Source organism: Paenibacillus sp. 79R4 (assembly GCF_013393165.1).
In the GTDB taxonomy this organism is placed as follows: Bacteria; Bacillota; Bacilli; order Paenibacillales; family Paenibacillaceae; genus Fontibacillus.
Genome location: NZ_QJOT01000018.1, coordinates 1 through 57,671 on the forward strand (window position 1 = coordinate 1; position 57,671 = coordinate 57,671).

Consider the following 57,671-nt stretch of genomic DNA (forward strand, 5'->3'; position numbering starts at 1 on the left):
GCCACTACCGCTTCAGTAGTCAGGAACAAGCCTGCTACGGATGCTGCATATTGCAGTGCGGAACGCGTTACCTTCGCAGGGTCAACGATACCTGCGTCGAACATGTTCACCCATTCGCCTGTAGCTGCGTTGTAACCTACGCCTACTTCTTCCTTCTTCAGGCGTTCTACGATAACAGAGCCCTCTTCACCCGCATTCGCTGCGATCGTGCGAACTGGCTCTTCCAGAGCGCGAAGAACGATGCTTGCGCCTGTCTTCTCGTCGCCGCTCAGGTCAAGTGCTGCGACTGCGTTATATACGTTCACGAGCGCTACGCCACCGCCCGATACGATCCCTTCTTCAACCGCTGCGCGAGTTGCGTTCAGGGCGTCCTCGATGCGAAGCTTGCGTTCTTTCAATTCCGTTTCTGTAGCTGCGCCAACTTTGATCACCGCTACGCCGCCAGCCAGTTTAGCCAGACGCTCTTGCAGTTTCTCCTTGTCGAACTCGGAAGTGGTCTCTTCCAGCTGCGCACGGATTTGGTTCACTCGAGCATCGATGTCGGCTTTGTTGCCACTGCCGTCCACGATCGTTGTGTTCTCTTTCGTAACGATAACTTGACGTGCATTACCAAGCTGATCGATAGTTGTGCTCTTCAGATCCAGGCCGAGCTTCTCGGTGATTACTTGACCGCCAGTCAGAGCTGCGATATCTTGCAGCATTGCTTCACGACGGTCGCCGAAGCCAGGTGCCTTAACAGCTACCGCGTTGAACGTTCCGCGCAATTTGTTCAAGATCAGCACCGTTTGTGCCTCACCTTCGAGGTCTTCTGCGATCACAAGCAATGGTCTGGATTGTTGTACGATCTTCTCCAGAAGTGGCAAGATTTCTTGCGTGCTGCTGATCTTCTTGTCCGTGATCAAGATATATGGATTGTCGAGGACGGCTTCCATCTTATCGGTATCTGTGATCATGTATGGAGATACATAGCCACGATCGAATTGCATACCTTCTACCACTTCAAGCTCCGTAAAGAAACCGCGGGATTCTTCAACAGTGATCACACCGTCTTTGCCTACCTTTTCCATGGCTTCGGCGATTTGTTCGCCGATTTCTTCGTCTGCTGCAGAGATCGCAGCTACTTGAGCGATCGATTGCTTGCCTTCGATCGACTTGGAGATCTTTTGCAGCTCTTCAACCGCTACTTTCACGGCTTTGTCGATCCCTTTGCGAAGACCGATTGGGCTTGCGCCTGCAGTTACGTTCTTCAGGCCTTCACGAATCAGGGCTTGTGCAAGTACCGTTGCTGTAGTTGTACCGTCACCAGCTACGTCGTTTGTCTTCGTTGCTACTTCTTTGACGAGCTGAGCACCCATGTTCTCGAATGCATCTTCCAGTTCAATCTCTTTCGCGATTGTTACACCATCATTGGTGATCAACGGGCTGCCGAATTTCTTCTCCAATACAACGTTGCGGCCCTTTGGACCAAGTGTTACTTTTACTGCATCTGCCAAAGTATCTACACCACGTAGCATTGCGCGACGTGCTTCTTCACTAAATTTAATTACTTTTGCCATGAATAAATACCTCCCTATATTTTAAATCCAACTGTTCAGCCGTTATATTCAAGCCAAGTGCTTAATTATTCAATAATCGCGTGGATGTCGCTTTCCTTCATAATCAAATATTCCTTGCCATCATACTTCACTTCAGTACCAGCATATTTAGAGAACAATACACGATCGCCTTCCTTCACTTCCAAAGGAACACGAACCCCATCATTCAATGCACCGCTTCCGACTGCGATGATTTTGCCTTCCTGCGGCTTCTCCTTGGACGCATCTGGAAGTACGATTCCTAATGCTGTAGTCTCCTCTTGTTTGATTGGTTCTACCAGTACGCGTTCACCTAATGGTTTGATCATGAAAAAGAGCCTCCTTTAATAATATTAGTTCATTGGCAAGCTTACGCTTCAATGATTAGCACTCGATACGTCACAGTGCTAACAACATCTATAATGATAATAAAATCGCAAAAAAATTTCAAGTTTTCCCATCATCTTTTTTATGCAAAACTTAGAATTAAGTCAGAACCCCCTATAGGGCCCTTATGGCGTAAGGAGAAAAAAGAAAAGAGGCTGCCGATAGACAGCCCCACTCCTCACCCCTTATCCATAGGTATCCTACCAATATGGGGAGGACAAATAGAGCATGACAATGCTCCGCACCGCATGGCCCGTTCATCTTCCACATCCACGTACTCTAGCTGAACTCTTCCGCACGCTTGGCGTCTGCAGCCAATTGCTTCTTGTGTACCCGGCTGGACAGCAGCACGCTGATCTCATACAGGATAATAAGCGGGATCAGCACCAGGAAGGCCGAGAACAGGTCCGCAGGGGTGATCATCACCGAGATAACAACCAGTATAAAATAAGCAACGCGACGCATTTTGCGCAGCAAGGTTGGGGTCAGAAGCCGCAGCTGCGTCAGGAACAAGATCACGATCGGCAGCTCAAACAACAGCGAGATGGGAAACACGATATTCATCAAAAACTTGAAATAGTCGGCCATCCCATAGGTCTCGATCAAACCAAGCTCCTTGTTCAGCCCGGCGGTAAATCGCATCGCTAGCGGGAATACTACGAAATAACCGAAGGCAATTCCGATTAAAAAGCAGAGAAATACATAGGGAATATACCTTAGCGTTGCCTTGCGTTCTCTCGGTCTTAGCCCAGGGCTGACGAATGCCCATATTTGGTAGAGCGTAAAAGGCAGAGTAATGCCTAGGGCAACGACCATCGCTATCTTCATATATACGCCGACGCCATCCCAGAAGGAGAAAGCATTCAGCTTAATCTCCACACCGGTTATCGAATTAATCGTCAAATATTGATAGATCGGACGCACGACAAAAAAAGCAGCGACGAGAACAAACGTGAACACGAGAGCCACGTAAATTAACCTCCGCCTTAATTCCGATAAATGCTCCACAATCGTCTCTGACTTCAATTCATCAGCCATACTTGTCCTCCTTAGGCCGATTGTTCGGCTTAACACGCCAGTGGGCGGCAATATTAAAAACAAAATCCCTCCCTAATAACAAGGAAGGGATTCAATATGTATCTTCTATTCTGGCAGACGTCGGTCCTCCTGCTTTGCAGCTTCATTTACAGGAGCCGCTTCCGCTTTCTGAGCTTCGGGACGATCCTCTACAATATCGCGAGTGGCATTCTTGAACTCATTAATCGTGCGCCCGACGGCGCGGCCAAGCTCCGGCAGCTTCTTCGGACCAAACAACACGAGAGCCGCTATAACAATTAACAGAAAAGCACCTGCACTCATGCTCATTCTCCCCCGTTAGCATAAAATAATAGACTCATGATGGGGCGCCATCATGATACGCCCACATCATACCATAACAAAGATCACAGTTACAGCCCGTTCAGCAAATTTATTTGCAGAAACATGAAATTATGCCAACAGCTCTATGCCGTTTAACCAACTCGCAACAGGACAATTTACAGACGGAATTGCCCTGTCACCATAAGCAGCGCTTCCGGAAGCTGATCCATGATCGCTGCCAGGTTCTCGTGCACCCCTTTTGGAGTTCCCGGCAGATTGACGATCAACGTCCGCCCGCGGATTCCGACAATGCCCCGGAACAGCATGCCGGCCGGATTTTTCTGCATTACCTTGCAGCGCATCGCTTCGGCCATTCCCGGCACCTCACGTTCAATGATACGCCGGGTTGCCTCGGGAGTTACATCCCGAATAGCAAGCTCTGTGCCGCCGGTAGTCAAGACAAGATCGGCTTGAAAATAATCGGTCATTTCAATCAGCGCAGCGATAATCTCATCAGGTTCATCAGGAACGATGCGATATTCGATGATTTCGCCTCCCAATTCTTCCTCGACCAGTTCCCTAATCACCTGTGCGCTCGTATCTTCACGTTCGCCCCTGGCTCCTTTGTCGCTTGCCGTAAGAATCGCTGTTTTCCAAACCATGAAGCCATCCTCCTCACCCTTATGGAACTTCTATTTAAGTTGTATTCATCATTTTATTCTGCGCACTACTGTACGCAATTGTTCATCAGATCCGATCAGATCCGCGAATAATCTCCATGGACACCACCGCTCTTGGCCTGCAGCATTGTAGGTCCGATAACGATATCCTTTTGTAACGCTTTGCACATATCGTACACCGTTAGCGCTGCCGCTGATACGGCCGTAAGTGCTTCCATTTCTACCCCTGTTCTTCCTTCCGTTCTGACTGTAGCTTCTATATATAACTCATCCTGGTTGTTATCCGTAAAGACGATGTTCACTCCGGTAAGCATCAACGGGTGACACATCGGAATCCAATCAGACGTGCGCTTGGCCCCTTGAATACCGGCTACCTGGGCGACGGCAAGCACATCTCCCTTGCTGATCTTGCCTTCCTTGATGGCAGTCAGGGTCGCAGGTTCCATAAGCACCGTCGTCCGGGCCACGGCGACCCTCACTGTGGATTCCTTGGCCGAAATATCGACCATCCGCGCCCGACCCTGTTCATTAAAGTGCGTCAGGGCTTGTCCTGATTCCGTTTCCATAAATGCGCTCACTACTCTCTATCATATATATATTATACCTGATGCTGTAAACAGCATATCCAGTCTAAAATCATGCTCTTCCATCGGAATCCGCCCCGGGATGATCTGCTCCTCAAGCGTCAGCGAGGCCTTAATAGGGATCAAACCCGTGCTCTGGATCGATGATATTTGTTCCATGAAGCCATCATAATACCCGCCCCCGAAGCCAATTCTCCCGCCACAGCGATCATAGGCAAGACCCGGAACGATAATGATGTCGATCTCTGTATAACGCAAGGTCGGCCACTGCGGCATATCCTCTCCCGGCTCGGCGATGCCCCATACTCCCGGGCTAAGATCATTAACATTACTCATTTCATGAAGCGTCAGCTTCCGTTCCTCGCTGATCACTTTAGGGACCAGTACCCGGTCACCCCGCTTCAGGCAAGTTTGAATCAAATGCAGCGTCTCGGGCTCGTCTCGAAATGATACGTAGCAGAACACATTCAGTCTTCCACCGCGGCTTTTTCTTAGGGGGGATAGCACCTCGTTCTCTGCCAGCAGACTGGCAGCAATCGACTGTTCTCTGCGGGAAGCTGCAGAGACATTGGAGCGAATCACAGTCATTCTGCGACGCAGTTCTTTCTTTTGTGCGGATATATTTTGAGCTGAAGTATCCCTCACGACGCCTCTTCCCCTTTCTCGTCAAGAAGGATATATTTTATGTTTTGTCAAAAGTATATATTCTTCCTCCTAGTGTATCATTGTTAGCGTAAAATGAAAACCAAGCTTCTTTTCGCAAATAGCATGACAGCGATCATTAAAGTGCGGTGCATTTGCAGGGTTTTTCATGTACACTACAATATATAAGTAGTAGGTTTATTGGAAGAGATTCAAAAATGCGACACATCTCAAATGCTCGCTCAGCTCACTCAAGTACTAACCACAAGTTAATGCTTTCGAGGCCTTTTCTACGAAAACGGATAGCTCCGCTCCTTACGCCCTGGCTACATCCCATTGAAGCGTTTGATAAAACGCATATGGGAAGCATAAGCTGCGGACTGAAAAGCGAAATTTTTGAACTCTAATGATTCGCTTAATCACACAAAACCTAATGCAGTAATTTCAGAACATACTTAGTAAATTCGTTGGAGGATCAAATTCATTATGTTGCTTCAAGCTGCAAATATCACGAAATTATTTGGCGTCACTCCGGTATTGGAGGGCATTAACCTGCAGATTCTGGAAAGAGAACGGATCGGGCTGGTCGGTGTTAATGGCGCAGGAAAATCTACATTGCTGCAAATCCTTGCAGAGGAAATATCTTATGATGGCGGGCAAATCTTTAAAGCCAAGGAGACGCGGATCGGTTATCTTGCTCAGAACAGCGGGCTACAATCCGACCGAACGATCTGGGAAGAAATGCTGAACGTGTTTGCCCCTTTATTAGAGACTGAGCGCGAGCTAAGAGACATGGAGGCGCAGATTGCCGACCCGGACGCGGCGGCTGATGAGAAGACTTACCAGGAACTGCTTAACCGCTATGCGCTTAAATCGGACTGGTTCAAGGATAACGGCGGCTATGAGATTGAGACACGGATCCGCAGCGTATTATATGGGATGGGCTTCAGCAATTTCCCGTCCGATACGGTTATCTCCACCTTGAGCGGTGGACAGAAGACCCGACTTGCATTGGCAAGGATTCTGCTTCAGGCTCCGGACCTGCTAATGCTGGACGAACCGACAAACCATTTGGACATTCAGACCTTAACCTGGCTGGAGGATTACCTCCGGAACTATTCCGGGGCATTGCTGGTGGTCTCTCATGACCGTTATTTCCTGGATCGTCTGGTAACCACCATCGTCGAGATCGAACGGCATCAATCCACCCGATATACAGGCAACTATAGCCGCTATATTGAGCTTAAAGCAGCTGAATATGAGAGTCGCATGAAGCAGTATGAGAAGCAGCAGGACGAGATAGCCCGGATGGAGGATTTCATTCAGAAAAATCTTGTCCGCGCTTCAACAACCAAGCGGGCACAAAGCCGGCGCAAAGCGCTAGAGAAGATGGATCGAATTGAACGTCCGCTCGGCGATTTGAAGCGGGCCAGCTTCTCCTTCGAGGCGGAGATTCTGACGGGCAAGGATGTGCTGTATGTGGATCAACTGTCCTATGGCTATGATGACTCCAAAGCACCGTTATTCCAAAATGTATCCTTCTATCTGAATCGCGGTGAGACAGTAGCTCTAATCGGACCAAATGGGATCGGCAAATCCACCTTGCTGAAAATACTAACCGGCGATCTACGGCCTCGTTCAGGTTCGCTAACCTGGGGCTCCAAAGTCAAGATCGGTTACTACGACCAGGAGCAAACGCATCTTAATCGCGAGAATACTGTGCTGGAGGAAGTCTGGAGCGCATTTCCCCATATTGAAGAGGCTCGTATCCGTAGTGTGCTCGGCAATTTCCTGTTCAGCGGAGAGGACGTTCTGAAGAAAATCACCGCTTTGAGCGGTGGAGAGAAAGCTCGCGTTGCTCTGGCCAAGTTAATGCTGGAGAAAGCCAATGTCCTGATTCTTGACGAACCGACGAACCATCTGGACCTATTTAGCAAAGAGGTGCTGGAGTCGGCTCTGCTCGATTATGACGGTACACTGCTGTTCATTTCCCATGACCGCTACTTCTTAAATAAAATGGCTGAAAGAATCGTTGAACTCCATCCGAATGGAGCGCAGCATTTCCTGGGTAATTACGATGACTATTTAGAGAAGAAGCTGGAGCTGGAGGAAATGGCCGCAGAGAAAGCTGCTCTGGAGGCCGCCAAGCAAAAACCGGCTGAGCGTGCGAGCTTACAGGAGGATGACAACGCCGCAAAAGGAAAATCAGGGGCTGCATCTTATGAAGCGGATAAACAAGCAAAGCGCGAGGAGCGCAACCGTCAACGCCGGCTTGAGCAGTTGGAGGAGCTCATTTCCAAGCTGGAGGGGGATATCGCCTTGCTTGAGCATGAGCTTACCCTTCCGGAAGTATATCAGGATTATACGGCAGTTCAGGAGCGGCAAACTGCTATCGATGAGCATAAGGCGCAATTGTCGGCTTGCTATGAGGAATGGGAGCAACTGATGGAGAATTAAGCAAAAGGTCGAATGAAAGCTTTGGTACTGAAAATGGGCCTTTTGAGATATGTGCTTTAAGATTTTCATAAAATCGTAAAAATTCCCTGGTCACAGCCTTATCCACATGTGAATTGATAATAAATGTAAAAAAACGACCCCTCAGGTCGTTTTTTTACGCTTTAAAATAGGCTTTTCATGCAATTCCCCAAATTATCCACTAAGTTATACACATTATCCACAGTTTTTCTGAAAAAATTATCCGACTTCCATTAATTAAATCTAATCCGTTGGCGTATAAGACTTTTTTTGATTTTCATTACAAAAATGCCCCATTAAGCCCTTTCCTTGTCCACATCTTGACAGCAACCCCGAAAACATGCTTTCCCTTAAATCGCCAGTACCTGCCATAAACACGTTCTTCGCTTCGCCTCTATTTTTCGCAATCTATCCCTTGAGCCGGATCAATTCTCGATCTTCACTTCGTTCTCCACCCGCTCTTTCAGATACGCTTCATTAACTTGTGGCAATACCGTCACAATCTGAATCGCCAAGCCAAGACCAATGTAGAAAAGATGGACAAGGGCAACGGCGTTCAGGATATAAGTCTCCACTGAGATCCAAATAATTAGAATAATCGAAATATACAAGGAGTAAGCCCAGGACCAATGTGATTTTTTAAATACATTTAAGCGATCGGCCCATTTGCATTCCCGTCTCGTCATTAGTCCCCAGGCGACGACTAACGGAAAGATCCCCATGAACACCAAGAGAATGATTCCAGGAATAAGATAGTTGGGAAAAAGCTCAATTTGCATAATATCGGGGGGCATTCCCAGCAAGCTTCCGCTCGGTTCGATCACCAGTACCGCACCCCCAAACACTGCGCCTATTCCCAAAAATAAATGAAGACCAATCAATAGCCAGACTGAAAAAGTACGTTTTGATGCAGCTTTCACGTTCATCATCCCTTCGAATCATTTTTTGGAGGTTAGTATTAATTCTTGAATTCAGCCGGTCCTTCCGGTGCTTAAAGAGGTTTCGCCTATGAGCTCCGCTCCTCAGTCTCTAGCTTCATCCCATTGAAGCATTTAGAATAGAAACCCTAGCAAATCATAAGCTTCGCTGCTGAAAACCAGCCTTTTGGAACACATGCTTTTGTAGTAAGCCTTTTCATATAATTTTGTGACAATTTTCACTTATCAAGTCATTCTGTAGGATGCAGACGATATGTCGCTGCAAGATCCCAAGGATGTTTATTTCAATTTATCATATGTTGCAGATGGTGGGAATTGAAATTCATGCGGTATATGGATATGATAGAAAATTGAATGCAGTACTAACGTAATAATGGAGTCGCAAAATATGAATAAGAAATGGGGAAAATCGAGTGAGTGAAATCATCGGCGGTGTTTCGCATATCGATTGCGATGAATTGCAGCATATACTTCAAAATTCAAATAATAAAACTTTAGTTATTGATGTGCGTGAGCCCGAGGAGTACATCGCCGGGCATATTCCGGGCATCCCGCTGATTCCGATGAATGAGATTCCTGATTATATCGGAGATTTCGATATGGACCGAGAATATGTATTCGTATGCCGCAGCGGAGGAAGGAGCTATCAAGTCGCCAGATACTTCCAACAGAACGGATTTGATAAAGTCCATAACTATAGCGGCGGGATGCTGGAATGGGACTATGATATAGCAGAAGGTCCGGAGAACATCATTCAGGAGTTCGATCCAGCCCGACTTGAGCGAAAATAAATGCAAACATGGATTGGATTGTCTCAAGACCTCGCCCAATTGCGAGGTCTTGAATCGATTAGCATTATCACTTCTTGCGATGAATCGGCAGCCACGCTGCCCCATAATCAACCAGCTGCTTCTGTGGAATCAGCATCGCCTCTGCACCACCGATCATGCCGCGCTTGACCAGGCCGGTCTCCCGCTCAAAATCGTCGCCAATAGCTGCAAAATCTGATGAATCATATTCAATGTCCTTAAACTGAACCCAAAGCCTGCTCCCCTCCCTCTTGATCGGCGCCTGATTGATGATCTCCCTTTTGGTCTCATAATCCGCCCGAATCTCCGATAGATGCAACGAAGTATTGCTGCCATTCCCCACGCCAATCAACAGAACATATCCTGCCAGCTCGTAGACCCTTGCCAGAGGTGATTGTTCTCCCAAGCCGTATTCCAAAGAATGGTTTCCGGCAATATACGCGGCTTTGTCTCCCCATGCAGCAAAGGAGGTCTGTGGGTGACTGCTGCGAATAACAGAATCCTGCTTGCGGAATATCTCCGGTATAACCCCCATCCCCCATAACGGTGTAAGATTCACATCATAAGCCGGCATCTGTTCACGAATGGTCTCCCACCATTCCTTCGGAACCGGCGGATTCTCCCATCCGGCAGGATCGCTCAGATCCCCGGAATGAGTTGGCATAACCACGTTCCCTTCCTTGCCAACCGCCGCTTCCAGGGCCAGAATGACCGCAGGCGGGCCTCCGACAACAAAGGGACCTATTGCTTTAAAAGAAGAATGCATAATCACCGTCATTCCCGGACATACTCCCAGGCGGATAAGATCAGACTTCAGTGTCTCAACCGTAATTAAGCTCCCCTTTACTTCTTCCATACCTTCCAACCTCTTTTCTATACTAGCGATCCTAAAGAGCATTTCACTCGACTGCCTTATCAGTACAATCTCTTAATTTAACTTATATACCTGCTCTACTCCCCTATTACAACATAAAATAGCCGACAAAATAACCCCACCTCGTTCAACAAGATGAATAATATGGAGACCTCCAACAAATGATAAAGGCAAACATCTGACAATTTTCGCACACAGCAGGGATTTGGAAAGTTTTGACGAATGATAACTATAGTTCGTGCTCAAAAAGGTCGATTTGCCGCAGCTTAGGTTTTCGAATGTGCCAAAATGCTTCAGTTAGATGAAGCCAGGGACGTTTTTTTGAATACCTCTATTCGTTTGTCGTCAAGAAATTTAGGTCCCATAGAATGATCATCTATTCGTTCAGGAGGATTTCATGAAATTCAGATTCAAACCGACCAACAAGCGATTTACTATTCTGATCGTGCCGGAAGGCACCAGTCCGGTATTTCGCTTCAAATTAAAATTATCTCTTCTGCTGACCTCAGTCGTAGCAGTTGGAAGCATGGCCGTACTGCTCCTCGTTCTGTTCATCGTGAACCGCAATCACTCCGATCGGATTGCCTCTCTGCAAGCAGAGCTCTCTCTATCCAACGATCAGCTTCAAAGCACGATAGATAATAAGGAACAGAATGTCGATAAGCTATTATCGGAATTGCTCGAATTATCGGAGAAATCCAAAGATATCGAGAGTAAGATCAACGAGCTGGAAAAGATAGAATCCGAACTGAAATCTTTGGGCGGAATGTCCGGATTATCTTCCGATTTGACCGCATTGCTGCCACTTTCTGATGGCGGAATCGGTGGTGAAGACATTCCACTAACAGAGGATGAGATTGTCTCTTTAGCCGCAGAAGCGAAGGATAACCTGTCAGCAACCCTGGATAAAATGCCTAATCTGCAAGCCAAGCTTGATCAGACTAAGGGGAATTTACAGAAGTACAAGCAATGGCTGAAGATTTTACCGACTTATTGGCCGACGACATCTGTGCGAACTACCTCGGATTTTGGCAAAAGAATAGACCCCTTTAACGGCAAGATCACTTTACATAACGGACTCGATATCGGAGGGGATGTAGGCGATCCGATTTACGCGGCTGCCGACGGGAAAGTGACGGATACCGGTTATAGCCCGGCGCGCGGGAATTATGTGACCCTATCGCATCCGTCAGGCACGGAATCGATCTATATGCATCTGAAGCGATCACTGGCTAACAAGGGAGACAATGTGAAGCAAGGCGATCTGATTGGAGAATTGGGCAACACAGGTCGAAGTACCGGACCACATCTCCATTTTCAAGTTATGAAGAATGGAACTGCTGTCGATCCATTGCTCTACTTAAAAATTCCTGGAGAGGATGATAGAAATTAATGCTGCGGAATAAAGCCACAAAAATTGACCCTAACTCAACGGATACGCTAATCGGGGAGGGCAGCGTATTTGAAGGAAAGCTGAAATCCAGCGCCAGCGTGCGCATTGAAGGACAGATGGTCGGGGATGTAGAATGCGGCGGGGACGTTACCATCGGAGAGAAAGGCGTTGTTGAGTCCAGCCTGATCAGCGCCCGGAATGTGACGATCGCCGGTCAAGTGAACGGCAACATCCAGGCTAGCAACAAGCTGACAATTACGTCCAAGGGCAAGCTGTACGGCAACATTGCCGCGGCTTCGCTAGCCATTGAAGAAGGCAGCCTATTCGAGGGAACCAGCCGGATGGGGAACTCGCCGGATATCACCCTGGCCATGAACGAAGCGGCAGCTTCTTCCGAATAGAGCTTGTAACTATAGTAATTATAAAGAAGGCTGCAACCTGGTTACACCGGGTATGCAGCCTTTATCTGTTACACTTCCAGCAGCCATTCCTCCAAAGACAAGGAGGGATCGGCTTTTAATTCAAGATCGGAGAACTTGCTCTCCTTCCACTTCAGATAAGCAGCGGCGCCAATCATAGCGGCATTATCCGTACAATATTTAAACGGCGGAATGATTAGTGAAATCTGCTCACGCTCACAACGCTCCGAGAGGCTTGCCCGCAGACCGCGGTTAGCTGCAACCCCCCCGCAGAGCAGAAGCTGCTTCGCGCCTGTAGAACGAATTGCGCGGATCGCTTTCTCTACCAGCACCTCGATGACCGACTCCTGAAAACCGCGGGCAATCGCGGGCTGATAGCCCTCTTCCCCCCGCATCTTATGCTGATTCACCGCATTAAGCACGGCCGACTTCAACCCGCTGAAGCTGAAATCATAGGAATCCGGCTCCAGCCAGGCTCTTGGCAGCTCCTCGCTCTGTTCAGCCTCGAGCGCCAGCTTATCAACATGCGGCCCGCCTGGATACGGAAAGCCCAGCGCTCGTGCTACCTTGTCATACGCTTCGCCAACGGCATCGTCCCGAGTCTGGCCAATCAGCTTGAAGCAGCCCTCCTGCTCCATCAGCACCAGCTCCGTATGACCACCCGACACGACGAGGGCGACGCAAGGATATTCAACCGGCTGGACCAACCGGTTGGCATAAATATGCCCGGCGATATGATGCGTGCCGATCAGCGGCTTGTCGAGAGCGAAGGCCAGGCTTTTCGCAGCCATAATCCCTACGAGTAGAGCACCCACTAATCCGGGTCCTTCGGTCACCGCAATAGCGCTCAGTTCCTCCGGCTTGATATCGGCCTGGCGAATCGCTTCCTCCAGCATTAGCGTAATATTCTCCACATGCTTGCGTGAGGCGACCTCAGGTACGACCCCGCCAAACGCCTTATGCGTCTCAATCTGACTGGCGATCAGATTCGACAGAACCTCTGTACCATTTTTGACAACTGCGGCAGAAGTCTCATCACAGCTTGTCTCTACCGCTAATATATAGCAATCTTGATTTACCAAGTTCCTCTCTTCCTCTCTGTTCCTCGGTTCAGCCCTGCTGTACCCGTACCGGCAAGTCGCACCACATAATCAGTGCATCCTCATGGTTGTCCGAGTAATAATCCTTACGCTTCCCCGTAGGGACAAATCCCATTTTACTGTAGAGCGACTGTGCCACATAATTCGAGACTCTGACTTCCAGCGTCATGCGAACCATCCCCAGCTCAACAGCCCAATCCATCACTTCTCGCAGCAGACGCTCACCGAGATGATGGCCGCGCAGAGCCGTTCTTACAGCTATATTGGTTATATGTGCTTCATCCACGATCGTCCACATACCACAATACCCAACCGGCTTGCCTTCAACCTCCATAACAAGATACCGGGCAAAATGATTCATCGTCATCTCATTGCGGAATGCCGTCTCACTCCAGGGTAAGGAAAAGGACTCGTGTTCAATGATCATAATGTCAGGTATATCATCCAATGTCATAGGGCGAAATACGATATTGCCAAGTTCGGCGTCTTTTATAGACCGCATGAATGGTATCCTCCTCTATGCATTGCGAAGCCGCTTTGCTTCCGCTTCTGCAAGCTGGGTATAGTTCGGTTCAATGGCATGAACATTATCACCTGCGCCGCTCCGGCTCCGAGCCGTTCCGGCGATTCCCATCCAGATTCCTTCCAATTCATAGGAAACAATATGAAGACGGTCCCCCACCAGAGGGCGCAAAGCTTCGGCAGCCGCTTCATGCAGTGCAATATCCCCAACGATCCAAATCCCTTCCGGTCTGTCCTCCGGCGTGTACGCTTGCAGCAGCTCGGCAATTTGTTCCACCCAGCGGTCCATAAGCCGGATGCCATCCTGCGCCAGTCGGTGAGCCAGCGTGTTGTCTTGAGCTGAGAATAACGCTGTATAGACTTGTCCACGCCGCGCATCTACGAGCGGAATAATCCAATGCTCTCCCGCACCAACGGTGGTCCCTGCAGCCGGGATGGATTCCGCGGCAGCCGCCGCCACCACTGAACTTTCCCTTAGTGCGTACGCTCCTAGTGCCGCTGTATCTTGTCCTGTCTCCGTGGCCCAGGCTCCCAGCGCCGTCGCCTCCAGACTGGAAATGCCAAACAGCGGGATCTGCAAGGCCCAGGCCAGCGTCTTGGCTGTCGTCACCGCAATCCGAATTCCTGTATAAGAGCCGGGACCTACGCCAACAGCGATGCCATCAAGCTCCTGCTTTGTTATGCCTGCCGCTTTAAGGGCCTTCTCAATTGCAGTGACCAAATAAGCTGAATGATTGCGTTCCGCATGTATATTTTGTTCCGCCAGCAGCTGGCCATTCTCCATAACCGCTACAGCCAGCGAAGAAGTGGAAGTGTCAAACGCCAATAGCCGCTGCTGCGGCCGATTACCGTCTATATTCATGGTTCAAGGACTCCATTCTCTGTCAAAGTGTTAATCCAATCGTCATAGGGCTGACCCTGGGCCTTCAGATATATTCTCCGCTCTGTTCCGGACAAGGTCTCCAAATAAAGGTGCAACAGATTTTGCGGCAAAATATCCGTAATGAGACTGGCCCATTCCACCAAGGTGACGCCCTGCCCATAGAAATATTCGTCCAGGCCAAGCTCCTCGGCTTCGTCCAGCGACAACCGATATACGTCCATATGATAAAAAGGCAGCCGCCCCTTATATTCCTTGATCAAGGTGAAGGTTGGGCTGTTCACCGTTCCCTTGACACCCAGATGCTTCGCGAACAATTGCGAAAAAGCCGTCTTCCCGGCCCCAAGATCCCCGTCGAGGGCGATAACCGTTCCCGCCAAGGCTTGTCCCGCCAGAAAAGCAGCCAGCTTCTCTGTACCGGCAAGGTCTTTTATCTCAAATACGAGCTTTGCCGACAATTTATCGAAATCCATATGTTGACCACCCTCATCTACAGCATTCGCCAGCAAGATTCTTCAAATCCAAAAATCTACAGATAACTATATAATTGGACTTTATTGGCCATCCTAAAAGAAAACCGTCAGTTCCTGTCATATAAAATGCGTTCTAAATCATTATATAGGTCTGTCAAGACAGCCGCAACACGGAAGCGATGGGAGTAACAGAATTATCCAAGGCGGATCAAGAGTTGCAGGGGAAGATTCACTGCCGAATGACTCCTGCCGATCTTCGCGTTAGATAGAGAATTTATAAGTCACAGCTACACTGATGAAATGTTATATCGCAAAATCGCAAGTAGACCTGACGATGAATCGCGGTCACCCATCCTTGGATGAACTTCGAATTAGTGTTCTGATCAAATTAGGCTTTGTGCCAACCAACCTCTAATAAAGAAAGGGAGTGCCCAGATGCATACCGTTTGGAAAGGTGCCATCAGCTTCGGCCTGGTCCATGTACCGGTAAAAATGTTTTCGGCTACAGAAGACAAGGATATATCCATGAAATACATCCATAAAGTGTGCGGCAGCCCGATTTCCTATGTGCGCCGTTGTCCCGCCTGTGATGTGGATGTGACTTGGGATGATATTTCCAGAGGTTATGAGTATGAGAAAGGCAAATACGTGCTCTTCTCCAAGGAGGAGCTTGACCAATTATCCGCACAGACGGAGAAGACGATCACCATTCTCGATTTTGTTGATTTAACAGAGATCGATCCGATCTATTTTCAGAAGACCTACTATTTATCGCCCGACCAGGCAGGAGGCAACGCCTATCGGCTGCTGCTCGAAGCGATGCGGGATTCCGGCAAGATCGGAATCGCCAAGATCGCCATTCGCTCCAAGGGCAGCCTGGCAGCCATCCGGGTAATGGAGGATTGCCTGGTCATCGAGACGATTTTCTATCCGGATGAGATCCGTCCTGTATCGCAAGTTCCAAATTTACCGCAGGGCGCCAATGTGAACGACAAGGAGCTGACGATGGCCAAGCTGTTGATCGAGCAGTTGTCCACTCCCTTCGAACCGCAGAAGTATACCGATGATTACCGGGAGAATCTCCTGACCCTGATTCAGCAGAAGATTGCCGGAGAAGAGATCAGCCTGGCTCCAGCTAAGCCGGAGGCCAATGTGATCGATCTGATGGCCGCGCTTCAAGCAAGCATCGAAGCGGTTAAAGCTCCGATCGTCACCGATCCAGGCGAGACCAAGACGAAGCGAAGCTCAACCAGAAAGAAGAAGGAAGCCGCGGCGGAGACAGAAGCGCCAGCCGAGACGAACGAAGCCACGCCTGCCGCAGTAACCAAGCCCAAGCGCAAGACTTCCAGCAAAACAGCCAAGAAGACGATCTCATGAAGCCATTCACCTGTATTAGTCATATTTGCTGAGTGAATACACAGGTCTCCGGCGGAACGTCAGCCCAGCCTTGAAGAACAGGATGCCGCAGCGTTCCACCGGGGGTCCACTCCGCAAATTGCACCTTAACCGTTCGCTGAGGCTCCATCCATACCGCGCCCTTCACCTTCCCTGGAGGTGCGGAAAAGGGGGCGGCAAATGGTCGTTTTGCTATTGCCAATCTGTACGAGTCCTCTGTAATGCGGGAGAGATCCTCTCCCTTCCATTTTCCGGGGCCGGCGTTTCCGATATAGATCAGATTTCCTTGCTCGTCATATAAGCCCAGCAGTAAAGAATTAACGATCTCGTCGCGATACGTTACCCCGCCGATCACTGCGTATAAGTCATAGGTCAGCTTCATCTTGCGCCAACGGTCATCCTTGCCGCCAATCGCATAACTGCTGTCAATCTGCTTACAGACGATACCTTCCCATTGACGCTCTTTCATTACAGCATAGAGGCCTTCGGCATGGTCCACATTCGGGACAAGTTGTACGCGTGTACTGGGCAGTACATATTCCTGCAGCAGCAGCTGCCGCTTTACGAGCGGCTGGTCCGTAACCCAGCTGCCGTTGCAATACAAAATATCAAATATCATATAGACGACGGAAATCCTGGGAACTGCAAAAGCAATTTCCTGCTCCCGACGAAGGCTGTCCCGCTTCATAATTTCATGGAAAGAAGGTTTACCCTCTGCAATGGCGATCATCTCTCCATCCAAAATAGCCGATTCCGCCCGGCAATATTCCGACGGGTTCATGAACTCCGGATATTGCAGCGAACGTTCATTTCCGCGGCGATTCATGAGGCGCACCTGCCCTTTATCGATATAGGCCAGCATCCGCACTCCATCCCATTTGACCTGGGCAATCCATTGCTTTCCTTGTGGAAATTCAAAGACGCGGATCGGTTCAAACGGTACGACTGGCGTAAATTCCATGGTCCATCCTTCTCCTATTCACAGCCCGCCATTAACTAGGCACTGGCAAGACTAATATTACGAACTCATCCTCTTATAGTTCTCGTATAACAAGGTTAGCCTAATCTGTAATCAGCTCTTCTCTAATCTCAACTCTTGAAAGGAGTATCCCCGATGGCACGATCGATCAAAGGCACGATCCGGATTGAAGGCGAGGAAGTAACCATTACGAATCCGGACAAGCTGCTCTGGCCGGAAGCCGGCATTACCAAACAGCAATATTTACAGCGGCTGGCCGAGCTGGCCCCTTATTTGCTCCGCTATTGCCGCAACCGGTTCTTAACAACAATCCGATATCCCGGCGGCATCCATAGCAAATTTTTCTATCAAAAAAATGCTCCCGAGCCACTACCGGATTTCGTCAGAACCGCCCAGCATGAGGATATCAACTATATTGTGCTCGACAATCTGCCCACTTTACTCTGGCTTGGCAATTTGGCGGCGATTGAATTCCATCCTTCATTGCATTATGTCGGGGACACTCTGCCTTGCGAATGGATGATTGATCTCGATCCAAGCCAGGATGATGAGCCGCGGATTATGGAAGCTGCCGCTTATGTTGGCGACATCCTCGCTTCTCTTGGCATCTCTTCCGTCCCCAAGACGTCGGGCGCTACTGGCGTTCAGATCATTATTCCAATTGAATACGGCGTTACTTTTGATCAGCTGCGCTCTATCGGTCAATTCGTAGCCCGCTACGCTACGGAGAAATATCCATCCTTCTTCACCATTGAACGGCTGAAAAAGGATCGCGAGGGCAAAATTTATTTCGATTATCTCCAGCATTATAGTGGAAAGACCTTGGCTGCCCCCTACACCCCACGTGCACGGCAAGCTGCCAGTGTATCAACGCCATTAACCTGGGATGAGGTGCGCAAGAATCCCCATCCCTCTGAATTCAATCTGCTGAACATCGGTGAAAGACTGCAGCAGAGAGGAGATTTGCTGCAAGAAGTGAAGCCGCAATCGCTAGAGCTGATCTTGCGGCATTTACAGTCCAAGGCTTAGGAACACTACGGAATACGGCGTTAACCACATTTTCACATAAGAACGCCCATCTTCCACTCAGCCTTTTCCACTTTGCCTCACGTTTATTCGTTACAGAAGGCATTGAGAGGAGAGAGTGAGAGGTAATCGGTGCATGAAAACTGCATTTCTGCAGGAATTACTAGTCTAATACGAGTTCAAAATTTATCTGAACTAACGGAGTCCGGATCGATTTCATCGGGGCTATTCAGCAAATTTAAGGTTTTGCGATATATCAGACAAGGCAGTTTTTTGACATGATTTAAGAGATAAAGGAATAGATAAAGTATATAAGCGCGTTTTCCATATGAGCTCTATTAACCGTGATCAGAACAGAAGTACGTAGTACTACTTCTAGTGTGAGAGGAAAGGAGTTGCCATGAGAAGTGCCACCTTACCGAACCCCAATCGGATGACCTTGCTCGTCCTGCGAGAAGCAGGACAGCCTGCCAAGCAAATGCATATGTCAAAGCCGCTCATCATTGCCGTTCCGCTGGTCGCCATTCTATCGATATCGGGCTTGATTATAAGCCTGCAGCTGCAATCCAACCAGACGATTGCGAGGCTTGAAGACCAATTGCAGTCGCAGAATCTCAAGTTCGAAGCCGTCGTCTCTGACAAAAATGCGGCCATCGAGAGACTTCAGAATGAAGTAATCTCGCTTTCCAGCCAATCACAGGACATGATGGATCGAATGGAGCGAGTTGCCGAGCTGGAGGATCAGCTGCAGAAATTTATTGAGAAGTACGGAGAGTCGGACTCAAGTGCTCTTAGCAATCTATCCGCCCTGTCACTGAAAGGACTTGATGTTGACGACCCTAACGCACAGATGGGGGTGGGGGGAGAATTTATCGCCGTCCATGAGAATGAGATTGAACAATTGGCGGAGCATACGAAGGATCAATTTCTTGAAATGAACGCCATGCTGGACGAGATGGAGAAGAATGTGCCCCTGACCTTGAAAAAGGCGAAGCAAACCCAGTACTCTCTATCAGGGACTCCATCAGAATGGCCTACTTTATCAAAGCGGCTTACCTCTAATTTCGGCTACCGTACCGATCCGTTCACCGGCCGCGCCTCCTTCCATGCCGGCATCGATATCGGCGCCAAGCAAGGCGATCCGGTATATGCCGCGGCGGCAGGCGAAGTTATTACAACAGCGCAGGACAATTCGCACGGCAAATACATCATTATCCAGCATCCTGGAGGACTGCAAAGCTGGTACCTTCATCTGAGCAAGATCAGCATCTCTGAGGGAGATTTCATCAAGAAGGGGCAGACGATCGGCAAAGTTGGCAGTACCGGGCGCAGCACCGGGCCTCATTTGCATTTCGAGATTGTGAAGAATGGCAAAACGGTGGATCCTTTGCCATATCTGCAATGATTTATTATTAGAGGTTGTTCAAATGGTCCAACCCATCTTTTTAAGCACTCATAATAGCGAACGGAGGAATAAATATGCGGAGGAAAAATGCACGGGCACACGGCCTGACCGACACCCTGATTGGCCAAGGCAGCATGGCCGAGGGGAAGATACAATGCGAATCCAATGTTCGCATTGATGGGGCCTTTCACGGGGAGATCGATTGTAAAGGTCAGGTCATCGTCGGAGAATCGGGCGAAGCCAGATCAAGTATTATAGGGGCAAATATCATCGTAGCGGGCCATGTCGTCGGCGATATATCTACCAAGGGCAAATTGACGATTACGAGCAGCGGGCAGGTCGACGGCAATGTCAGCGTCTCTAAGCTGATTATTCTCGAAGGCGGCCTTCTAAATGGCGTTAGCACCATGGAGAAAATCAAAGCTGTGGCCCCGATCAAGGAAAAAGCGCAAAAAACACCACAGCCCGAAGTGGGGTAATTCATAGTGAAGAATCAAAAATAGTTCCCGTCTGCCTGGCAAACGGGAACTTGTTTTTTTATGCAGCTACATCCCGCTTGTTGAATACCAGCCAGGATATTACCAGAAATAACAGGACGTAACAGGTTAGCACGGTAATGGAGAAACCCAGGGTCATTCCGGCTACCCCTTCTTGTCCGCCTCGATACTGGCTTAGATCCATGTTAACGAACAAGGTATATTTGGCCCATGGATAACGAACGGGATTGAAGAGCATCGTGAAGATGCCTCCGGTGAACAGAATGAACATAGACAAGCCAATCGCGATTCCGCTGGAACGAAACACCGTAGATATCATGAACGAAAACAAGGTAATAACCAGCAGATCTATATATCTGTAGAGCATATCCTCCAGCAAGTATACGAACGGACTTCCGTTATCCGAGAACACCATCGATGTCTTAACCGGGTACATCGCATAAGAGATCAGCAGCGAGCTCAAGAAGAACAGTACTGTAATAAGCAGGGTAAACAGGATTAAGGCCAACAGCTTCGAAGCGAGCACCTTGGTGCGGGTCCATGGGCGGATCAACAACAGCTTGATCGTTCCCCAGGTAAATTCTCCAGCTACAATATCAGCAGCAACAACAGAAGCGAAGATCGTGACTAGATAAAATAGAAAAGAAAGCTGGCCCGTCGCATCCCAAGCGCTTATCGTTGAACCGCCTCCGCCCAAACGGAACAGTATCGCGAAAAACAGCACCATTAGCACAATGATCCCGAACATAATCCAGGTTCGGACACGCCGATATATTTTCATATTTTCGTTCTGAATCAGGTTCATGAAATTATTCAATGCCCACACCCCCTGTCAGCTCGATAAATTGGTCCTCCAGCGTTCGCGTCACGACTCGGATGCGGTATACCAAGATTCCCGCACGCACCAGCTGCTCATTAATGACAGCCGCCGCATTCCGGTCCAGCTCAAGCAGCAGACCGCCATCCACAACCTGGCCCTGGCCGATTAATTCCCAGGCCCGCTGCGGATCGCTAACCTCGAACACCGTCTGCTTCCGCTCATTCTCCAGCTTGTCCTGATCATGCAGCTGTCTTACATCGATCAGCCGCCCCTGTTGAATAACAGCAACGGTATCGCACATCAGCTCCATCTCGGACAACAGGTGACTGGAGACGAATACGGTCGTCCCTTCCTTCTCGGCCAGCTGGCGCAAATAACTGCGCAGCTCGCGAATTCCTTGCGGATCAAGCCCATTCGTTGGCTCATCCAGGACAAGCAGCCTGGGCCGATGCAATATCGCCTGAGCCACGCCGAGACGCTGGCGCATCCCGAGCGAATAGGTTTTCACCTTGTCATGAATCCGCTGCTCCAAGCCCACCAGTTCAACAACCTCAGCAATTCGCTGCTTCGTCACTCCAGGCGACATCCGCGCATAATGCAGCAGATTGTGATAACCGCTTAGAAACTTATACATTTCCGGATTCTCTACAATAGCCCCCACATGGGAGATTGCCAGCTCGAATTGATCCGATACGCTGGCCCCCCGGATTTCAATATCCCCTTCGGTGATTGACATCAATCCAACCATCATCCGAATGGTCGTCGTCTTGCCCGCGCCGTTTGGTCCGAGAAATCCGTACACCTGGCCCGGGGGAATATCAAGTGTTAATTTATCGATAATCGTCTTGCCACCAATTCGTTTGCTGACCTGCTTCAGCCGAACAACCGGCTCAAAATCCAACAAAGCTCTAACCTCCCAACACTCCACGCAGCAATATCCACCTTCGCGAAGTTAAAGATTTCCCTCATTTTACCACAGAATGCAATTTTCATTAAAATAAACGACAAAAGACCTGAACTTGTTACAACATTCAGGTCTTTTGCTCTTGTCGCTTTTCCGGCTTATTCGATTTTGGCACTCCGATTGTCTGCTACAAGCCCTAACTAGATTTACCTGGCTTTACCCGAATTCATCCGGATTCATCTGGATACCTAGCTTTGCTAGCCTTATCTAGGATTTTAGCGATCCATTAGCAACAGTTACACCAGCTCCAGGCCGGGCCATTTCCCGTGAATTCGCTTCGAAAGCGGCCAGCAGCGCTGCTTCTCCCTGCAAGCCCAGCTCCTCCGCCTTGCGGATCTGTTCCAGCATCCGTTTATAGTCCCGGGGAATGACGCGGACGAATCTTGGAAGCATTTCAGGCCAGCAATCCAGTATGCGCCTTCCTACCGTGCTATCCGTGTATAACACATGACGAAGGATCCAGGTGCGCAGCTGCTCAGCTTCTACCTCGGACTCTACCTGCTCCAGCAGCACCATCTCTTGGTTGCATTGCTGCTGGAAGCTGCCGTGTATATCCAGCACATAAGCAATGCCTCCGGACATGCCGGCTGCAAAGTTGCGGCCCGTATCGCCGAGAATAACGACCCGGCCTCCGGTCATATATTCACAGCCATGATCACCGACCCCTTCAACAACCACATGGGCACCGGAATTACGCACTGCAAACCGTTCTCCAGCGATACCACGGATATATGCTTCTCCGCTTGTTGCACCATAAAAGGAAGTGTTGCCGATAATGACGTTCTCCTCTGCGGCAAAGGTCGCGGTTCGGGAAGGTTTGACGATAATCTTCCCCCCCGAGAGTCCCTTCCCGGTGTAATCATTCGCATCGCCTTCGACCGTAATAGTAATCCCCCGTGGCATAAATGCCCCCAGACTTTGTCCGGCTGAGCCTTCAAAGTTCAGCGTGATCGTATCGTCCGGCAAGCCGTCCGCGCCATACCGACGCGTAACCTCACTGCCCAATAATGTTCCGGTCGCCCGATTTACATTGCAGATCGGCAGCGAGATGCTTACGGCCTCGCCGCGATCTAAAGCTGGCGCAGCTTGCTTCAGCAGTTCTACAGCATCAAGCGTCTCCTCCAAACCATGATTCTGATCACGTGTATGGCGACGTCTGTTCTCTTCCTCTATCACAGGCGTATGCAATAATGAGCTTAAATCAAGCCCGCTCCTCTTCCAATGCTGATCTGCTTTCCCCGTATCCAGACAGTCCGTACGGCCGATCATCTCATCCAGCCTGCGGAAGCCCAGCTCGGCCATCCACTCGCGCAGATCCTCGGCAATAAAGGTCATGAAGTTCACCACATGCTGCGGATCGCCAGTGAAGTTCTTGCGCAGCTCCGGATTCTGCGTCGCTACCCCAACCGGGCAAGTATCGAGCTGGCAGACGCGCATCATGATACAACCGACGGAGACGAGCGGAGCTGTGGAGAAGCCATACTCCTCTGCGCCAAGCAGCGCAGCGACAGCCAAATCACGGCCGGTCAGCATTTTGCCATCCGTCTCGAGCACGACCCGATCGCGCAAGTGATTCAGCATCAGCGTCTGATGCGTCTCGGCCAGGCCAAGCTCCCACGGCAAGCCTGCATGACGGATCGAGCTTTGCGGCGATGCGCCGGTTCCCCCGTCATAACCACTGACCAGAATAACATCGGCGCGGCCCTTGGCAACCCCCGCAGCGATCGTGCCTACGCCAACCTCAGAGACAAGCTTGACATTAATGCGGGCGCGCGGGTTCGCATTCTTCAGATCATAGATCAGTTCAGCCAGATCCTCGATCGAGTAAATATCGTGATGCGGTGGCGGCGAGATGAGGCCAACGCCCGGCGTTGAGCCGCGAACCTCGGCAACCCATGGATAGACCTTGTTGCCCGGCAGCTGACCACCTTCTCCCGGCTTGGCTCCCTGGGCCATCTTGATCTGGATCTCATCCGCATTAACCAGATATTGCGAAGTAACGCCGAAGCGGCCCGAAGCCACCTGCTTGATTGCACTGCGGCGCGAGTCCCCGTTCGCATCCTTCACATAGCGAGCGGAGTTCTCTCCGCCTTCACCGGAATTGCTCTTGCCCCCGATGCGGTTCATCGCGACAGCGATCGTCTCATGCGCCTCCTTGCTGATCGAGCCAAATGACATCGCTCCGGTCTTGAACCTGCGCATGATCGAGGCCGCGGACTCAACCTCCTCCAGCGGCACCTTTGGTCCAACCGGCTGCAAGCGAAGCAAGGAACGCAGCGTATAACGCTGCTCGTTCTCTCCTTGCACAAGCCCGGCAAATTTCTTATACAGACTATAATCCCCGCTGCGTACAGCCTGCTGCAGCAGATGAATGGTCTGCGGGTTGAACAGATGCTCCTCGCCTTCGTTGCGCCACTGATATTGCCCACCGGAATCCAGCACTTTCTCCTGGTCTCCTTGCGCTGCGGAGAAAGCTTGTTGATGCGAAGCCAGGGTCTCAATAGCGACCTCCTTCAAACCAATCCCCTCAATCCGGGTTGGCGTCCGGGTGAAGTAACGATCGATAAATTGTTGATTCAATCCTACGGCCTCGAAGATTTGCGCACCTCGATAGGACTGAATCGTAGAGATGCCCATTTTGGACAATATTTTGATGACGCCTTTGTTCACAGCTTTCCTATAGTTCACTTCTGCCCGGCTAATAGAAACGCCACGCAACGTGCCCCCGTTGATCATATCCCTTAAGCTGGCCAAGGCGAGATACGGATTTACGGCATTTGCTCCATAGCCTATCAATAACGCGAAATGATGCACCTCTCTGGGCTCGCCGGACTCCAGCACAATGCTGGCCTGCGTACGCGTTCCCTGCAAGATCAGATGATGATGCAGGCAGGATACGGCAAGCAAGGCCGGGATTGCCGCATTGTCAGCGTCCACCTTACGATCTGACAAGATCAGTATCGATTTGCCTTGAGCAATCGCTTGATCCGCCGCGAAGCAGAGATCATCCAGCGCTTGCTCAATTCCGGCAACTCCCTTGGTAGCGGAGAATAAGATCGGCAGCACGGCGGACTTTAATCCCTTCCGCTTCACATAGCGCAGCTTGGCTAGCTCTTCATCGGAGAGAAACGGCGATGAGAGAGCAATCTGCCGGCAGCTTTCCGGCCGAGGGTGCAGTAAATCCTGCTCCGGCCCGATCAGCGTCATCGCCGAAGTAACAAGCTCCTCGCGAATGGCATCCATCGGCGGATTTGTCACCTGAGCGAACATTTGCTTGAAGTAATTGTACAAGCGCTGGGGACGCTCCGACAGTACAGCAAGCGGTGCATCATAGCCCATGGACACGAGGCCTTCGCTTCCCGTCAGCGCCATAGGCTCCAGCACTTTACGCAGGTCCTCGTAGGAATACCCGAAGGCTACTTGTCTATTTCTGATCTCTTCATGAGACAGTTCCGACATAGTAGAAGCCTCCGGCAGCTCCTGCAGGGTGATCCGATGCTCGGCAAGCCATCTGTCATAAGGCTGCTCCTGAGCGACCTGTGCCTTTACTTCCTCGTCCGCTATAATTCTTCCTTCCTTTGTATCCACGAGCAGCATCCGACCCGGACGCAGTCGATCTTTATAGAGGATGTCCTCCGCCGGAATATCCAGCACCCCCACCTCGGAAGACAATATAATCAAGTCATCCTTGGTTACATAATAGCGGGATGGTCTCAGTCCATTGCGATCCAGGATTGCCCCGATCTGAATCCCATCCGTGAAGCCCATAGCTGCCGGCCCATCCCAAGGCTCCATCAAGGAGCTATGATAGTCATAAAAGGCCCGGCGCGTCGGCTCCATCTCCGCATGATTGTCCCAAGGTTCCGGAACCATCATCATCGCCACATGCGGCAAAGAACGCCCGCTCAAGTACAGAAATTCAAAGGTGTTATCAAACATTGCTGTGTCCGACCCGTCCGGATTAATGACCGGCTTGATCTTCTCCAGATCGCTGCCGAACACTTCGCTCTCGAACAGCGACTGGCGCGCATGCATCCAGTTCACATTTCCCTGCAGGGTATTAATCTCGCCGTTATGGATCATAAAGCGATATGGATGGGCCCGTTCCCAGCTCGGGAACGTGTTCGTGCTGAAGCGGGAATGCACCAATGCCATCGCCGATTCTACCGTTTCATCCTGTAGGTCCAGGTAGAATTGCCCCACCTGCTCCGTTGTCAGCATCCCTTTATAGACAAGTTTGCGGCATGACAAGCTGGATACATAAAATGAATTCTCCCCCGTATCATCCGCGTAACGAATCGACAGCTCCGCACGGCGACGAATGACATACAATTTACGTTCAAAAGCCAGTTCATCCTCCACATCTGCGCTGCGGCCAATAAACACTTGCCGTACATAAGGCTTGGCGGCCTTCGCTGATTTCCCCAGCATATCGTCATTTGTTGGCACATCGCGAAAGCCCAGAACTCTCTGACCTTCCTCTTCAACGATATGAGTGAGGGCAGCCTCCTGAGCAGCACGCTCTTCAGCAAGCTGTGACAGGAACAGCATCCCGACCCCATATTCCCCGCACCCCGGAAGCTCGAAGCCCAGCTTCAAAGCCTCCCGCGCCAGAAATCGGTGGGGAATTTGCACTAATATACCAGCGCCGTCTCCCGAATTCGGCTCGCTGCCCTGTCCGCCGCGATGCTCCATTTTCGTCAACATGGTGAGCGCCTGAGCAACGATTGAATGCGAGGCTTTTCCCTTGATATGTGCGACAAAGCCCATGCCGCAAGCATCCTTTTCAAATGCGGGATCATATAGTCCCTGCCGAGGCGGTATAACAGTATGTCTATTTGTCATCATCAGCGCAACCTTTCTATATCTTCTCCGTAGGTTTATTCTAACGGAAATCGGCTTCACTGTTTTTGCACTATCTCCTCTTTCTTTTGTACTATCACTTATAAATTTCAAAAAGATTGCAAACGAACCGTTGCCAGGCGCTCCCCTTATGCATAGCGATCATAAAAGCTGTGCATAAATGAGATGAACTTGTGGAACTCCATCAAAATCAGCTTGCATTATGTATACAAAGAAAAGAAGCCTGCTCCCCGGTTTAAATACCGGAGAACGGGCTTCTTGATGATTCTGTATAGATCTTAGGCTTGCAGACTAGCTTCAACACTTACTTCTTCCTCTGCACTCTCTCTATGCGATAGGAAGTAGGTGAGCGTGATGGCCAAGAATACAATAGCAACTGCAATCAGAATGCCTGTTTGATGCCAGGCAACGCTCATTTCTCCCGAAGAGATTACCGCTTTATAACCTTTGACGCTGTATGTCATTGGCATGAACGGATTAAATGCCTTCATCCAGGAAGGAAGCAGTTCCACAGGGAATGTTCCCGCAGATGTTGTCAATTGGAAGATCAAGAGCAAGATCGCCAGGAAGCGGCCTGGATTGTCGAGCCAAGTGACAAGCGCCTGAATGATGAACATGAAGCACAGGCTAGTAACAAATGAGAACAGATAGAACATTGGAACATTCTGTACTTCAAGCTTCAAACCGTAGAGAACCAATATTACCGCAATTACGGATTGGAACAGGCTCATTCCTGTGAAGGAGAGCGCACGGCTTACGAAGCGATTCCATCCGCTTGCTTCCGATACGGAAGAGCTGCGAAGCGGAACAACCAGCGTCGAGATCAAAGCACCGACGAACAATCCGAGGGACAGGAAGTAGGGTGAGAATCCTGTACCATAGTTCGGCACTTCATTCATCTTCTGCTCTTCCACGTCTACCGGCTGAGCAAACATATCAACAAGAGCATCTGTCTTCTTCACGGAAGACGTCTCATCCGCTGCCTCGTTCAGCTTGCTGGCCAATTCTCCCGAACCTTCGCTCAGCTTGCTTGTGCCATCCTTGAGTTCACCGGCACCTTCATCCAATTGCTTCGAACCATCAGCAAGTGTAGCCACACCGCTAGACAATTGACCCATACCGCCTTCAAGCTTCTTAGCTCCTTCGCTAAGTGCGCCAGCACCTGTTGCCAGCTTGCTGCCGCCGGCTGCTGCTTCATTCAGCTTCGCGCCGAACTGCTTCAGACCGCCTACAAGTTGAGCCTGACCTTCCGTCAACTTCGCAGCGCCTTGGCCCAATTGTTCTTGACCTTGAACAAGCTGTTCACTGCCCTGTACAAGCTGTTGTTGTGCACCGTGTAAATCCTTGCTGCCTTTCAACAACTGCTGTTGACCTTGCGCTACTTGCTCACTGCCGGTAGCAACTGCTTGGCTGGCTGCCAGAAGCTGCTTCACTGCAGGATTCGCTGCCAGCTCTGGGCTAGCTTGTGTTAATTGTTCAAGACCTTGGGCAACTGACTTCGCACCTTCTGCAACCTTCGTGCTGCCTTGTGCTGAAGATTCCAGCCCGGTTACCAGCGATGCGCTGCCTTGCTCCGACTGCTTCAAGCCTTGAGCCAGTGTGTTAGCACCTTTCAGTGAAGCATCAAGACCTGCCTTCAATTGATTGCCGCCTTCATTTGCGGCCGCAGCCCCGTTCTGAAGCTGCTTATTGGCAGCCGCCAACTGATTTAAACCGGAAGCCAGAGAGGTTGCACCTGTCTTCAAATCGCTGGCTCCTTTACCTAGGGAACCCACGCCATCCGCCAATGGATTGATGCCATCTTGCAGCTTCACTGAACCATCTACCATTTTGGCCAGGTTCTCTTTCAGCTTCTGAGCGCCTTCATCCAGCTTGACGGCTCCGTCATTGATCTCAGTTGCACCCTTGCCAGCGTCGCCAAGACCACTGGAAATTTTCTCAACCTGATCAAACAGGACATCTGTGTAAGCCTCCGTCACTTTCGCGGACACTTTACTCTTAATTTCCTTCACTGCGGTACCGCCGATTTGTGCGGCCAGGAAGTTGTAAGCCTCATTCGGCTCATAGACGATCTCGGCAGGCTGCGGCTGATCATCCATTAAGGTTGTAGCCTTCTCCGAGAAGTTGCTTGGAATGACAAGCGTCATGTAGTAATCGTTATTCTTCATGCCTTCATCCGCTTGCTCGCGGGTGACGAACTTCCAACCAAAAGCTGCGTTCTTCTTCAGCTCTTCGACCAAATCATTACCTGCTTGTAGCTTCGTTCCTTCATATTCAGCACCGCGATCCTCATTGACAACCGCGACAGGAATTTCATCCATTTTCCCGTACGGGTCCCAAAATGCCTTCAGAAACATTCCGCTATATAATACGGGAATGAACATGACGACAAGAATTGGGATAATCACTTTAGGTTTTTTAAAGGAAGCTGCAAGATCCTTAAAAAATACCGACATTGATTTCATAATCATTTCTCTCCTTATATCCCTGAATCTTATCTCTTATCTCTTTCTCTCATTACCGTACGGGTCCTTTCTTATCTTTGACTATGTCTTGGATAACCCGCCTGATAAAAATATTTGAGAAAATTCTCTGATCTGCTCTTTGCTTAGTGGCTCGTGTATTTTGTTCCAATCCGAAGTTAGCGCAATGTACAGCTTCACAAGCACAAATGCAATGACTTTAGGATCAAACTCGCGAATTTCCCCATGTTTGGCCGCACGATCGATTTGACGCTCCAAGTAATCAAGGATAGCCAGCTCGATCTTCTCCAGGCCCTCACGCGCTTGCGGCGTTCCAAAATCTCTTACCTCCTGAAACAGCTTCACAAGCAGCTCATGTTCTCTTCTGAATTCCAGAAGTTTATCCATGCTCTGGTACAGATTCTCGAAGAAAGGTCTGTCATCGTGAACCTCTTGTTCCGTAATTTTCTTCATCTCTATAATGACGGAACGAAGAATTTCATCAAACAGTTCCTCCTTATTCGCAAAAAACGTGTAAATCGTGCCCTTGGCGACATTTGCAATTTTAGCTACATGATCCATCGTTGTAGCTTTGTAACCAAACAATGCAAATGATTTTTCTGCCGCTTCAACGATTTGTCTTCTGCGATCCACTACAGCCAAATAAAGCACCTCCTTATCTTAGACTTACTTTTTTCTCAAAAATGACTAAAAGTCCGTTTCGGTCATTTGGTCAATTAACACTTTAGCACGTTCCGAAATGCATTGCAAGTTATTTTTTTCAATTATTTTCAGCGTTTTTCACTGCCATTTTTCTTGGTCTGTATGAAATATCACATAATCTGTATGAAAATAAATTTATTTAGCAAAGGGAATCTCGGCAACCTTCTCATACATCGGCTGGTGATGCATATTTGTTCGATAGATCACCAAGGCATCTATAGTCCATGAACCAAACTGAAGATTAGCCCCGGTAATATCCGTTTCCAGCTTGTATCCTGCACGGTACTTGCGAGCCAGCGTAATATGAGGTCGATAAGGACGGTCCTCCGGGATATATCCCAGCTTCCGGTTCTCTTCAATGACGTTATTTTGCAGCTGCTCCAATAGCTCCAGCTCCCCATGGACTCCTGCCCAGAGAACCCTTGGCTGATCTGCACGTCCGAATGTACCGCAGCCAAGGGCTTCCATATGTATAGGCCGTATATTGGCGACAGCCCTTATGGCAGCTGAGCGAAGCTCATCCAACCGTTCCGGAGACGTATCGCCCAGAAACTGCACCGTTATATGATAATCCTCCTTATGCACCCATTTTTGAAAAAAAAGCTGATCCCTCTGTTCCTTACACCAGTCGGCAATCATCTGCTTAACAGAAGATGGAAGCGGGACCGCGATAAATAGACGCCAAGCTTCTGAATTATTGGACATAAAGTCTCACTCCTTGTGATTTTTTGCTCAAATTTCGTTTTTCCGACACAAAGCGACGATATTCCTTATTATTCCGCAAACAATTCCTCATTATAATGTTGAATAGATGTGCCCACGAGTTCCAACATCATCTTACAATAGATAGGAGATTTATATGGGATTTGCAAAAAAAATAACAATGGCTATTGTTACCCTTCTCGGGTTTATCGGTGCCATTATCGGTGTATTCGGCTATCAGACAACCTACCGTCAGGTAGAGAAGTCCGTTGGTGTCGAAACCGTAGGTTGCGCTAATATTACAACTGGCTTAGTCAATCCTGCCGTCATCGAACTGCTCGCGCGTGGCGATAAGTCCAAGTTGGCTGAAGTAGAACAGCAGTTGAACTGGACGGTAGACCATAAACCCTTGTTTAAGGAAGTCTTTATTCTATCCTTGGATGGCACCATTCTTGCCGCCGACCAACATCTGAAGGAGCGCGGTTATAACGCTGGCGATGCCTTCTATTTCAATCCGGCCGATCGGGATATGATGATGGACATGAAGCATTCCGTGTACACCAAGGTCTATACATATGAGGATACGGAGCTGTTGACAGGATATGGCCCCATCTTCCAGGACAATGATCCTGGCAAGCCTATTGTTGGGCTAATGGCCATCAATTTCGATGCATCGATTATTCAGGACAGAACATGGGAGATCATTACCCTACCATTTGCAATCGGCGCTGCAGTCTTCCTGCTGGCCGCTCTAGTTGTCTATTTCATCATTCATCGGATGATTCGTCCGCTGGAGCATTTATCCAGCCAGGTGAACCAAATTGCACAAGGAGATCTTACGATTACACCTATGGTTCTGAAGAGTAAGGATGAAGTTGGCAAGCTGTCCCGGGATTTCAGCAATATGGTGATCAATCTGCGGAGCCTGATCACCGAGGTAAGCGCCACCTCCATCCAGGTGGCCTCCTCTTCCCAACAGCTGTCCGCCAGCGCGGAGCAAACGGGGACTGCCTCTGAGCAGACTGTTAACATCACCCAGGAACTGGCTGAAGGAGCAGAGAGGCAGCTGCATGATTTGGAGCAGAGCTCGAATACGCTGCGCAGCATGTCCACCTCGACGAAGCATATTGCCCATCTTATGAGCGATGTATCCCAGGCTGCCCAGAACTCCCCGGCTGCTGCCGGACAGGGCGTAGCGTCCATTCAGCAGAGCATTCAGCAAATGAACAAAATGCAAGGGAAAATCAACGAGTTGTCTACAAACATTACTGAGCTCTCCAGTCAGTCCAAAGAAATTCAGAACATTCTGGAGATAATCACTGCAATCGCGGACGAGACTAATCTGCTGGCGATCAATGCCTCAATCGAAGCAGCCCGGGCCGGCGAATATGGCAGCGGCTTCGCCGTGGTCGCTTCATCCGTCGGCAAGCTGGCCGATCGTTCAGCAGCATCAGTGAAGCAGATAGCCGCTCTCATAGGCTACATCGTAACGCAGATGGAAGTGACCGGGACGACGATGGTCGAGACCTCGCGGGAGGTTGAGCTAAGCGCCTCATTGGTACACAATGCCGGTGATTCCTTCGGCGAGATCGAGAACCAGTCCCGAGCAACCGCTGCATCGATCAGCGACATAAATGAAGCTGTTCAACAGCTCTCCGACCAGACGGATCTATTGGTGAAATCGCTGGAGAACATCGTGGAAATTGCCAACAACAATGTCGATAGCGCCCAGTCCATGTCTGCTGCATCTCAGGAGCAGCTTGCGACGATGGAGGAAGTAGATGCCTCGGCCAGCTTCCTGGCCAGTTTATCGGATAAGCTGCACACCTTGATCGAGAAATTCAAGGTATAAGACCCGCAACCTCAATTGGTTTTCTTATCCAAGATGGAATTGTTAAACAACCGCTATACGAAAAAAGGGACCTGCCGCTCAGCGTTAAGGCTGTATGCGGCAGGTCCCTTCCTCATCAATTCATAAGTGAGACGGTGATTAGTTGTTCAAAAAGGCATTAAGCATCCAACGATGTTTCTCAAGAGTAGAAACAACACCTAACAGCAGGTCGCTTGTTGCTTCATCTCCTACTTCCTCAGCGATGGACATACCTTCGCGCAATTCCTTATCCAGTACTTCAAAGTCAGCTACGATAGCAGCTACCATTTGGTCAGGAGTCTCGTTGCCTGTAGCTTCCTTAATCGTTGCCAGCTCCAGGGATTCACGCAAAGTTGCAACCGGTTTGCCGCCAATAGAGAGCAGACGCTCTGCAATATCATCAATATATCCGGCAGCTTCGTCGTATAATTCTTCGAATTTCACATGCAATGTGAAGAAGTTATGTCCTTTAACATACCAGTGGAAGTTATGCAACTTCGTGTACATGGTTGTCCAGTTTGCGATCAGGAGATTCATTTGTCTTTCCAATGCTTGATTTGCCATTTCTCGTTCCTCCATTCATAATTATAACTGGTTAGATAAACGGTGAAATGTTCGCGTTGTGAAACATTTCTTTAAATTTAGACTAAATCTAAATCCTGTTTATATATTACCACTTCCTTCACACAGATGCAATGATTAAAAGATGAATATCAAATGAATTTGCTGAAAACTGCAATAAACACCCGATTTTGACAGCCATCAACCTAGTTCAAGTTTGCGTTGGAACAGCTGCTCTTATTCACAAAAAAAAGGAACCGGCATCTTTCATTGCCAGCTCCTTCATCTCATTTCAATCCACCGTTAACAAATTGCTTAAAATGCTCGAGGCTACGTTCCAATTGACGGATTCCGTCATCCACAAGACGGCGGTCAATGGCATTCTCCGTATCTACTTGCGGCTTGCGGGCAGCCATAGACATCATCTTCTTCTCTTCTTCCCAAGAAGCCTGTCTGCGCTGAATCTCTTTGTATTTGTCCAGCAGATCCGTAATAATATCGTAGAACCGTTCGTAATCGATAATAATATCATCTAGAAACCGGTCTACCTCTTCTTTCTCATAACCCCTCATTTTTACATCAAAATCTTTCTCATGAATGGTTAGCGCATCCAATTTGATGCCAAGCTGCTTGAACAGACTCTTCTGATCCTCCAGCTTGCGCGCGTAATCATCCTGCATCAGTATCCCTCCATGCCAAAGGCTTGCTTATAAGCTGACAATTTCTCCTCTTAAGATAACATAATTACGATCATTTATCGACTTCTCCACTCATACTCACCCTCTACTGCGCGTAAACCCAGAATTATTAATGAGTATTCAGGACTTTGAAAATGTATTCATTTGCAGCGATGTTCTTCAAAATAAAAAAAAGAACACCTCCATATCAGGTGCCCTTGTAAGATCTAGGATTTATTTGATTCTTGAACAGGCTTGACTTCTTGCGGAGTCTCCTCTATGAAATCACCACGTGCCCCTTTTCTGAACTCCTTCAGCATCGTACCGAAGCTGCGCCCAAGTTCCGGAAGCTTGCTCGGACCAAACAACAGCAATGCAGCAATGACCAACAAGAGCAGATGAGACGGACGCAATAAATTCTCTATCACATTTATCACTCCTCCGGTATATCTTATTGAAGATTATACTACATATATTCTCCTAAATGGGAACTAATATTGCAAATTATGCAAAGATTTATTCTCGCTCCCCATCCATAGAGGTACAAGAAACCAATACGGACTCCTGGGCATATGCTGTGGCATCAAGCAAATGTAAAGGAGCGAATATCATGGATTCATACAGTCTGGCTGCTATCGTGATCATCGGCCTGGCCTCCAACCTGGATAATGCCGGTGTGGGGATCGCCTACGGTGTCAGGAAAATCCGCATCCCCTGGTATTCCAATCTGACGATTGCCCTCATCTCCTTCCTGGCTACCCTGCTATCGGGTCTGTTCGGAAGCTGGCTGTCAGTGTGGGTTCAGCCCTGGATTGGGCAGATGATCGGAACCGTCGTAATCGTTGGGGTAGGTATCTGGGTACTGCTGCAGCCTTATCTGGAGAAGAAGCCAGCGCAGCAAGACGATGATGCCAATGCACTAACCCGGCTGCTGCGCAACCCGGAGGAAGCCGACAAGGATAGCTCTCAGTCCATCAGCCTAGGTGAATCGATACTGCTTGGGATTGCTCTGGCAATGAATGCGCTAGCCGGGGGATTCAATGCCGGAATTACCCGCCTTAGTATATGGGGAACCTCTCTATCCGTTGGCATATTCAGCTTCATCCTGTTGGCGCTTTGTGCAGGCTTCGGTCAGAAATTCGCCGCTGAAAAATTCGGCAACCGCGCTACCGTAATCTCAGGAGTCTTGCTAATCCTTATCGGCCTTCACCAGCTTTTCTAAGTATGTATGAACAAGCTATATATACACAATGTCTGCTGCTGCCCCTTATAGTTTCTCAGCATTTGCAAAATGGGCGCAGCAGCATTAGTTCCTCGCGGAACTTGGCTGTTTAAGTTACAATGATTTAGTAAAATGGTCGTGATGCGAAGTTCATATAAAGGAGCGTCGATATTTTGATGTGGCTAACTCGTTTTGAAGAAGATCTAGGCCTTATTTTCGCGCGGGCGGAATCGATTCTTGCCGCTATCGCTGAGGAGTTCGGAAGCCCTGCCCTTAATTATCTGGACAAGTTCCATCCGTTAAAGGAACACCGTTCCAAGAACTATATTTGCTATCTGCTTCCCTACTGGCTCAATGAGGAAATACCTATCGATTCGGACCGTGTACACCAGATCTCTACGGCTAACATTATGGGAATGTTGTACTACCACCTGATCGATGAGACGATGGACAACCCTTCTCTGGTATCGCGATTACAGCTTCCTTTAGCCCAGTTAATTCATTCGGAATTCATTAAAATCTACAGCGAACTCTTCCCCAGTTCCTCGGCATTCTGGACATATTATGATAAGTACATAGGAGAATGGGCCGTCGCGGTAACTTATGAGAATGAGCAGGATTATTTTCAGGTAAATCCCGTTCGCATTGCACATAGAGCGGCACCTGTAAAATTATCCGTCGCAGCGATAATGCTTCTATCCGGGCAGGAAACACGGATCCCCCAAATGGAGGAAGCCGTCGATCTCGTGCTGCTTACAATGCAGATGATTGATGATTGGCAGGATTGGGAGAAGGATCTGATCGAGGGCAGCTATAACTGTCTGCTGTCCATGGTTCAAGCAGATCTTCATTTGTCTGATCGGCGACCTAACGTTGAGGAGATCAAACAGGCGGTATATGTAGAGGGCTGCTTAATCCGCTATTCTGAAAGGGCAGAAAAGCACCATCACTCTCTGTCCCAAATCGGTTCCAGCTTCCCATTGCTCTATGATTTTCACGCCTATCTCTGCGGCCAGTTGAAAGAAATAGTTCAGCAGATTGAAGCCGATCGAAGCCTATTGCAGCGTGGCGGGCTAGAATTCTTGCTTTCTCGACAATTAATGAGAGGCAAATAATAGAAGTTAGTTAATAGATTTGTCGAATATTCCGTGGTATACTGATTAGGAAAATTTAACTATCTTTGAAAGGGTGATATCTATGACATCAGGGTCCGTTCTTCAAAGTCAAGTTATCCAAAGAGCGTGGCAAGATCCCGACTTTAAGGCACAGCTTCTCAAAAATCCAAAAGCAGCTATTCAAGAAGTGCTTGGTGTGATTCTCCCGGACCACATTAAGGTGACCACTGTTGAAGAAAATTCAAATGAGCTCTTTCTAGTTCTGCCGCCTAAACCATCGGATGTCATGAAATCTGATAATGTAAAGCCACAAGTTATGTGGGGGGAATAAACCTAGTCTTTCAAGGAGTTGGACATTGAGGTGATCTCTTGTCTATCAGCTTTTTGTAGTTGATGGAAAGCGAACACATACCTCAGTGCCAACTCCTTTTGTGCTTGTAAATGAAATTTCCCCCTTCATAACTTCTATAATTCGAAAAGTTACCATCAGCCCAAGTCCAGTCCCCTTTGTCTTATTTGAGAAATATGGCTCGCCCAAACGGTCCAGCACCTCAGGATCCATGCCCTCACCATTATCCTTTATGTGAATATTCACCTGTTCCGCATCTCCATGCGCCCAAATCTCGATTTCTCCTTCACCGTTGAGTGCCTCTACGCTATTCTTAATAATATTAATGAAAGCCTGCTTAAATTTAGAGGAGTTCCCTTTAATGTATAAATCACTTGGAATATGAACCGATATCTTTCCTCCCTGGAGATTCACCAGTGGCATGAGAATTCCCTCAATATGAATGAACTCCTCCAATACATTAAGTGTCGTAACCTTCCCGGCCTCCGGTTTAGCAAAGGTCAGAAAATCGGTGATTATCGTAGCAGCCCGATCCAACTCATCCAGGGCCATGTTCAAATATAATTGATTAGACGAAGAATTCTTCTCAGATAAGAGCTGTAAAAATCCACGTGTAACTTGCAGCGGGTTGCGAACCTCATGTGCAACTGAAGCCGCCAGTTCGCTAATTATCTCCATCTTCTCCGATCGCTGAAGTTCATTATTAAACATTTCTAGTTGCTTAGAGTATTCTACGATTTGTTCATGATTGCGGGCAAATCGTTTCCCCATAATCACAATAAGCGAAATGAGAAAACTGACCACTCCCCACTTCCATAGGAACAGATCATAGTAGCCTGCCTTAAAATAAAACCAAAATAATTCAATAAGACTTAATCCCGCAAAAATAGCAAAGCCAAATGATAATATCTGTGCTTCTTTATTGCCCTTAACCGCATAGGTTATTGCTGTGGCAATCAACAACACAAATTGAATGATCATTATTACTCCAAGCAACTGTGTGGATGATACAAGCTTATAAAGACCATAAATCTTATTGTGGCTAAGATAATTAACTACTACCAAAGTAATACCGATTGATGAATAACAGAATTGAAACATTCGAAACTTCGTAATAACTGCTTTATAGCCCTTTCCAATCACTTTCTCAAAGAAATATGTAAATGAAGGAAGTAGTATATACAAAGAAAAATCGAATAAGGCCACATATACTTTTCCATACTCCCCATATGTAGAATATAAAAACGAAGAATATGTAATCATAATGAATCCACAGGATAAAATCACCAGGCAAAGGGCTACCCAAGTTGAAGCATATTCCTCATTCAAGAAAATAGCACAAACAAGCATGATGAATGCAATAAACATAAGGCTGCTACCTATAATAAAATCGCTCAAACTGCTTTTGACATACATGTTATGTAAATTATAAAAATCACCAATATATACTCCACTCTGAATACCAATTCTATTTGGTGTCCTAATCCCAAGATATATTGTTTCTCCATGATCAAGATTTTCGGAGGGTAACAGGACAACATTAATCGCATATTTATATTCCCTGTGGGACTCAAATATTTTGTGATCTCCCTGCTTTACGATAATGTCGTATCCATATATCTTTTTAAACAGCATTGCTTTTCCTTCAGAACTAGCAGGAGTCTTAATCTTGACCCACTGGGCTACTGCGCCAGAAGGCCTTTCCACTGCTTTGTCATCCGCTCTTACACTAATCCAATCCCTCTCCTTCTCCAACTGCTCTACAGTCATTTCCGGATCGAAATGATTCATCCATAGAATCTGCCACTCATCAATCGTCTGCTCCGCACTCTTTTTATTATTTGTACTTTCAATAAAGAAGACACTGAAAACCGCTACTACCATAACAAATACAGTGGCTACTACTTTTACCAGACCTTTCATCTCAGCACCTCTAACCCTAAATTCACAAGCTAAGAAGTTACAATATATAATTCGATACTTTCCGCGCTAAACCTTCAATAAAATGGAAAAATTCATAATAAGATCAGTCCGTATCCAATATGTAACAAACAAAACTATTTTAACGTGATTGCCGCATTTAATCCATGAATTCTTTTGGGTATTATACACACAGGTTACCTATATATTGGAAATGACAAATTCCTCCCTGAGTCCCCTCATCTTATCCTTTTCGATATAAGACAGCAACCACCGCTTAAATTTAGCTCACCTTGTTTCCTTGATATGTCTAAGTACCGAGAAAAAAAGCCTCTGACAACGTCAACGCTGCCAGAAGCTATCGGAATATAATCAATTCTATTCTCTCAATATCATTTCCTACCAAGTTCAATACGAATCGCTGCGAATTGACCGTCCCGGACTTGCTCTGCCAGCTTGCCGCTGATGACGGGACCGTCTACTTGGACAGTATCACCGTTCTGCTGTTTCAAGACGATAGACTGAACCGTAACCCCGTCTGGGCCATACGTATTGCCTCTGCCCGGATTATGATAAGTTACTTCCGTCGTTCCCAGGAATTTAAACGCAACTTCAGCCTGTTCATTGAACAGCCAGCCCGGTAGTGATGGTGCGAAGGCGAGCTGCAGCTCTTTCCCTTGCATTCGGAACACATGTGGACCCGCCATCATCATCATCCATATACTGATAAACTCAGCCGTAGATCCACTAAGTCTGGCCACAAATCCCCGACCATGCACCTTAGGGTCCGGATTGACACTGGTCGCGATAAAGGATGAGTTTTCCAGCGTACTGCGGCCATAAACCGCCGGATTAAGGAACGGAATTAATGAGGTTCTCATCTCATGGAAGAACTGCTCCTGCAGCCCGCTCTTCAGCAGTGCAAGCAGATATTTATAGCTCATATGAAGAAAGACGGATTCCCGCTCCAGCCAGCCTGCGGTGAAAGCACGGATTCGTCCGATTTCATGGCTTTCCCCATCGAGACTCACCGAGGTCTTATACATCTGGATCTTATCATCGAACAGATCGCTGCGGCGGATATGCTCATAAGCCTTTCTCGCTTCTTCCGGGTCATTTAGCGTCTTCATCCAGCGTGCTGGCCCCTCAAGGAAATGGGGGAGCGGTCTTGGATCAAGCCGCTTAACCCGGGCTTTCGGCAAGCCGTAGCCGCTAATGACAGGCTGACCCAGCTCATCAACGACTGCTTCATATTCAACCGCCTCATATACAAAATAGGTTGGTGTTAATCCCTCCCCAAACTGGATTGCCAGCTTAATGCCCTGATCAAGCTTCTGTTCCATTTGGCAATAGATCGGCAGCAATTCCCCTGCCTTCAGCATGACTTCCTCTCCGCTGATGCCGAACCGAATCTCTTCACGATAATGCTCCCGGGCCGAGGCCACTTGATCCCAATAATCGAATTCCGTTAACTCACCTGACAGATTCCGCGCTAAATATTCGGCTACTTTCTGGAGAAGTGTGAACATTTCCTTAGGCACTGCAAGGATTTGGTCTGGCGATTCCGCAGCCGACTCCAACACAAATTTTACAATCCGGGTTAATTCGAAGGTCTCACTCATACCCGAGCCCAATAAACCTGGCAAGCCATTCATCGCATCGTTCCAGCCGGGCTTATTGCCTTCCATCTCGATCCCCATTCCATAAGGATCCAGGGTGGCGAACTTCACCAGGGAGAGCGACAACAGCTTAACGAACAGATTCGTACGATATACCTCTCCGCTGCCGCAGCCGGTTCTCAGCCAGTTGGTATGCTTCAGCGACAATCCAAGCTTTTGCATTTTCTCATCATCATGAACCGTCGCCCCATACTGGCGAACCTGACCGCCATTCAGCACATATTTCTCACTACGCGGCAGAACGCGAACCGGGCTGTCGAAGAAGGTGTATTCCTTCTCCTCAAACAGCATCTCCGCCTTGTGATCCGGGAAAATATCCAGATAGCTGTCGATCAGATCCATATTATAGGTCCAGTGATCCGACCAATAACCTTCGCCAAAGGAGGCCTCTATATTCTGAACCGCCAGCTTCAAAATTCCACTAAGCAGTTCTTCCTCACTGGTCTTCAGCTTTACACTACGGCTGGCAGCATAAGTGATAATCTGGCCGGGAGTGAACTTGCCAAGGCAAATCGTCTCCAGCTCCTGCCGATGAGAATGAAGCGCCTCCTCCAGCCATTCCCGCAGCTGTGCTGCCTTGTCAGCTGGTACTTGGAAGCTGGTACCCTCCACACTTAATGGATTATAACCGTCAGCCTGAATCAGACTGAAGAAAGTCCTGATATTAAACGTGCCAACCTGTGGGTTGAAGTAGATATCACTGCGCCGGTTCTGATTCGCATCGCGGAAGTTCCCGTTGCCTTGGGAATAAAATTCCGGTGCAATCGAGAAGAAGTTGTAGTCCCGCTCAAGATCCCCATGTTTGCGGGAATATAAATGGATAACGTAGCCCTCTTTGCCATTATCAAAAATGAACGGATACCCTCCGCGCAGGAAATTATCAAGGTAGCTCTGCCTGCTATAGGCGTCGAACAGGGGCTCAGCCGTTTTTGTAGCAATATCCTCGGTTAATTCCTCGGTCAGCTTGCTCGCTTCCGCATACTTTAATTCCACATAAGCCGGGGAAGCGATCGAGGATACCTTCCGGTTTAAGCGATCCAGACTATCTATATTTCCGATCAAGCTATAAATAACCGTACTCTGTCCAGGTTGCAGCGTCACTTCCGTTCCGCTGAAGCCACATGGCACTTTATTCGTACAGTATTGGGTCTCCCGCTTAAGATCAGCAACCGAATGCTCTGCAAAGCGATCTGGATAACCAAGCGAGGTATTGTCGCCGAAGATAATCTCAAAATCAGCGATCGGCCGGATCAACTGACCTTCTTCGTTGAAAGATAAATAGAAGTGGCCGTTCTTCACCTCACTGACCTCCGCTTCGTCCCCTGTACTGGAACGGACGCGGTAATATGGAACGCCTTGATCCAGGTTCTCGACCTCCATCCAGCTGCGCAGCAGATTGCCGATCTCCTTATAGCCTGAGTTCTCTACACCGTACGGCAGTATTTCCGGCATCCCGTCCAGAGCTTCCAGATGAATTGGCCGCCCGGAAATATTCGTCAGCTCAACCTTGCGCACAAGCGCTGCGAAGTCATCATTAGGAATATGAAAATAAGTGACCTGGGTCTGCAAGCCTTTGGATGAGTGAACCTCTGTTATGCTAATATTGTTGGAACGGATTTCCATTCTGCGCACAGCATCCTTGTCCGGAGCGGCGCTCTGGAACGGCTCATAGATAGAGTCCTGTCCGTCCATCTTGATGAATGTACGGAACCCTTTCATCGATACCGACTGGTAGGAGATGCTGGCCGGGGAAAATTCCATAATCGGACTGTTCTTGTCGCGAATCCCGAAACTGCATACGGCCTGGCCGCGGTTCACATAGAACGTCCACATCGGAATCCCTTTTAGCCCGGCAATCCCTGGCAGGAAGCTGGAGAATGGCTTCGCTTGATCAAACTGCTCGATAACAAATGCATTGTCCTTGAACATAAAATTAGGCATAAATAATTGCACCCCTATCGTATTTACTTGATGATATATGTCGCGATCGAATGTGCCGGGAGCACTTCGGAGACCCCTTCTGATCCCAGAATAAGCGAGAACGCTTGCTGCTCGTCTGTTCCATTCATGACCACAGCGGCTATACCTCCGTCCGGATTGTGGAATGCCGTCGCACCGAGGGCTGCATTCCCGCAGCTCACACCGATTCGCACCGCACCAGGTAGGATATATTTGCTGAAATGGCCGATATAGTAGTAGGAAATATTGTAATGAAGCGTATCTGTCTTCGTATCAGCAATAATGGGTGCATCGCACAAGTTGTTGACATGGTTCGGACCGCCGGTCTCATCGAGAACCAGATTCCAGTCCAGATAGCCCTCTGTCCATTGGTTCAGGTCTCCGATCATATTACGACCATAATGCTCACCATTTGACCAGCTGCCGAACTTAGCTCCCCCTTCCTTGCAACCCTCCGTGAATAGCAGATGCTTATCCGGGAACAGATCATGGACCTTGCCGACATTCTCGAATTCCTCACTGACATACCAGTGGAACCCGGTTCCCCATACATACTTGGCAGCCTCCGGGTCGGAGAGCACCGCCGATGCCCGTTCCACCATCAGATCGCGGTTATGGTCCCAGATCAGGATATTCACATCCGCCAATCCTTCGCGATGCATTGTAGGGCCAAGGTAATCGCGCACGAAATCGCGTTCCTCCTCGCCGCTGTATATACAGGAGTCCCAAGTCTGCACTGCAGCCGGTTCATTTTGAACAGTAATCCCCCAGATTGGAACGCCTTCCCCGCGATAGGCCTTGATGAACTTGGTATAATACAGCGCCCATACATTCCGGAATTCAGGCTTCAATTGGCCGCCGTTATTCATCTCTCCATTCGTCTTCATCCATGCCGGCGGACTCCAAGGCGATGCAAGCATCGTAATATCCTGCCCTGCTGTCTTCACAGCATCATGGATTAGCGGAAGAACCCATTTCCGGTCTCTGGAAATATCGAAGCTGTTCAGCTCTGTATCGTTGTCCTCCACATACGTGTAGTTCTCAAGTGCGAAGTCACAGCTATGGATATGCACCCTGCCGATCGTATAGCCCAGACCCTGTTTCGGATCAAAATAACTGCGGATGACTTCATCCCTCTTCTCCGGGTTTATACGCGACAGTGTATAAGCAGCCGCCTCGGTAAACGCCCCTCCGAATCCAAGGATCGTCTGGAACTGCTGCTCTGGATCAAGCTTGATTGCCGATGGCGCTAATTCACTGCTAACGCTTGCAATCTGTCCCTGAAATGCAAGCCTCTCTCCTGAATCACGTGCGGTTAATACCTTAGACCAACTAGCCATGTTCATCTCTCCTTTTCATTGTTATCACTAAATCGAAACCGGTTTCGATTTTCGTTAAAAAAAAGGGAAACCGGAACCTCATAGCGGACGGCATGATTCCCGGATTACCAATTCAACTGGAATAACAGCCTGTTGTATTTCTGTTCCGCCTTCTATGCAATAGATTAACATGTCGGCGGCGCGCTTGCCAAGTACATATGTATCCTGCCGGACTGTAGTTAAGGCCGGTGTTAAATATTTTGCCATTTCTATATCGTCAAAGCCAACTACTGAAATATCTTCCGGCACCGAAAGACCATGTGCTTTAATGGCATCCATTGCGCCAATTGCAAAATTGTCCCCAGCCACGAAGACAGCTGTTGGCAAGGTATCCAACTTCAGCAGCTCCTCCATCGCAATTCGCCCGGATTCCACCGTATAATCATAACTTCCCTGTACAATGCGCTGCGGTAGAACCGGCAGGCCCAATTTCTGCATCCCCTGCATATAGCCCTGCAGACGCTTTTCGCCGGCAAAGGTCTGACCGCCGTTAATATAGGCGATATCCCGATGACCCAGCGAGTATAAGTATTCAATTGCCTCAATACTTCCCGCCACATTATCCGAGTAAACGGTGCTCTTGCTGTCCGACTCCTGATCCAGCAGCACACAAGGGATATCGGATTCCAATAGTTCGATGAAATAGGGATCCGTATAATCCGGCAGCACAATGACAACGCCGTCAACGCCACGAATTTTACAATGCTCCAAATAACCGCTCTTCTTGCCGCCGATATCCTTGGAGACAAACATCAGGTCATATCCTTTGGAAGTAGCTACCTTCTTGAACCCCTCGATTACCCCACCGAAGTAAGGATGGAGGAGTCCAACCCCAGAAGTTTCAATGAACAAGATGCCGATCGTCCATGACCGCTTCGTCGTTAATGATCGGGCATGAGCATTTGGCAAATAGCCCAGCTCCTCAGCCGTATCCATAATGATTCGTCTCGTCTTCTGGCTAACATCGGAATAACCGTTAAATACCTTGGAGACTGTCGTCGGTGAGAACCCTGTTTTTTTGGCAATATCATAAATGGTAACTATCCTTCTCGCCTCCTGTATCGTCCGCACGATTCATGGAAATTGTAGTCGTCCTCCACTTTGAAGTCAATAGCCAGTGCACAATATATGCATCTTGGTCAAGGAGCAAATTTCTTGGTTGAACCCGGGAAATCCGGGGCAAACTTCCCATATGACCAACCCATCACACTTATAGATTATATACAGGAGGAACTTCATCATGGACGACTACCCGAAGACGACTGGTGATCTTGTCTACGAGCAATATAAGCTGCTTGCAGAATACCGCTTCGAGAACGATATCCCGCGTGACGATGCACTCCCTTTCGATACCCGAATTACCCAGGGTATAAGTGAACCCGGGCCTGAGGACAGCAGCGGCGAGGATCGCGAAGAATCCTTCCCCGATGTTCCCGATGCCGACGCGATCCAGTCGGATACCCCTGTAGATCCAGCCGCCCCCGACATCGATACGACGATGCACGGTATAGATCTCTTGAACGGCTACAATGGAGATGAAGCAGAAGAAGAGCGTGAGTAACAAAAACCGGGCTAGAGGAATGCAACGCACATTCCTCTAGCCCGGTTTTCTTTTTTTATTCCCTGGCCATTCCTACCTGAGTCCTCCCGTTGTCGGACTGTGCTCCTTAACGCCTCGGCGAATTGCGACAACATCGCATTCCCCGCCGAATGTCCGTAGGTATCATTCACTTTTTTGAAATAATCAATATCCATGATCATCAAAGAGAAGAGGCTAATAGAAAGAGGTTCAGCGGAATCGTTAAGATATTTCAGTATGATATACACGAATAATCCAACAATGCTATAGCAAAACACAAATATAATCCATGTGATCCAATTCTGATTTTCAAACATAAGATTAACGGAGGACGTAAGCAAGGTTAATCCAAGCGTCCAGCCCCATCTGCTTAATGAAGGCTCTTTGCGGCGGATCATTGAATGGCGAACTCCCGGAAATCGATAAATACCGCTTCCTCCATCGGGAAATATAGTACATCAGCATAATGCCCAGCACACTACGGATAAGCCCGCTTAACCGTTAAAAGGGTAAAGTTGTTAATTATATTCTCAATCATAGCTGGGTAGATCACTCCATAGAAACAAAAATCCAGGCAGTGTAGCACAGCCAGGATTTCAGGGTAATAGTAAGCATACCCTATAAAGAGATGAAAATAATCGCAAGGCTGGTGTGGGATTTTCTATTTCACAACAATTTTTTGGAACATCCCCCATTTCCTAAGCATCCATATTTTTAAATCAAGGGAGGACATTTCATGCCTGATTATCGCATCATTGTGGATATATCGGATCGACAGCTCTACTTGCTGGACGGGGATACAGTAGTCAAGGGTTACCCGATCGGCGTGGGCAAGATGCTCACGCCAACTCCCATTGGCGACTATGTGATTATTAACAAACAGCCTAATCCCGGAGGTCCCTTCGGCGCTTTCTGGATGGGGTTGTCCAAGCCGCATTATGGCATTCATGGGACGAATGATCCCTCCTCGATCGGTCATATTGTCTCCCATGGCTGTATCCGTATGTTCAATAGTGATGTATTGGAGCTCTCTTCCCTAGTACCGATTGGAACCCGAGTGACGATACGAGGCTAACTGGGGGGCAAAAGTATTCGCTTTGGGGAACACTCATGATATAATGACTGCAGTTATTTAGAAAGGACGGGGAGCCGGTTTGGACAGCATGGCTGCAGCTACACATGATCCTATCGATATATGTCTTCTGGCAGGAAGAATCATGCTGCAAAGCGGAGCAGAGACGTATCGGGTGGAGGATACGATGATTCGAATCGCCGATGCATTAAATCTGACCCCTTCGCAAAGCTATGTTACCCCTACCGGCATCATCTTTCAGTGCGGAGAGGAGCAGCAAGCGAAGCTGATCCGGATACAGGACAGGACAACGGACCTGCAAAAGGTATCCAGGGTGAACGATATCTCCAGGAAATTATGCAGTCATGCACTATCCGTTGATGATGCCTATAAGCTATTGACTGAGGTCGATACCGTAAACCAGGCTTATCCCGTATGGGTACAAATTGCAGCCGCAGCTCTATCAAGCGGTTGCTTTACTTATATGTTCAAAGCGGGTTTATCCGATTTTATCCCCGGAGTGCTATGCGGCGGACTGGGATTTTCGGCGTTCATTTTGCTGCATCGCTGGGTCAAGGTAAGGTTTTTTGCCGAATTTGTCGCCTCCCTGTTGATCGGACTGCTCGCGTTCCTGCTCGTCTCTATTGGAGTCGGTTCCCAGCTGGACAAGATTATTATTGGCTCCGTGATGCCGCTTGTACCTGGTCTGCTGATTACAAATGCAGTCAGGGATTTGATGGCCGGCCATTTGGTCTCGGGTTTGTCCCGAGGTGCGGAAGCTTTTCTGACCGCCTTTGCGATTGGTTCAGGTGTCGCCGTGTTATTCACGATATTCTAATTTGCCGGAAAGGGAAGGCTTGATTGATATATGACGCTTATTCTTCAGCTTATTACCAGCTTCCTTGCCAGCGCCGCATTCGTCGTTATCTTCAATGCGCCGCGGCGCACCTTACTGCAGTGCGGTCTGTCCGGGATGTTAGGCTGGGCAGCTTACTATTTGCTAACCCCCCGCATCGATACGATATTTGCCACCGTCACAGCCACTTTCATCGTCGGGGTGATCAGCCAGTTCTTCGCCCGAATCTACAAGAAGCCTGTTATTATTTTTAGCGTTGCCGGAATCATTCCTCTCGTTCCCGGGGGTCTGGCCTACGACGCGATGCGCAGATTCGTGGAAAATAATTATGATGCAGCTATTCAGCTTGCAGCCCAGGCATTTCTGATCTCCGGCTCCATTGCTATCGGACTTGTCATATCCGAAGTGCTGAATCAGCTAATTCGCAAACTCCCCATCCGGGTACCCAATAAGCTCCGCAACAAATAGACCCCAGTTCCCTTCTTCTAGGCACAAAAAAACCGTTTCTTAGGCCATTATGAGATAAAACTCATTTTGACCTCGAAGACGGTCTCTTCGGTGATAGATAGACGGTACATACATTCAGGTTGTGATTGCGCCAAGTTGCTTAATCATTCTGAGCATTAACACTCAGAACAAATCCGATCGCTATCATATTGGTAAGTAAGGAGCTGCCCCCGTAACTGATAAACGGCAAAGAAATACCTGTCAACGGCAAAATCCCGATATGCATACCGATATTAACAGAAACTTGAAATACCAACATGCCAATAAAACCGATCACAATATATGCTCCGGATCGCTCTTTGCTGTCCATTGCTACATTAATCATACGATATACAAGTGCAAAATAAAGCAGCAGCAGCACGGAGGAACCTATGAAACCAAATTTCTCGCCGATCACTACATATATGGAATCGGAATATACGTAGGGAATAAACCCTTTGCGTATATAATAGCCATCACTTCCGCTTAATCCGCCCGTACCGATTGCCGTCATGGAATTTTTCACATGCCAGGATTTGTCGGGATCGCTGGACGGATCAAGAAACGTTTGGATTCTCGACATCTGATGGGGTTCCACGATCTTCAACAACAATTCATAATTGGCATAGTAGAGCCAAAGTACGGTACAAATGATTATAATAACGATCCCGATAAACAAAATCATATAGATGGAACGAATGTTGCCAACCCATACCATGCTCATTACAATCCCTAAAAATACCAGCGCGGTGCCTAAATCCGGCTGCTTCATGACCAGAACAAAGGGAATCAAAAAAACGCAACCGATCGGCAATAAATCCTGTAAAAAACGAAGCGGCCGCCCTTCCCTCTTACCTAATAGATGGGCAATCAGCAAAACCGTAAATATTTTGGCCATCTCGGAAGGCTGGATCTGGAATTGTCCGATACTGATCCAGCGGACCGCTCCATTTATATTATGTCCGGCAAATTTGACCAGAATAAGCATCAGGATGCCAATTCCATACAAAATATAAGACACCTTGCCGAGCAAAAAACGATAATCTATTATGGACAGGCCCAGCATAGGAATACAAAAAGCTGCAAAAAAATAAATATTGTATAAATAAATGCCGTCTAAATGCGTACCCTGTGTGGCTTCATATATCGCAACCGTCCCGATGGCAACAAGGCAGCAAACGATAAACAACGTGGACATATCCAGTTTCGAAATTTGACGGAATTTAATCATAAGGCCAACAACCCCTATTTTTTTGAATTTCTACCGAGCTCTTGATGTTTGGGATAGCTGGCACGCGAAATATTTAGTAAAATGCCAGTACTGGCTAAACATAAAACAAGGGAAGACCCCCCATAACTGATGAAGGGAAGCGGCACACCCGTAATGGGCAGCGCTCCAACAACGGCTCCGACATTTAACAGGAATTGCAAAAATATCATCATCACAATTCCTATTCCGAGCATTAAAGCGAAAGAATTGTTGCTCCTAAAAGCAGCGCGAAATCCCCGCCAAATAAAAAGAAAAAATACAATAATAAGGGATGATGTTCCAACAAAGCCCAATTCTTCCCCGATAACGGCAAGAATAAAATCCGTGTGCGCCTCAGGCAGGTAAAAAATCTTTTGAATGCTGTGACCAATTCCAGTCCCGGTAAATCCCCCATGTCCCAAAGCAATAAGCGACTGAATCAGTTGATAACCAGATCCTTGCGGATCTTCAAACGGACTCAGAAAAGAATTGATCCGCTTGAGACGGTAACTTTTGCTGAAAGCCAGGTAAGAAAAGAGCGAGATCAAAGACAAGCCAAGCAGAAACAAATGGCGAAGAGCCGCATCACCAACGAGCAGGATTGTCACAGCCATACCGATTAGAATCAAAACCGTGCCAAAATCCGGCTGCTTCAGGACAAGCAGCGAAATAAGTCCGATCACCGTTACAACGGGAATCAACCCTCTACGAAAATCACGGATTTGTTCCCCTTTTCTGCTGATGGCCGTTGCCAAATAGACGATGACGGTCAGCTTGGCCAACTCGGAGGGCTGCAACGTAAATCCACCCACGGCAACCCAGCGTCTTGCACCATTGACATCCCTGCTCTGAACTAATACAAAAGCAAGCATTAACAGCGTAACCAGCAGCAGGAAAGGCGAAGCCTTCTTCCAACAATCCAGAGGAACCAACATAAAAACAAACATCAAAAACAATCCAAAAAAAGCAAATACCCCTTGCTTCATGGCATAATATGATGAAAAATCATGCCTCATGATCGCGGTGGTATAACTTGCACTAAATACCATAATCAAACCAAAGCCTACAAGAAAAAAAGTCAAAAAAAGAAGCAGAAAATCCGGACGGCCTTTTCTTTTATCTTTCAATGCACAGAACACCTCTCGGTTATTTCTGCCATTTGTGCGAATGTTTATTCCAGATCCAATTTGCCCTGATACACCTTCTTGGATAGCAGCTTCAGCTTGTCATCCCGCCAGCCGTATACATCCAGACCATTCCCCGCTTTTCCCAGAGACCAGCCAAGGACAAGCTCGGGTCGGCCGTCATAATTGATATCCAAGATCCCGACATAAGCCAGTCCGTAACCGAAACCATCAACCTCCGTGACCTTGCGCCACTCCTCTTGATGCTTCTTGAACAGCGCCGCTTTTAGCTTTTTCCCGGTCTTGTTCTTCTCTTCATAAACGATGATCGCTTCGTCAATGCCATCTCCATCAAGATCACCAAACGAAACGACGTTTCCCTTATTTTCTTCCATTGATGAAACTATCTGTGCTTTGTAAGGCAGCATCTTGATGAAATCAGGACAGATATCTTTGTTTTGAAGGCTTTCCTCCGGTAATGGGGATTCAATCAACTCGGTTGAAGTAGTCGGAATTTCACATCCTCCAAACAGCAATAAAATGATTGTCGATACAATTTTGGTTCCCAAGAACTTTCTAGGCACTCCCGCTCACCTTCCCCCTTGCAAGCTCATTAATAATCATATCTTTTCGGAAACATATTGTGGTTATGAAATGGTTAAATTCCATGATCCTTATAATGCCAGGAACATGCGGATTTCCCTTGTAAAATTTCTGATTCATTCTCCAGTAATAGCCTAGAGTACGTTTTCAAAGCTCCAAAAATCTAGTAAACTTTGCATGTAAATAGACGAGACAAATTGCGAGATAATCAATGAGACTAAATCAAAGAAATGCTGCCTGTTGATTTTCTCAGATCTTTAACCGCGTTATTTATGAAAACAATGATCACCAAATGCAGGCATAAAACAAAATTGTATAACAAATGAAATACCGTTTTTTCAACATTTAGTGATTTATCAATAGAAACAGGCCTGATAAAAGGACATTTGGTGATAAATGTTCCCATTATTAAAACACGAAATGGAGGAGTCATTTATATCCTCCATTTCATTTAGTGGGTATCAGAATGCATTGGTTGAACAACGTATGCTAAATTAATGGGATCTTGACATGATCTTGTTCTTCCATCGTCTTGCGTACTTTATTTGAAACTAGATTTTGTTGGGCTGGTCAATTTTCTATGTACATTGGTTTTCTTCTCTATTACATCGAGGCAAACGATCAAGAAATTTTGCATTTCCTCCGGCTAATCATACCGGCTCGATTCATATTTCGATGCATTTTCGTTTACGGCCTGCTCTTCTCGTAGCTTTTAAACTCTAAGGTATATCGGTTTCCGTTTCAATTTAACGAATCGTCGAATCAATGGATTTCAGTCTTTCAATAAACCATCTGAACGAAGCTTCACGTGAACTGTGACCTCAAACATAAGATTTGATTTTAATTCCTCCCATTTTTCCCAATCGCTTTTAGGATTCCAATTTTTTGCAAGATAATGAAGTCCAAATCCGATTGGATCAAGATCTTTCCTTTGTAACTTTTGAAGAAGATTTATTATTTTCTCTTTAATTTCTTGAGATTCCTGTGTTTCATAAGTGGTTAGATCCATGGGTAAGTTTTTATCTACAACTTCCTCCAACTTCCCAGTTAATTGCAGATGGAATTTAATCTTAGGCGGTCTTGTATTTCCCTCCAACTTATACTTTACATTCGGTTTGCGGAACTCAGTTACTATATGTTCTTTCCCTTCCTTCGTTTGAAAATCAAAGTGAAACAATTTTCTCTGATTATTGGTTAATAGCTTGAAGAACATCACCTCTTCCTTCTGCAGTTCAAGCCTCATTCCTGACTTATCAAAAATGGCTAGTCTGTTCACTACAATATTGTCTTCCTTACCCTCTATGATAGGTAGATACGCATCAACGCCTTTTTCTCCAAACTTAAAATAAAATTCGGATAAAGGTACTGGCATCATATATATGGACTGTTGTTCCATGTTCGTAAACTCTTCATAAAGGTAAACGTCTATCGGTCTTTGCACTTCTTCTTTTATTTGCAATACAGCTTGGGCACTAGGTCGAGCCACAGCCATCCAAGCAATCATTTGGACTGAAGGGTTGCGTAGAATATAGTCGAGAAGATTCTTTACATTTTTCAGGGCAATTTCCTCTCCCATCAAAATGACCTTCATTTGAGAAAAATCCAGCAATCTTTCGCTTTTGGCCTGCATCCCTTCCACGGCATGCGCAATTGAGTTCGCTTCCTCACTCAGGATAAAAAAATTGTTTCCCGGTTCATTTGGATTGCTTTGTACCGATGCAATTTTAAGCGTTACACGATACCTCGCATGCTCACCTTGATCAATCCCAATCCCAACGACCAGATTACGTTTGTCAATATCAACACCGCATCCGGTCATTCCAGTGATAATAATAGTAATAGTAATCAGAATAAGGAGAATTTTCTTATACATACCTTTTCCGCATCCTTCGTGAACAGTATATAAGAAAGACAACTAGGCAGCAGCTCCCGACCATACGGCCAAATAGGAAAACTCTGCTCACCTTGACCCATAAGGAAAGATCTCCGACATACATAAAGCCGAAAGGAACAGCGGCAAAACCAGCCAATATCAACCATTCCTTTCTAGAATTTTTTATGAATAACGATTTAGCAAAATATAATGAAATGAACCAACTGCCCATAATCGAGGAGATCGTAAATATCGTCGTCAAAAGCAAAAAAATGTATGAAAATCTTCCGAATATGTACCACTCCATGCGTACCGAATCAGCTACTAAATACCAAATATGATTTAAGGATCCTGATCCATTCATTCCGAAGTAACCGATGGGTACAAAATAAGTGTTAAGGAGTAGAATAAATCCCAAGAAAGCTGTCACCCAAAATATACGGGAAAGTTTAAAATCGCCGTTGGCCGTCCTCCACTTTATTTCCTTGTTCAAAGCCATTAAGGGGATGAATCCTGTAAAAAGCGAAAAGGCTGCTGCAATTCCACCCCAAGTCGGAATAGTTTTTACAAAATCAGCTCCATATTCTATCGCATCCCATGACACTTGTTTATTAAATATGGTTGTGATAACAAACAAAGCAAAGAAAGGTAAAATGATTACAAACAATATCTCCAATATAAATAGAATGGTTAGGGATGTTTGTCGAGCTGCAAGAATGACAAATGCAACAAACAGCCCCAAGATCGCATAAGAGGAAACTGAAATGGCCGGGTTCATTGAGAAAAGCTTTGTAAATTGAAATCCCAAAAGCAATCCTAAAAAGTACTCTGTGACGATTAAATATGCGTTCAAACATTTAATTACTACTTTAGGAACCCCCCCCTGAGTGAGAATATCGTTTAGTGTTTGCCCTGGGAAGGCAGAAAAGGCATATAGCGCCAAACTTTGAATCACTACTCCAAAAAACAGTCCTACAATAAGGGCAGCCGGCGCTCCATGATATCGATCTTCAATTAAAATATATGGAACAACACTAGGAAAGCTCATTGCGAGCTGTGTACCGAGAAGTAAATAATACAGATAGCGCCTGGATACCAAAAGCTATCCCTCTTTTCTTTCGTGAATTTTTTCTCGGGTAAACAATCGGAAGTAAGGCTGTCCCATGCTTCGGAGCGAGCAGAGGTAAACAAGCAGACCCATCATTCCAATAAGAAAACCAGGGACGCCAAAAAAGGTGGCTATCACTGCCAGTGGGAACCTGATCACTCGGTTAGAAATGGCCATCAAATTGATGGGTATGACAAAACTGGATACAGACATAATAGCCAGGACAATGATTATAACATCTGACACGAAACCAGCTTTGGACGCCGCCTCCCCCAAAATAAGGCCACCTACGATCGTGGCTGTTTGACCGATTGAACTCGGGATCCGGAGAGATGCTTCAACTAGAAACTCCCCCATGAGCATAATAAACAACAATTCGATGGCAGCCGAATACGGCACCATGGAACGACTCCCTGCGATATGCATAGCAAGCTTAGATTGAAGTATCTGTGGTTCATATTGAACAACCATGATATAAAAGGGGGCTGTAATTACAGTAAGCATATAAGCAATATAACGTAGTGTAAGCATGAACTTGCTCAGAATAGATATTTCGCTGAAATCATCCATTGACGCAAAAAAATCAAAGAGTACTGAAGGGGCAATTAGGGCATAGGGGCTTCCCTCGATCAGAACAACTACCTTTCCATCCTGGATATTTTTCAGAATACGATCCACACGTTCTGTAATCAAGTAAAGCGGGAATAGGCTCCATCGACTTGGGCTCAATTGCTGGTGCAGCTCACGAATATCGATCACAACATTCAAATTAACTGAATCCAAACGCTGTTTCATCTCATCAAGAATAAATGGGTCAACCAAATCCTTGTCATAGAGAACCAATATTTTGGTGGAATCAAGAAGCCCGATAGTACGATTTTCTATCCAAAATGACGATTTCCGATATGCATTCCGAATCAAATTTAGTGAAACATCTAAATCTGTACTCAATCCATGTTGATTACCAAGCAAAACCTTTTCGGTCATGGGTTCGGATAAAGACTTTGCTTTAAATTGGAGCATATTTACGGCAAGAATTGAAGAATTTCCATCCAAGATGATCAAAACATATCCTGAGAGCATCGTTTTAACGGCCTTTTCAGGTTCGTCCACCATTTTATTCCCTGAAAATGAGCATAAATATTCCATAAAACGAGGGGGGTTTTCATAAAATGGCTTAATCAGTTGTTCATCAATTTTATTATTGTCACATACGCTCTTAAAGTAAAAAAGATGGACAGTTCGGTTGCCGTACTCCAGTGTACGCTGACCAAAATCCCCATTTTCTCCCACTAAGCTTTGTACAGAATTAATTAGCTCCATTGCAAAATCACTCCTTTACTTTAGGCTCCCCAATACCATCGTGTCCTATAAGCAAAACTGCTGATAGATATTCGATTGGATTACAAGGATCCAAGACTCCGTTTGAGTTTCGTTCCAAATCTATGCCCCGTGTGAGTGAACCCCACCATTTATAGAACATCACTCTTGTTTCACTTACTCAACTGGAGCAAAGTCTACAATAAAAAAGGCTGCCAAGGAGGCAGCCTGAAAAATTCTAAATTCTCTATTATAGGTGGTCAATCGATGGTCTTCACGGTATAGTTCGGATTGGTGAAGCGAATTTGTTCCTTTAGCCCTGGTGTCATATAAATCTGATTGTCTTCCGTAATAAAAAGCGCTTCAACCCCCAAATGCTGTTTAATAACCTTCATGCCCTCTTCAAGGCCCATAATAAATACGGCGGTGGAAGATGGGGCGTTGTTCGACATCGAATCGCAAATGATCGTAACACTTTTCAGCCCGCTGCGGCTCGGATAGCCTGTCCGTGGGTCCATGATATGATGATATCTTACGCCATTTTCAATGAAAAATCGTTCGTAAACGCCGGATGAGTCAATTGTTTTATTTTTGATCAGCACTCGGCCGAGCACCTCCCCACGAGCTTTGTCGGGATCCTGCAGCCCAATATTCCAGCTTTGCCCGTCCGGTTTGCTGCCAAGCGCTATAATGCTGCTGCCACCAAGGTTGATTATCGCACTGTCAACTTGCTGGGAATTCAAATACGCCGCAATCCGGTTGGCGGTGTATTCTTTACCGATTCCCCCCAGATCAAGCGCCATACCCGGCCGAAGAAGCTTGATGGTGCGTTCCTTGGAATTTATCTCTACATCCTTGTAGCCGATCAGATGCACAGCTTTGTTAAGCTCAGGTTCGGAAGGTATATGCGCCCCCTCGTTGCCAATATTCCATAAGCTGATGAGCGGTCCGACGGTCGGATCGTATAATCCGCCCGTATCTATAGCGTAATCCAAGGCTGTTTGCACCACGTCAAATGTGTCCTGGGATACACGAACTGCTTGCTTGCCCGCTGCCTGGTTCACTCTGTAAATCTCGCTAGTTTCCAGCGTCCGGCTCAATTTTTGATCCATGTCTTCCATCAGATCTTTAATGTATTCAAGCTGACTTGGCTTGGCATGTTCGCCATATAGCTTTACGTTAACGACAGTATCAAAAATAAAATAGGTTTGCGAATAAAAGGCTGTTTCTTTGGATTCGGTTTTTGACTCCTGGCCAAAGCCGGACAGGAAAGAAAGGCTTCCCCGGGCGAACACGGCTGTACCTATGGCTACAATAAAAAGTATAACAAGCGTGCCTGCAATCCATTTTCGTCTCATCATTCATTCCCCCACGGTTGTTCGGTTTGCGTCCCACCCATAATGGACTGGGATAATCCATGGTTATGGATTGTGATGCCCACTCATTAACTTGTTCAGCAAACTTTTTTTCTCATCTACTTTTCACAAAATAAATTGATTTACAGATTCAATATTGTTTTCGCAACCATGAAGTAAATCACAAGCCCCGTACCATCCACAAATGTTGTAATGAATGGACCGGAGACGACTGCCGGGTCAAGTCTTAGCTTTCTAATAATCAGCGGCAGGGCAGAGGCTACAATTGAAGACCAAATGACAATAAATAACATGGTAATGGCTACAACTTGCGCAACCTCAAAGCCAACGCCCAGTATCGAAGCACGGATGAGGCCTGCTATGCCCATTACAAGGCCCAAGCATACCCCGACTGTTGCCTCTCTCTTAATGACGCGAAATAGATTTCTAAACTTGACCTCTCCAACGCCAACCGCGCGAATAATCGTTGCAACAACCTGCGTACCCGTATTTCCACCCGTACCAACGAGCAATGGAACAAAAAAAGCCAGTGAAACGACCGCTTCAAGCGTATCTTCAAAATGTTTCAGCACCGTTCCTGTATAAGCTTCAGCGATAAATAATATGAGCAGCCAAGGGAGACGCTTCTTGAAAATGCTCCATAAGGAGGCCTCGAAGTAAGGCTCGTTTAGAGGTTCGCTGCCCCCTAATTTCTGAATATCCTCGGTGGCTTCTTCATGAATGACATCTATGAGGTCATCAACAGTGATGATTCCGATCATCCGCTGTTCTTCAGTAACGACCGGAAGAGCCATGAGATCATAGTTGGACAACTGATTTGCGACCTCTTGCTGGTCCATTTGGGCGGGGACAGTAATCATGTCCTTCTTCATGATTACTTCGATGCAAGTGTTCTCGGTGGCAAGAATCGTATCTTTGAGCGAGACAATCCCAACCAATATCCCGCTGGAATCAAGGACATAGATGTAATAGACCATCTCCGCGTCCTGCCCGACTTTTCGAATGTGCTGCAGAGTATGTTCGACCGTCCAATTGTTTCTTACCGCTATATAGTCAACGGTGGCAAGACTTCCTGCTGTTTTTTCAGGATACCGCATTAAAGCTTCGATCTTCTTGCGATGCTCCTCCGGCAGGAACTTAAGAAGGGTTTGAGCTTGGTGAGGATGAATGGCTATCAGGAGATCGACAACCTTGTCACTTGACATCTCATTTAGAATCAAAGCCGTTTTTCCCTTGGATACATGATCTAAAATATGATACTGAACATCGGGATCGACATATTCTAAAATTTCTGCTGCTAATTCATCGGAGAGGCTGCCGATCAGATCGGCCTGTTCATACTCCCCAAG

General features: G+C 47.5%; 52 protein-coding genes (1 of these 52 running past the window's edge). 16 read left to right on the forward strand and 36 right to left on the reverse strand.

The genetic code is table 11. From position 1 onward, the window contains the following. From groL to DMN77_RS20110, 7 genes are all read right to left on the reverse strand, one after another. Positions 1-1,556 (reverse strand): chaperonin GroEL (groL, locus tag DMN77_RS20080; protein ID WP_179016132.1); only part of this gene is annotated, 1,556 nt, incomplete at its 3' end. A 65-nt stretch (positions 1,557-1,621) separates the two neighbouring features. Further along, positions 1,622-1,903 (reverse strand): co-chaperone GroES, encoded by a 282-nt coding sequence (groES, locus tag DMN77_RS20085; protein ID WP_068782338.1) that lies wholly within the window; start codon positions 1,901-1,903, stop codon positions 1,622-1,624. 337 nt (positions 1,904-2,240) lie between these two features. Beyond that, entirely contained in the window at positions 2,241-2,999 is a 759-nt protein-coding gene (tatC, locus tag DMN77_RS20090) for a twin-arginine translocase subunit TatC (RefSeq protein WP_068782339.1), read from the reverse strand. 105 nt (positions 3,000-3,104) lie between these two features. Further along, the gene (locus DMN77_RS20095; protein WP_082790186.1) at positions 3,105-3,320 is read right to left on the reverse strand and encodes a twin-arginine translocase TatA/TatE family subunit; all 216 of its coding nucleotides are present in this window, start codon (positions 3,318-3,320) and stop codon (positions 3,105-3,107) included. A gap of 176 nt (positions 3,321-3,496) precedes the next feature. Beyond that, positions 3,497-3,982 (reverse strand): MogA/MoaB family molybdenum cofactor biosynthesis protein, encoded by a 486-nt coding sequence (locus DMN77_RS20100; protein ID WP_068782341.1) that lies wholly within the window; start codon positions 3,980-3,982, stop codon positions 3,497-3,499. 95 nt (positions 3,983-4,077) lie between these two features. Further along, on the reverse strand, positions 4,078-4,566 hold the full coding sequence (gene moaC / locus DMN77_RS20105; protein WP_068782342.1) for a cyclic pyranopterin monophosphate synthase MoaC: 489 nt from the start codon (positions 4,564-4,566) through the stop codon (positions 4,078-4,080). A gap of 21 nt (positions 4,567-4,587) precedes the next feature. Then, the gene (locus tag DMN77_RS20110; protein WP_372776282.1) at positions 4,588-5,229 is read right to left on the reverse strand and encodes a 5-formyltetrahydrofolate cyclo-ligase; all 642 of its coding nucleotides are present in this window, start codon (positions 5,227-5,229) and stop codon (positions 4,588-4,590) included. A gap of 483 nt (positions 5,230-5,712) precedes the next feature. On the opposite strand from DMN77_RS20110, the gene DMN77_RS20115 reads away from it, so the two are divergent. Beyond that, a complete protein-coding gene (locus DMN77_RS20115; protein ID WP_179016133.1) occupies positions 5,713-7,683 on the forward strand; it encodes an ABC-F family ATP-binding cassette domain-containing protein in 1,971 nt (656 codons plus the stop codon). Positions 7,684-8,126: 443 nt separating this feature from the next. Here the strand turns inward: DMN77_RS20115 and DMN77_RS20120 are convergent, their stop codons facing one another. Continuing rightward, a complete protein-coding gene (locus DMN77_RS20120; RefSeq protein WP_229521149.1) occupies positions 8,127-8,627 on the reverse strand; it encodes a hypothetical protein in 501 nt (166 codons plus the stop codon). Between the two features lie 425 nt (positions 8,628-9,052). On the opposite strand from DMN77_RS20120, the gene DMN77_RS20125 reads away from it, so the two are divergent. Further along, positions 9,053-9,430 (forward strand): rhodanese-like domain-containing protein, encoded by a 378-nt coding sequence (locus DMN77_RS20125; protein ID WP_068782345.1) that lies wholly within the window; start codon positions 9,053-9,055, stop codon positions 9,428-9,430. A gap of 67 nt (positions 9,431-9,497) precedes the next feature. On the opposite strand, the gene DMN77_RS20130 is transcribed toward DMN77_RS20125, so the two are convergent. After that, a complete protein-coding gene (locus tag DMN77_RS20130; protein ID WP_179016134.1) occupies positions 9,498-10,304 on the reverse strand; it encodes an AAC(3) family N-acetyltransferase in 807 nt (268 codons plus the stop codon). A 415-nt stretch (positions 10,305-10,719) separates the two neighbouring features. Between DMN77_RS20130 and DMN77_RS20135 the strand changes: the two genes are divergently transcribed. After that, positions 10,720-11,715, forward strand: coding sequence for a M23 family metallopeptidase (locus DMN77_RS20135; protein WP_179016135.1), 996 nt, complete (start codon positions 10,720-10,722; stop codon positions 11,713-11,715). Next, positions 11,715-12,116, forward strand: a complete 402-nt coding sequence (locus tag DMN77_RS20140; protein ID WP_068782348.1) for a bactofilin family protein — start codon at positions 11,715-11,717, stop codon at positions 12,114-12,116. The genes DMN77_RS20135 and DMN77_RS20140 overlap by 1 nt, the downstream gene beginning before the upstream one ends. A gap of 68 nt (positions 12,117-12,184) precedes the next feature. Here DMN77_RS20140 and tsaD read toward each other — a convergent pair whose 3' ends face one another. From tsaD to tsaE, 4 genes are read right to left on the reverse strand one after another with little or no spacing between them, the layout of a single operon-like run. Beyond that, positions 12,185-13,216, reverse strand: a complete 1,032-nt coding sequence (gene tsaD / locus DMN77_RS20145) for a tRNA (adenosine(37)-N6)-threonylcarbamoyltransferase complex transferase subunit TsaD (RefSeq protein ID WP_179016136.1) — start codon at positions 13,214-13,216, stop codon at positions 12,185-12,187. 28 nt (positions 13,217-13,244) lie between these two features. Continuing rightward, the gene (gene rimI, locus DMN77_RS20150) at positions 13,245-13,736 is read right to left on the reverse strand and encodes a ribosomal protein S18-alanine N-acetyltransferase (RefSeq protein ID WP_068782350.1); all 492 of its coding nucleotides are present in this window, start codon (positions 13,734-13,736) and stop codon (positions 13,245-13,247) included. 15 nt (positions 13,737-13,751) lie between these two features. Further along, positions 13,752-14,618 (reverse strand): tRNA (adenosine(37)-N6)-threonylcarbamoyltransferase complex dimerization subunit type 1 TsaB, encoded by an 867-nt coding sequence (tsaB, locus tag DMN77_RS20155; protein WP_179016137.1) that lies wholly within the window; start codon positions 14,616-14,618, stop codon positions 13,752-13,754. Then, positions 14,615-15,109, reverse strand: coding sequence for a tRNA (adenosine(37)-N6)-threonylcarbamoyltransferase complex ATPase subunit type 1 TsaE (gene tsaE / locus DMN77_RS20160; protein ID WP_068782352.1), 495 nt, complete (start codon positions 15,107-15,109; stop codon positions 14,615-14,617). Before tsaE ends, tsaB begins: the two co-directional genes overlap by 4 nt. Before the next feature lie 435 nt (positions 15,110-15,544). Here tsaE and ku point away from each other — a divergent pair, with 435 nt between their 5' ends. Further along, complete coding sequence (gene ku, locus DMN77_RS20165; protein WP_068782353.1) at positions 15,545-16,486, forward strand: non-homologous end joining protein Ku; 942 nt, start codon at positions 15,545-15,547, stop codon at positions 16,484-16,486. Between the two features lie 19 nt (positions 16,487-16,505). On the opposite strand, the gene DMN77_RS20170 is transcribed toward ku, so the two are convergent. Continuing rightward, a complete protein-coding gene (locus DMN77_RS20170) occupies positions 16,506-17,465 on the reverse strand; it encodes an ATP-dependent DNA ligase (protein ID WP_179016138.1) in 960 nt (319 codons plus the stop codon). 153 nt (positions 17,466-17,618) lie between these two features. Between DMN77_RS20170 and ligD the strand changes: the two genes are divergently transcribed. The 3 genes from ligD (at position 17,619) to DMN77_RS20185 (ending at position 20,393) form a co-directional block, all read left to right on the forward strand. Further along, positions 17,619-18,512: a non-homologous end-joining DNA ligase gene (ligD, locus tag DMN77_RS20175; RefSeq protein ID WP_179016139.1), complete on the forward strand. Its 894-nt coding sequence runs from the start codon at positions 17,619-17,621 to the stop codon at positions 18,510-18,512. A 397-nt stretch (positions 18,513-18,909) separates the two neighbouring features. Further along, positions 18,910-19,914 (forward strand): M23 family metallopeptidase, encoded by a 1,005-nt coding sequence (locus tag DMN77_RS20180; protein WP_179016140.1) that lies wholly within the window; start codon positions 18,910-18,912, stop codon positions 19,912-19,914. 74 nt (positions 19,915-19,988) lie between these two features. Beyond that, positions 19,989-20,393: a bactofilin family protein gene (locus tag DMN77_RS20185; RefSeq protein ID WP_068782357.1), complete on the forward strand. Its 405-nt coding sequence runs from the start codon at positions 19,989-19,991 to the stop codon at positions 20,391-20,393. Between the two features lie 58 nt (positions 20,394-20,451). Here DMN77_RS20185 and DMN77_RS20190 read toward each other — a convergent pair whose 3' ends face one another. The 6 genes from DMN77_RS20190 to thpR all read right to left on the reverse strand — a co-directional run bounded on the left by DMN77_RS20190 (position 20,452) and on the right by thpR (position 30,948). Next, positions 20,452-21,228, reverse strand: a complete 777-nt coding sequence (locus DMN77_RS20190; protein WP_068782358.1) for an ABC transporter permease — start codon at positions 21,226-21,228, stop codon at positions 20,452-20,454. Continuing rightward, entirely contained in the window at positions 21,221-22,132 is a 912-nt protein-coding gene (locus DMN77_RS20195) for an ABC transporter ATP-binding protein (RefSeq protein WP_148466651.1), read from the reverse strand. Before DMN77_RS20195 ends, DMN77_RS20190 begins: the two co-directional genes overlap by 8 nt. Positions 22,133-22,402: 270 nt before the next feature. Beyond that, positions 22,403-27,040 carry a glutamate synthase large subunit gene (gene gltB / locus DMN77_RS20200; protein WP_372776302.1) on the reverse strand — a complete coding sequence of 1,546 codons (4,638 nt, stop codon included), beginning with the start codon at positions 27,038-27,040 and terminating at the stop codon, positions 22,403-22,405. A 296-nt stretch (positions 27,041-27,336) separates the two neighbouring features. Next, positions 27,337-29,523: a YhgE/Pip domain-containing protein gene (locus tag DMN77_RS20205; protein WP_179016142.1), complete on the reverse strand. Its 2,187-nt coding sequence runs from the start codon at positions 29,521-29,523 to the stop codon at positions 27,337-27,339. An 81-nt stretch (positions 29,524-29,604) separates the two neighbouring features. Continuing rightward, positions 29,605-30,183, reverse strand: coding sequence for a TetR/AcrR family transcriptional regulator (locus DMN77_RS20210; RefSeq protein WP_179016143.1), 579 nt, complete (start codon positions 30,181-30,183; stop codon positions 29,605-29,607). A 195-nt stretch (positions 30,184-30,378) separates the two neighbouring features. Continuing rightward, positions 30,379-30,948, reverse strand: a complete 570-nt coding sequence (gene thpR / locus DMN77_RS20215) for an RNA 2',3'-cyclic phosphodiesterase (RefSeq protein ID WP_179016144.1) — start codon at positions 30,946-30,948, stop codon at positions 30,379-30,381. Positions 30,949-31,102: 154 nt separating this feature from the next. Between thpR and DMN77_RS20220 the strand changes: the two genes are divergently transcribed. Continuing rightward, on the forward strand, positions 31,103-32,797 hold the full coding sequence (locus tag DMN77_RS20220) for a methyl-accepting chemotaxis protein (RefSeq protein WP_179016145.1): 1,695 nt from the start codon (positions 31,103-31,105) through the stop codon (positions 32,795-32,797). A gap of 138 nt (positions 32,798-32,935) precedes the next feature. Here DMN77_RS20220 and DMN77_RS20225 read toward each other — a convergent pair whose 3' ends face one another. The 3 genes from DMN77_RS20225 to DMN77_RS20235 form a co-directional block, all read right to left on the reverse strand. Beyond that, positions 32,936-33,379, reverse strand: a complete 444-nt coding sequence (locus DMN77_RS20225; RefSeq protein WP_068782364.1) for a Dps family protein — start codon at positions 33,377-33,379, stop codon at positions 32,936-32,938. A gap of 284 nt (positions 33,380-33,663) precedes the next feature. After that, entirely contained in the window at positions 33,664-34,056 is a 393-nt protein-coding gene (locus DMN77_RS20230; RefSeq protein ID WP_068782365.1) for a DivIVA domain-containing protein, read from the reverse strand. A gap of 224 nt (positions 34,057-34,280) precedes the next feature. Then, positions 34,281-34,481, reverse strand: coding sequence for a twin-arginine translocase TatA/TatE family subunit (locus DMN77_RS20235; RefSeq protein WP_068782366.1), 201 nt, complete (start codon positions 34,479-34,481; stop codon positions 34,281-34,283). Positions 34,482-34,663: 182 nt separating this feature from the next. Here DMN77_RS20235 and ytaF point away from each other — a divergent pair, with 182 nt between their 5' ends. From ytaF to DMN77_RS20250, 3 genes are all read left to right on the forward strand, one after another. Beyond that, positions 34,664-35,275: a sporulation membrane protein YtaF gene (ytaF, locus tag DMN77_RS20240; protein ID WP_068782367.1), complete on the forward strand. Its 612-nt coding sequence runs from the start codon at positions 34,664-34,666 to the stop codon at positions 35,273-35,275. A 176-nt stretch (positions 35,276-35,451) separates the two neighbouring features. Beyond that, positions 35,452-36,390, forward strand: coding sequence for a hypothetical protein (locus DMN77_RS20245; protein ID WP_256872502.1), 939 nt, complete (start codon positions 35,452-35,454; stop codon positions 36,388-36,390). Between the two features lie 82 nt (positions 36,391-36,472). Then, positions 36,473-36,721, forward strand: a complete 249-nt coding sequence (locus DMN77_RS20250; RefSeq protein WP_179016147.1) for an NHLP leader peptide family RiPP precursor — start codon at positions 36,473-36,475, stop codon at positions 36,719-36,721. 45 nt (positions 36,722-36,766) lie between these two features. Here the strand turns inward: DMN77_RS20250 and DMN77_RS20255 are convergent, their stop codons facing one another. The 4 genes from DMN77_RS20255 to DMN77_RS20270 all read right to left on the reverse strand — a co-directional run bounded on the left by DMN77_RS20255 (position 36,767) and on the right by DMN77_RS20270 (position 44,720). After that, the gene (locus DMN77_RS20255) at positions 36,767-38,662 is read right to left on the reverse strand and encodes a sensor histidine kinase (RefSeq protein ID WP_179016148.1); all 1,896 of its coding nucleotides are present in this window, start codon (positions 38,660-38,662) and stop codon (positions 36,767-36,769) included. Positions 38,663-39,051: 389 nt separating this feature from the next. Then, positions 39,052-42,279, reverse strand: a complete 3,228-nt coding sequence (locus DMN77_RS20260; RefSeq protein ID WP_179016149.1) for a cellobiose phosphorylase — start codon at positions 42,277-42,279, stop codon at positions 39,052-39,054. Positions 42,280-42,302: 23 nt separating this feature from the next. Then, positions 42,303-43,637, reverse strand: a complete 1,335-nt coding sequence (locus tag DMN77_RS20265) for a glycoside hydrolase family 30 protein (RefSeq protein ID WP_179016150.1) — start codon at positions 43,635-43,637, stop codon at positions 42,303-42,305. A gap of 78 nt (positions 43,638-43,715) precedes the next feature. Beyond that, positions 43,716-44,720, reverse strand: a complete 1,005-nt coding sequence (locus DMN77_RS20270) for a LacI family DNA-binding transcriptional regulator (protein WP_179016165.1) — start codon at positions 44,718-44,720, stop codon at positions 43,716-43,718. 196 nt (positions 44,721-44,916) lie between these two features. Here DMN77_RS20270 and DMN77_RS20275 point away from each other — a divergent pair, with 196 nt between their 5' ends. Continuing rightward, positions 44,917-45,237, forward strand: a complete 321-nt coding sequence (locus tag DMN77_RS20275; RefSeq protein ID WP_068782373.1) for a hypothetical protein — start codon at positions 44,917-44,919, stop codon at positions 45,235-45,237. Between the two features lie 11 nt (positions 45,238-45,248). Here DMN77_RS20275 and DMN77_RS24165 read toward each other — a convergent pair whose 3' ends face one another. After that, positions 45,249-45,653: a diguanylate cyclase gene (locus tag DMN77_RS24165; protein ID WP_068782374.1), complete on the reverse strand. Its 405-nt coding sequence runs from the start codon at positions 45,651-45,653 to the stop codon at positions 45,249-45,251. A gap of 338 nt (positions 45,654-45,991) precedes the next feature. On the opposite strand from DMN77_RS24165, the gene DMN77_RS20285 reads away from it, so the two are divergent. From DMN77_RS20285 to DMN77_RS20295, 3 genes are all read left to right on the forward strand, one after another. Next, entirely contained in the window at positions 45,992-46,330 is a 339-nt protein-coding gene (locus tag DMN77_RS20285; protein ID WP_068782375.1) for a L,D-transpeptidase, read from the forward strand. An 88-nt stretch (positions 46,331-46,418) separates the two neighbouring features. Beyond that, on the forward strand, positions 46,419-47,165 hold the full coding sequence (locus tag DMN77_RS20290) for a threonine/serine exporter family protein (protein ID WP_068782376.1): 747 nt from the start codon (positions 46,419-46,421) through the stop codon (positions 47,163-47,165). Positions 47,166-47,195: 30 nt separating this feature from the next. Then, positions 47,196-47,651 carry a threonine/serine exporter family protein gene (locus DMN77_RS20295; protein WP_068782377.1) on the forward strand — a complete coding sequence of 152 codons (456 nt, stop codon included), beginning with the start codon at positions 47,196-47,198 and terminating at the stop codon, positions 47,649-47,651. Positions 47,652-47,790: 139 nt separating this feature from the next. Here DMN77_RS20295 and DMN77_RS20300 read toward each other — a convergent pair whose 3' ends face one another. The 8 genes from DMN77_RS20300 to mgtE form a co-directional block, all read right to left on the reverse strand. After that, positions 47,791-48,900, reverse strand: coding sequence for an FtsW/RodA/SpoVE family cell cycle protein (locus DMN77_RS20300; RefSeq protein WP_068782378.1), 1,110 nt, complete (start codon positions 48,898-48,900; stop codon positions 47,791-47,793). Between the two features lie 14 nt (positions 48,901-48,914). Further along, entirely contained in the window at positions 48,915-50,045 is a 1,131-nt protein-coding gene (gene ftsW / locus DMN77_RS20305) for a putative lipid II flippase FtsW (protein ID WP_068782379.1), read from the reverse strand. 44 nt (positions 50,046-50,089) lie between these two features. Then, positions 50,090-50,611, reverse strand: a complete 522-nt coding sequence (locus tag DMN77_RS20310; RefSeq protein ID WP_068782380.1) for a hypothetical protein — start codon at positions 50,609-50,611, stop codon at positions 50,090-50,092. Positions 50,612-51,417: 806 nt separating this feature from the next. Further along, positions 51,418-52,518, reverse strand: coding sequence for a Ger(x)C family spore germination protein (locus DMN77_RS20315; RefSeq protein WP_179016151.1), 1,101 nt, complete (start codon positions 52,516-52,518; stop codon positions 51,418-51,420). Further along, positions 52,511-53,617: a hypothetical protein gene (locus DMN77_RS20320; RefSeq protein ID WP_179016152.1), complete on the reverse strand. Its 1,107-nt coding sequence runs from the start codon at positions 53,615-53,617 to the stop codon at positions 52,511-52,513. Before DMN77_RS20320 ends, DMN77_RS20315 begins: the two co-directional genes overlap by 8 nt. Positions 53,618-53,620: 3 nt before the next feature. Further along, the gene (locus tag DMN77_RS20325; protein ID WP_179016153.1) at positions 53,621-54,949 is read right to left on the reverse strand and encodes a spore germination protein; all 1,329 of its coding nucleotides are present in this window, start codon (positions 54,947-54,949) and stop codon (positions 53,621-53,623) included. Between the two features lie 257 nt (positions 54,950-55,206). Further along, positions 55,207-56,307 (reverse strand): FAD:protein FMN transferase, encoded by a 1,101-nt coding sequence (locus tag DMN77_RS20330; protein ID WP_179016154.1) that lies wholly within the window; start codon positions 56,305-56,307, stop codon positions 55,207-55,209. Between the two features lie 137 nt (positions 56,308-56,444). After that, on the reverse strand, positions 56,445-57,671 hold the 3' portion of the coding sequence (mgtE, locus tag DMN77_RS20335; RefSeq protein ID WP_372776305.1) for a magnesium transporter. The gene runs 102 nt beyond the window's last position; 1,227 of the gene's 1,329 nt are visible here — the last part of the coding sequence; its start codon lies beyond the right edge, outside the window; its stop codon occupies positions 56,445-56,447.

What these genes read in the sequence shown, in the direction of transcription:
- groES (WP_068782338.1), bottom strand. Translation starts at nt 1,903, where the DNA reads ATGATCAAACCATTAGGTGAACGCGTACTGGTAGAACCAATCAAACAA.
- tatC (WP_068782339.1), bottom strand. Translation starts at nt 2,999, where the DNA reads ATGGCTGATGAATTGAAGTCAGAGACGATTGTGGAGCATTTATCGGAA.
- DMN77_RS20095 (WP_082790186.1), bottom strand. Translation starts at nt 3,320, where the DNA reads ATGAGTGCAGGTGCTTTTCTGTTAATTGTTATAGCGGCTCTCGTGTTG.
- DMN77_RS20100 (WP_068782341.1), bottom strand. Translation starts at nt 3,982, where the DNA reads ATGGTTTGGAAAACAGCGATTCTTACGGCAAGCGACAAAGGAGCCAGG.
- moaC (WP_068782342.1), bottom strand. Translation starts at nt 4,566, where the DNA reads ATGGAAACGGAATCAGGACAAGCCCTGACGCACTTTAATGAACAGGGT.
- DMN77_RS20115 (WP_179016133.1), top strand. Translation starts at nt 5,713, where the DNA reads ATGTTGCTTCAAGCTGCAAATATCACGAAATTATTTGGCGTCACTCCG.
- DMN77_RS20120 (WP_229521149.1), bottom strand. Translation starts at nt 8,627, where the DNA reads ATGAACGTGAAAGCTGCATCAAAACGTACTTTTTCAGTCTGGCTATTG.
- DMN77_RS20130 (WP_179016134.1), bottom strand. Translation starts at nt 10,304, where the DNA reads ATGGAAGAAGTAAAGGGGAGCTTAATTACGGTTGAGACACTGAAGTCT.
- DMN77_RS20135 (WP_179016135.1), top strand. Translation starts at nt 10,720, where the DNA reads ATGAAATTCAGATTCAAACCGACCAACAAGCGATTTACTATTCTGATC.
- DMN77_RS20140 (WP_068782348.1), top strand. Translation starts at nt 11,715, where the DNA reads ATGCTGCGGAATAAAGCCACAAAAATTGACCCTAACTCAACGGATACG.
- rimI (WP_068782350.1), bottom strand. Translation starts at nt 13,736, where the DNA reads ATGCGGTCTATAAAAGACGCCGAACTTGGCAATATCGTATTTCGCCCT.
- tsaB (WP_179016137.1), bottom strand. Translation starts at nt 14,618, where the DNA reads ATGAATATAGACGGTAATCGGCCGCAGCAGCGGCTATTGGCGTTTGAC.
- tsaE (WP_068782352.1), bottom strand. Translation starts at nt 15,109, where the DNA reads ATGGATTTCGATAAATTGTCGGCAAAGCTCGTATTTGAGATAAAAGAC.
- ku (WP_068782353.1), top strand. Translation starts at nt 15,545, where the DNA reads ATGCATACCGTTTGGAAAGGTGCCATCAGCTTCGGCCTGGTCCATGTA.
- DMN77_RS20170 (WP_179016138.1), bottom strand. Translation starts at nt 17,465, where the DNA reads ATGGAATTTACGCCAGTCGTACCGTTTGAACCGATCCGCGTCTTTGAA.
- ligD (WP_179016139.1), top strand. Translation starts at nt 17,619, where the DNA reads ATGGCACGATCGATCAAAGGCACGATCCGGATTGAAGGCGAGGAAGTA.
- DMN77_RS20180 (WP_179016140.1), top strand. Translation starts at nt 18,910, where the DNA reads ATGAGAAGTGCCACCTTACCGAACCCCAATCGGATGACCTTGCTCGTC.
- DMN77_RS20185 (WP_068782357.1), top strand. Translation starts at nt 19,989, where the DNA reads ATGCGGAGGAAAAATGCACGGGCACACGGCCTGACCGACACCCTGATT.
- gltB (WP_372776302.1), bottom strand. Translation starts at nt 27,040, where the DNA reads ATGACAAATAGACATACTGTTATACCGCCTCGGCAGGGACTATATGAT.
- DMN77_RS20205 (WP_179016142.1), bottom strand. Translation starts at nt 29,523, where the DNA reads ATGAAATCAATGTCGGTATTTTTTAAGGATCTTGCAGCTTCCTTTAAA.
- thpR (WP_179016144.1), bottom strand. Translation starts at nt 30,948, where the DNA reads ATGTCCAATAATTCAGAAGCTTGGCGTCTATTTATCGCGGTCCCGCTT.
- DMN77_RS20220 (WP_179016145.1), top strand. Translation starts at nt 31,103, where the DNA reads ATGGGATTTGCAAAAAAAATAACAATGGCTATTGTTACCCTTCTCGGG.
- DMN77_RS20225 (WP_068782364.1), bottom strand. Translation starts at nt 33,379, where the DNA reads ATGGCAAATCAAGCATTGGAAAGACAAATGAATCTCCTGATCGCAAAC.
- DMN77_RS20230 (WP_068782365.1), bottom strand. Translation starts at nt 34,056, where the DNA reads ATGCAGGATGATTACGCGCGCAAGCTGGAGGATCAGAAGAGTCTGTTC.
- ytaF (WP_068782367.1), top strand. Translation starts at nt 34,664, where the DNA reads ATGGATTCATACAGTCTGGCTGCTATCGTGATCATCGGCCTGGCCTCC.
- DMN77_RS20245 (WP_256872502.1), top strand. Translation starts at nt 35,452, where the DNA reads ATGTGGCTAACTCGTTTTGAAGAAGATCTAGGCCTTATTTTCGCGCGG.
- DMN77_RS20250 (WP_179016147.1), top strand. Translation starts at nt 36,473, where the DNA reads ATGACATCAGGGTCCGTTCTTCAAAGTCAAGTTATCCAAAGAGCGTGG.
- DMN77_RS20255 (WP_179016148.1), bottom strand. Translation starts at nt 38,662, where the DNA reads ATGAAAGGTCTGGTAAAAGTAGTAGCCACTGTATTTGTTATGGTAGTA.
- DMN77_RS20260 (WP_179016149.1), bottom strand. Translation starts at nt 42,279, where the DNA reads ATGCCTAATTTTATGTTCAAGGACAATGCATTTGTTATCGAGCAGTTT.
- DMN77_RS20265 (WP_179016150.1), bottom strand. Translation starts at nt 43,637, where the DNA reads ATGGCTAGTTGGTCTAAGGTATTAACCGCACGTGATTCAGGAGAGAGG.
- DMN77_RS20275 (WP_068782373.1), top strand. Translation starts at nt 44,917, where the DNA reads ATGGACGACTACCCGAAGACGACTGGTGATCTTGTCTACGAGCAATAT.
- DMN77_RS24165 (WP_068782374.1), bottom strand. Translation starts at nt 45,653, where the DNA reads ATGATCCGCCGCAAAGAGCCTTCATTAAGCAGATGGGGCTGGACGCTT.
- DMN77_RS20285 (WP_068782375.1), top strand. Translation starts at nt 45,992, where the DNA reads ATGCCTGATTATCGCATCATTGTGGATATATCGGATCGACAGCTCTAC.
- DMN77_RS20290 (WP_068782376.1), top strand. Translation starts at nt 46,419, where the DNA reads ATGGCTGCAGCTACACATGATCCTATCGATATATGTCTTCTGGCAGGA.
- DMN77_RS20295 (WP_068782377.1), top strand. Translation starts at nt 47,196, where the DNA reads ATGACGCTTATTCTTCAGCTTATTACCAGCTTCCTTGCCAGCGCCGCA.
- DMN77_RS20300 (WP_068782378.1), bottom strand. Translation starts at nt 48,900, where the DNA reads ATGATTAAATTCCGTCAAATTTCGAAACTGGATATGTCCACGTTGTTT.
- DMN77_RS20315 (WP_179016151.1), bottom strand. Translation starts at nt 52,518, where the DNA reads ATGTATAAGAAAATTCTCCTTATTCTGATTACTATTACTATTATTATC.
- DMN77_RS20325 (WP_179016153.1), bottom strand. Translation starts at nt 54,949, where the DNA reads ATGGAGCTAATTAATTCTGTACAAAGCTTAGTGGGAGAAAATGGGGAT.
- DMN77_RS20330 (WP_179016154.1), bottom strand. Translation starts at nt 56,307, where the DNA reads ATGATGAGACGAAAATGGATTGCAGGCACGCTTGTTATACTTTTTATT.